The organism is Micromonospora sp. WMMD998, assembly GCF_029581235.1.
Classification (GTDB): domain Bacteria; phylum Actinomycetota; class Actinomycetes; order Mycobacteriales; family Micromonosporaceae; genus Micromonospora.
On sequence record NZ_CP120740.1, the window covers coordinates 6,174,556 to 6,231,716 of the forward strand.

Consider the following 57,161-nt stretch of genomic DNA (forward strand, 5'->3'; position numbering starts at 1 on the left):
TACTCCGGGTGGATGTTGGGCTTCATGTCGCCTCGGTCCTTTCGTGGGTGGTCGCCGGGTCGCCGTCGGTGTTCCCCGTCGCTCGCGACGGGCTCGGGCGTGAACCGGAACCGGTGGCCGATGGACAAGTGTGCCATGGGCGTCGGCCGTCCGGCACAGCAGGTCCGCCCGCCACAACGCCCGCCCGTACTCCCGCATTCCCACCCCGCCCCCGGCCACTCCCCCACCCGCCTGCCGGGTTGAGGCCCGGCGGCCGGTACGTGACGAGGGGCACAGCCGGCGGCCGTGCCCCTCGTTGTCGGACCTGTCAGCTCACTCGCCCGGGGTGGACTTCGCGATCTGCATCAGGAACTCGATGTTGGTACGCGACTGCTTGAGCCGGTCCAGCAGGAGGTCGAGCGCCGCCTGCGAGTCCAGCGAGTGCAGCACCTTGCGGAGCTTGTGGATGATCACCAGCTCCTCCGGCGCCAGGAGGACCTCCTCCTTGCGGGTACCGGTGGGGTTGATGTCGATCGCCGGGAAGACGCGCTTGTCCGCGATCTTCCGGTCCAACTTCAGCTCCGCGTTGCCGGTGCCCTTGAACTCCTCGAAGATGACCGTGTCCGCCATCGAACCGGTCTCCACGAGCGCCGTGGCGATGATGGTCAGCGAGCCGCCGTTCTCGATGTTGCGGGCCGCGCCGAGGAAGCGCTTCGGCGGGTAGAGCGCGGTGGAGTCGATACCACCCGACATGATCCGGCCGCTGGCCGGTGCCGCCAGGTTGTACGACCGCCCGAGCCGGGTCACCGAGTCGAGCAGGACGACCACGTCGTGCCCCAGCTCGACCAGCCGCTTCGCCCGCTCGATGGCCAGCTCGGCCACCGTGGTGTGGTCCTGCGGCGGACGGTCGAACGTGGCCGCGATGACCTCGCCCTTGATCGACCGCTGCATGTCGGTGACCTCTTCGGGCCGCTCGTCCACCAGCACCACCATCAGGTGGCACTCCGGGTTGTTGCGGGTGATCGCGTTCGCGATCGCCTGCAACACCATCGTCTTACCCGCCTTGGGTGGCGACTGGATGAGCGCCCGCTGCCCCTTGCCGATCGGCATCACCAGGTCGATGACCCGGGTGGTCAGGATGTGCGGCTCGGTCTCCAGGCGCAGCCGCTCCTGCGGATAGAGCGGGGTGAGCTTGTAGAACTCCGGCCGGCGCTTCGCCTCGTCCGGCTCCATGCCGTTGATGGTGTCCAGCCGGACCAGCGGGTTGTACTTGTCGCGCCGCTGCTCGCCGTCCCGGGCCGCCCGCACCGCGCCGGTGATGGCGTCACCGCGGCGCAGGCCGTACTTCTTGATCTGGGACATCGAGACGTACACGTCGTTCGGGCCGGCCAGATAGCCGGTGGTCCGGACGAAGGCGTAGTTGTCGAGCACGTCGATGATGCCGGCGACCGGGACGAGCACGTCGTCCTCACTCACCTGCGGCTCGCGCCCGCCGCCGCCGTCGCCGTCGCCCCGCTCGCCCCGGCCACGCCGACGGTCCCGGAACCGGCTGCGCCGGCCCCGCCGGCCGCCGCCCTCGTCGTCGTCATCGTCACGGTTGTCACGCTCGGCGCGCTGACCCCGGTCGTTGCGGTCCCCGCGGTCGTTGCGGTCATTCCGATCGTTGCGGTCATTCCGGTCGTTGCGGTCGGCGCGCTCGCCCCGGTCGTTGCGCTCGCCCCGCTCGGCACGGTCACCGCGGTCGTTGCGGTCACCCCGCTCGCTCCGGTCGTTGCGCTCGCCCCGCTCGGCACGGTCGCCCCGGTCGTTGCGGTCGCCCCGATCGGCACGGTCGCCCCGGTCGTTGCGGTCGCCACCGCGCTCGGCACGCTCGCGACCCCGGCCGTCGTTGCGCTCGCCGCGCTCGGCCCGGTCGCCGCCGCGCTCGGCCCGGTCGCCACCGCCTTCGGCACGGTCGCCGCCGCGCTCAGCCCGGTCGCGCTCGACCCGGTCACCGGTCTCGACGGGAGCCGCCTCGGCCCGCGTCTCGGCCGGCCGCGTCTCGGCCGGCCGCGCCTCGGCGGTCACGGCGGCGGACCGGCTCCGGCGGCCCCGGGTACGGCCCTCGGTCGCCTCGGCGGCCGGCGCCTGCTCGGCGGCACGACGCTCGCCCTCGGCCCGCTCCTGGTGGACCTCGGCGTGCACCTCCTCGCGGGCGGGAGCGGTCGCGGCCGCGACCTCGGCCCGTGGTCGAGGGGTTCCGGCGGCGGCGCCGCCCTGCCGCTCGGTGATCGCACTGATCAGCTCGCCCTTGCGCATGCGAGCCGTACCGGAGATGCCGAGCGACGCGGCCAGGCTCTGGAGCTCCGGCAGCAGCATCGCCGACAGGCCGGTGCCGCTACGCCGACGGCGCGTGGGAGCGGCGGTGGTGGCATCGCCAGCGACGTTGGAAACATCCGACGTCACGTCGGTGGTGTCGCTCAATGGATTCCTTCCCTCGATAGGCCGGGGCTGCCCGGAGTCGTGGAACCAGGTGGCCGGGCGGCCTCGGTGCACCCGCCTCGCATGGACGCGCGCGGGAGTCTGTAACACAGCAGCCGGTCGGTTTCCCGACTCACCACCATCGGTGAGCAGGTCTCGCCATCTGCGGCGACCTGTGGAAACTGCGGTGCGGCGTGGGCCTTGGGCAGGGGTGACGGGCTGACCGCCGAGAGCTTCGGGGGTGCGCCGAACCGCAGGAAGATCGCATGCTTCGCGGCTGTGCTCGGTCTAGAGCGTAATCAACTCTTCCGACCTGCGGCAACAGGGTCCCGCTCGGCGTGTCAAAGTCTACCCCGGAAAACCCGGGCTCCGCTGACATCTGTGGGCAACTCCCAACGGCGCCAATCTGTTCCCGCCTCGAACCCGGCCGGCACGTCGGAGAGCGCCAACACGGTCGGACCGGCCCCACTGACCACCGCGGCCACACCGGCCCCACGCAGCTCAGCAACCAGTCGGGCGGTGTCGGGCATGCCCGGCGCCCGCTGGTCCTGGTGCAGGCGGTCGACGGTGGCCGGCAGCAACAGCGCCGGGTCGGTGGTCAGCGCGTGCACCAGCAGCGCGGCCCGGCCCGCGTTGGACGCCGCGTCGGCGTGCGGCACGGTGGCCGGCAGGGCGGCCCGGGCCACCGAGGTCAGCCCCCGCTCCGCCGGCACGAAGACGGTGGGGCGGACGGCCGGCGCCACCGGCAACGACACCGCGCGGGCCCCGGTCGGCTCCGTCCAGGCGATCGTGAACCCGCCGAGCAGGCACGGCGCCACATTGTCCGGATGCCCCTCCAACTCCGCCGCCAGCCGCAGCACGGCACCGTCGTCCAGCCGCCGCCCGCCGTCGGCCACGAGCGCGCGGGCCGCCAGCACCCCGGCCACGATCGCCGCCGAGGACGAACCGAGACCACGGGCCTGCGGGATCCGGTTGACGCACTCCAACGCCAGGCCGGCGGGCTGCGCGCCGAGCACGTCGAACGTGGCCCGCATGGCGGTCACGACCAGGTGCCGGTCGTCCGCCGGCAGCTCGCCGGCGCCCTCGCCGGTGACCACCACCCGTACGCCGTCGCCGGTGACCTCGGCCGTCACGTCGTCGTAACGGCCGAGGGCCAGCCCGAGCGCGTCGAAGCCGGGGCCGAGATTGGCGCTGGTCGCGGGCACGCGGACCCGGACCGGGCCGGGGGCGAAAGTCGTCGGCACCGGCTCATGCTAGGGCCTGACCCCGACATCACCCGCCGGAGCGCCCGCAGCGTGGGACCGGTCGGTCAGCCGGCCCGGTCCAGCGCCGGGTCGGTGAGCGAGAGGCGTCGGGTGGCGAACCGCCACCCGATCGCGTAGACCACCGTGACGAGGCCGCAGCCGGCCAGCACGGTCCGCTCGTCCACCCGGTCCACCACGAGCGCCACCACCAGTTGACTGACCGCGATGGCGAGCGTCGCCAGCATCATGTCGGTGGCGAAGACCCGCCCGCGCAGCCGGTCCGGCACCTCGCCCTGGAGCGCGTAGTTGGACAGCACCCAGTTGCTGCCGCCGCCCAGGTGGGCCAGGAACACCAGGACCAGCACCAGCGGGAACCAGGACACCACCGAGGCGCCGAGGTAGGCCAGGCCGTACAGGGACATGGACAGCGCCAGGCCGGTGAGCAGCCAGGCCCGGTTGCTGAGCACCCGGCGCATCAGGATCGGGCCGACGAGCGCCCCGGCTCCCCGGGCGGCGAACAGCAGGCCGGCGCCGGCCGGGCCGACCCCGTACACGGCGGCGAGCAGCGGGAACACGGTCAGCACGCCGTTGCCCAGGCCCACCGCCGACTTCACCGTCACCAGCGCGAGCACCCGCGGCCGGTGGGCGATGTGGCCGAGCGCCTCCCGGATCGCCGCCGCGGCGCGCGGGGCCGTCGCCGCCGGGTCCCGGGGCGCCTGGAGGGGACGGCGGATCAGCGCGGCCAGCACCGCCGCCCCGACCAGGCCCACGGCCGCCACCCAGAAGCTGGCGTACGGGCCGGCCGCGGCGCTCAGGATGCCGCCGAGCGAGGCGCCGACCACGGTCATCGTGCCCCAGGCCGAACCGGCGACCGCGTTGGCCGCCGCCAGGTCCACCGGATCGACCACATTGGGCAGGGCGGCCTGGGCGGCGGGCGAGTAGAACGCCTTCGCCACCGCCACGATCGCGATCGACACCAGCGCCAGCCACGCCGTGCCGGCGCTCCGGACGCCGAGCAGCAGCAGGATGCCGGCGAGCGCGGCCACGTTGGCCGCCATCATGACCCGACGGCGGTCGAACCGGTCGGCCACGGTGCCGGCGTACGGGAGCAGCAGCGCGGTGGTGCCGGTGTCCACGGCCAGCACCAGCGCTCCCCAGATCCCGCTGCCGGTCAGGGCCGGCAGGAGCACCAGAAGCGGCACCATGACGAACCAGTCGGCGCCGAAGACCACCAGCTCGGCGAGGAACAGGTGCCGGAAGTCGCGGTTGCGGACGAGGACCGAGAGGGTGGGTGACACGCCGGCACCCTACCGGGCCACCCCTGGGGCCGGCGCGCGGCGCAGCAGGTCGGAGACCGTGACGAAGGTGTAGCCCTGGGCGCGCAGCCCGGCGATCATGTCGGGCAGGCCGCGGAGCGCGATCAACCGCCGCTCGTCGCCGACGTCGTGGCCGAGCAGGATGGTGCCGGGCCGGACGTCGCCGACGATCCGCCGGGCGTGGCCGGCCGGGTCGTGCGGGAACTCGCCCTCGACCATCTGCAGCGTCCAGAGCACCACCCGGTAGTCCAGTTGGGCCGCCGTGTACAGCACCGCCCCGCCCAGGTGCCCCCAGGGCGGGCGGAGCAGCCGGGGCGCCGCCCCGGTGGCCGCGGTGATCGCGTCGTGGCTGCGACTCAGGTCGTCGTGCACGGCCGCGGCGTCCATCCGGGCGAGGTCGTGGTGCGCCCAACTGTGGTTGCCCACCTCGTGCCCGCCCATCCGGCCCCGCACCAGCGCGGCGTGCCGGCGGGCCCGCTCACCGACCAGGAAGAAGGTGGCCGGCACCCGGTGCTCGGCCAAGGTGTCCAACACCATCGGCGTCCACTGTGGCCGGGGGCCGTCGTCGAACGTCAGCGCCACCAGTGGCGTGCTGGTCCGGGTGCCCCAGACCACCTGCACCCCGCCACCACCGACGTTCTGGCGACGACTGCCGAGGGTGGCGCTGGCCGGGCCGCCGGCCAACGGAAGACGACGGTCGGCCACCCGGGTGCCTTCCAGGGTGGCGGCCGAGCCCACCGCGGCGCCGCCGAGCAGCAACGCGGACCGGCGCAGCAGCGTCCGCCGTCCCCATCGGCCCGCGCCGTCCACCATCGCGCCCCCGCACCCCGAGTAGGCACCAGCTCACCGAGCGTACCGTCCGGGTGCGGCTCGGCGTGGCCCCGTGCGGGGGGAGGTGGTTAAGAGGGGCCCCCGCCTATGCGGAAAGCGTTAAGCGGGGGCCCCTCCTTTCACTCGGTCGGGGGGAGGGGGGACTGGCGACTCCTGGGCAGGCGGAGCACCTCGAACTGGTCCGTACCGTCGATCAGGGCCCCGGACGGGCGGGCCGGCGGCGCGGGCGGCTCGACCCGGCCGTCCCCGCCACCGACGGTCACCGGCTCCGGAGCCGGAGCCTCGGCCGGGGTCTCGGCCGGCTCGACCGGGTCGGGAGTGCCGCCGCGACGGCGGTCCCGGCGGTCCCGCAGCGACCCCTTCGTGCGCTCCACCATGGTGTAGAGCGTCGGCACCAGCACCAGCGTCAGCAGCGTGGAGCTGAGCAGGCCGCCGATCACCACGACGGCAAGCGGCTTCGAGATGAAGCCGCCCTCGCCGGTCAGCCCGAACGCCATCGGCAGCAACGCGAAGATGGTCGCGACCGCGGTCATCAGGATCGGCCGCAGCCGGCGTCGACCACCCTCGACCACGGCCTCGGTGACGCCCATGCCCCGCGCCCGGTACTGGTTGATCAGGTCGAGCAGCACGATCGCGTTCGTCACCACGATGCCGACGAGCATGAGCACGCCGATCAGCGCCGGCACGCCCAGCGGCGTCCCGGTGGCCAGCAGCAGCGCGATCGCCCCGGTCGCCGCGAACGGCACCGAGATCAACAGGATCAACGCCTGGGTCAGACTGCGGAACGTCGCCACCATGATCAGGAAGACGATCGCGATGGCGGCCAGCACCGCCAGGCCGAGGTCCGCGAACGCGTCCGCCTGGTCGGCGCTCACCCCGCCGATGACGTACGTGGCGCCCGGCACGTCGAGCGCGTCCAGCTTCTTCTGCAACTCCTGCGTGGTGGCCCCGAGGTTCGAGCCGGTGGCCGTGCCGGTCACCGAGACGCTGCGCTCACCGTCGATCCGGGTCACCTGCTGCGGTCCGTCGACCTGGTTGACGTCGGCGATCGCGTCCAGCGGCACCGCGCCCACCCGCAGCGCCCGCAGCTCGTCCACGCTCACCGGCGGCCGGGCCCCGGTGCTGAGCACCACGTTCTGCGCCGTGCCGTCGAGCGTCACCTGGCCGAGCGGCGACCCGCGGTAGGTCTGCGCGACGAGCTGCCCCACGGCCGCCTCGGTGAGACCCGCGCGGGCCGCGGCGACCCGGTCCACGGTCACCTCGACCCGGGGCACCCGGGTGGCCAGGCTGCTGGTGACGTCCTCGACGCCGGCGGTGCCGGCCATCGCGGCCCGCACCTGCTCCGCCGCCCGGGCCAGCGTCTCCTGGTCGGCGGCCTGCACCACCACCTCGACCTGGTTGGCGGAGGCGTCCTGCCCGCCGCCGAAGGTCAGCTCGCCGACGTCCGGGCCGAGCCCGTCGAACTCCTTGCGCAGCACCTGACGCACGGCCGCGGCGTCGGTGTCGTCGGAGAGCGCCAGCGACCAGGACGCCTGGTCGCTGCCGCCACCGGCCCACGGGTTGTCCCCACCACCGGCGCTGACCTGGTAGGTCTCCACCCCCGGCGTACGCCGCAGCACCTCCTCGACCCGGGCGGCGGCCCGGTCGGTGCCGGCGAGCCCGGTGCCGGCCGGCATCTCCTGCTGGATCGCGAGGGTGTCCTGGCCGGAGTCGTCCAGGAAGTTGGTCTCCAGCTTCTGGGCCAGGCCGAACGTGCCCAGCAGCACCAGCAGGCCGAGCGCCACGGTGGCCCACCGGCTCCTGCGGGAGCGGGTGGCGAAGCCGATCACCGGCAGGTACGCCCGCTGGAGCGGGCTGCGCAGCTCCTTCTCCTCGGCGGCCCGGTGGGCGGCCTCGTCGCCCGCGCCGCGACCCGGCCGCAGGAACCAGTAGGCAAGCACCGGGATCACCGTCAGCGACACCAGCAGCGAGGCGAGCAGGGCCACCGTGACGGTGATCGCGAACGGCGCGAAGAGCTGCCCGACGAACCCGCCGACCAGGGCGATCGGCGCGAACACGGCGACCGTGGTGAGCGTGGACGCGGTCACCGCGCCGGCCACCTCACGGACCGCGGTGAGGATCGCCTCCCGCTTCGGCTCGCCGTATTCCAGGTGCCGCTTGATGTTCTCCAGCACCACGATGGAGTCGTCGACCACCCGACCGACCGCGATGGTCAACGCGCCCAACGTGAGCAGGTTCAGCGAGTAGTCGCCGGCCCAGAGCACGATCAGCGCGACGAGCACCGACAGCGGGATGGAGACGGCGGTGACCACGGTGGACCGGACCGAGAGCAGGAAGACCAGGATCACCACCACGGCCATCAGCAGGCCGAGCAGACCCTCGGTGGTGAGGCTCTCGATGGACCGCTCGACGAACGGGGCCTGGTCGAAGACCACGGTCAGCTCCGCGCCGGAGGCCGCCTTCAGCTCGTCCAGCCGGTCGCGGATGTCGTGCGAGATGCCCACCGCGTTGCCGTCCGGGCTCGCGGTGACCGCGATACCGAGGCTCGGCCTGCCGTTGGTGCGGGTGAACGACGTCGCCGGGGCGAGCTGCTGCTCCACCCGGGCCACGTCGCCGAGGCGTACCGGGGTCGCCGGCGCGGTGGTGAGCACGATGCCGCGCAGGTCGTCCAGGGTGCGGATCGGCGTGCCGACCTGCACCGGCAGCGAACGGTCGCCGTCGGCGAGCGCGCCGGCCGGCACCGCCACCCCGTTGGTCTTCAGCGCCGCCGCGATCGCGGGCGGCGCCACCTGGGCGGCGGCCAGCTTCGCCGGGTCGGGCGTGATCGTGACCACCTGGTCCCGGGCGCCGGTGACGTCCACCGAGCGGACCCCGTCCAGACCTTCCAGCTCCGGTACGACGGTCGTGCGCAGCTTCTCCGCCAGCGCCCGCTCGTCGCCGTCGCCGGTCGCGGCGACCACCACGGCGGGCAGGTCGTCCGTGCTGCCGGCGATCACCTGCGGGTCGACGCCCTCGGGGAGCTGGGCCCGGTTGAGCGCGGTCTCCATCTTGTTGACCACGTCACCCAGGTCGGTGCCGAACTCGTACTGCACCTGGACCGTGGCCGCGCCCTCGCGGGAGGTGGAGGTGACCTTCTCCAGCCCCGGGATGCCCTGGAGGCTGTTCTCGATCGGCTCGGCGACCTGGGACTCGACGATCTCCGGTGCCGCACCCGGGTACGGCGCCACGATGAACGCGGCGGGAAACTCCAGCGACGGCAGGAGCTGCTGCTTCAGCGACGGCACGGCGAACGCCCCGAACGCCGCGGTCACCAACGCGATCAGGGCGATCAGGCCCCGGTTGGCAAGACTGAATCTGGCGAGCAGCGACATGGGCGTTACTCACTCCTGAAGAGGGGTCCAACGGGTGTGCCCAGAGTCTGCCGCACGCGATCGCGCCCCCGGCACGCCGGGTGGCCCCGCCGGGGGCTCAGGCCAGGTCGAGCGAGCGGGCGGCGGCGAGGGCGTCGTTGGCGATGGTCAGCGGCGCCGGAGCCGTCGAGATGGCCCACTCCGGGTCCTTCAGGCCGTGCCCGGTGACCGTGCACACCACCCGGGATCCGGCGGGCACCCGGCCGGCGGCGGCCTGCTGGAGCAGGCCGGCCACGCTTGCCGCGCTGCCCAGCTCGACGAAGACACCGACCTCGCGGGCCAGCAGCCGGTAGGCGGACAGGATCTCCCGGTCGGTGACCGCCGAGATCAGCCCGTCCGAGGCGTCCCGCGCGTCGAGAGCCTTGGTCCAGCTCGCCGGGTTGCCGATCCGGATGGCGGTGGCGATGGTCGACGGCTCGGGCACCATCTGGCCGGTGACGATCGGGGCCGCGCCGGCCGCCTGGAAGCCGTACATCCGGGGGGTCTTCGTGGCGTTGCCGTCGCGCAGGTCCTCCGAGTAGCCCATCCAGTAGGCGGAGATGTTGCCCGCGTTGCCGACCGGCAGGCAGTGGATGTCGGGCGCGTCGCCGAGCGCCTCGACGACCTCGAAGGCGGCCGTCTTCTGCCCGTGCAGCCGGTAGATGTTCACGGAGTTGACGAGCGCGACCGGGTAGTCCTGGGCGAGCTTGCCGGCCAGCGCCAGGCAGTCGTCGAAGTTGCCCTGCACCTGGAGCAGCTTCGCGCCGTGCACGAGCGCCTGGGCCAGCTTGCCCAGCGCGATCTTGCCCTGCGGCACCAGCACCGCGCAGGTGATCCCGGCGCGGGCGGCGTACGCGGCGGCCGAGGCGCTGGTGTTGCCGGTGGAGGCGCAGATGATCGCCTTGTCGCCGCCCTCGACCGCCTTGGAGACGGCGACGGTCATGCCCCGGTCCTTGAACGAGCCGGTCGGGTTCGCCCCCTCGACCTTGAGCCACACGTCCGCGCCGACCCGGGCGGAGAGCACCGGCGCCGGCAGCAGCGGCGTGTTCCCCTCGTGCAGGGTGACGACGGGAGTGGCGTCGGTGACCGGCAGCCGGTCCCGGTACGCCTCGATCAGCCCTCGCCACATGTCGCGCTCCTCGCCTCCGTCGCCCCGGTCGCGGGGTCTGCCAACAGCGTGGACCAGCCTTCCCGACCGGCCACCGGTACACCCTGCCCTAACCATCAGGCGGGACGCCGTGGTTACGCGCCGCCCTCGACCCGCAGCACGCTCGTGACCGAGCGGACGGTGTCCAGCCCGCGCAGCTCCCGCACGGTGGTGGCGAGCGCGGCGTCCGGCGCGACGTGGGTGACGATGACCAGCTCGGCGTCGCCGCCGGCCGGTCCCTGCCGCACGGTGGCGATGGAGACCTCGTGCCGGGCGAACACGCCCGCCACCGCCGCCAGCACGCCCGGCCGGTCGGCCACGTCGAGGCTGATGTGGTAGCGGGTGAGCGCCTCCCCCATCGGCCGCACCGACAGGTCCGCGTACGCCGACTCGCTTGCCTGGCGCACCCCGGCGAGGCGGTTGCGGGCGACCGCCACCACGTCGCCGAGGACCGCGCTGGCGGTGGGCGCGCCGCCCGCGCCCCGGCCGTAGAACATGAGCTGCCCGGCGGCGTCGGCCTCGACGAAGACCGCGTTGAACGCGTCGCCCACCCGGGCCAGCGGATGGGTCAGCGGGATCATCGCGGGGTGCACCCGCACGTTCACCGTCTCCCGGCCGGCGGCGTCGACGCCCCGGGCGGCGATGCACAGCAGCTTGATCGTGCAGCCCATCGCCTTGGCGCTCGCCACGTCCGCCGCGGTCACCTCGGTGATGCCCTCGCGGTGCACGTCGGCGGCGGTGACCCGGGTGTGGAACGCCAGCGAGGCGAGGATGGCGGCCTTGGCGGCGGCGTCGAAGCCCTCCACGTCGGCCGTCGGGTCGGCCTCCGCGTACCCCAGCTCGGTGGCCTCCTCGAGCGCCTCGGCGAAGCCGGCGCCGGTGGCGTCCATGGCGGAGAGGATGAAGTTGGTGGTGCCGTTCACGATGCCGGTGACCCGGGTGATCCGGTCGCCGTGCAGCGACTCGCGCAGCGGGCGCAGCAGCGGGATGGCCCCGGCGACGCTCGCCTCGTAGTAGAGGTCGGCGCCGCCCTCGGCGGCGGCGTCGTGCAGCGTGGCGCCGTCCTCGGCGAGCAGCGCCTTGTTGGCGGTGACCACGCTCTTGCCCGCGCGCAGCGCCTCGACCAGCCAGCCGCGGGCCGGCTCGATGCCGCCGACCACCTCCACCACCACGTCCACGTCGTCCCGCTTGATCAGCCCCAGCGGGTCGGTGGTGAACAGGCTCTCCTCGACCGGCAGGTCGCCACGGTCCCGGCCGAGCCGGCGTACGGCGATGCCGGCGATCTCCAGCGGGGCGCCGATCCGGGCGGCGAGGTCGGCCGACTGCTCGTGCAGCAGGCGAACCACGTCGCTGCCGACCGTGCCGCAGCCGAGAAGTGCCAGGCGAACAGGTGAGGTCATTCGACATCCAATGCGAGCAGGTCGTCTTCCGTCTCCCGGCGAACGATCACCCGGGCTTGTCCGTCCCGGACGGCGATGACCGGAGGGCGCGGCACATGGTTGTAGTTGCTGGCCATGCTCCGGCAGTAGGCCCCGGTGCCGGGCACCGCGACAAGATCTCCGGGCTGCACGTCGGCGGGCAGGAATTCATCCTTCACCACGATGTCCCCGGACTCACAATGCTTTCCCACCACCCGGGCGAGCATGGGCGTCGCCGCCGACGCGCGGTTGGCCACCGTCGCCGAGTAGGAGGCGTCGTAGAGCGCGGTGCGGATGTTGTCGCTCATCCCGCCGTCGACGCTGACGTAGGCGCGACCGCCGGCCGCGTCGCCGAGCGCCACGCACTTGACGGTCCCGACCTCGTAGAGCGTGAACACGGCCGGGCCGACAACGGCCCGCCCCGGCTCGACCGAGAGGTGCGGCACGGCCAGGTTCTCCGCCGCGCACTCCCCGTCGACGATCTTGCGGAGCCGCTTGGCCAGGTCGTGCGGGGAGGCCGGGTCGTCCTGCGTGGTGTACGCGATGCCGAAGCCACCGCCCAGGTCCAGCTCGGGCAGCTCCACGCCGCGGGCGTCGCGGATCTGCGCCTGGAGGGCGAGCACCCGGCGGGCGGAGACCTCGAAGCCGCTGGCGTCGAAGATCTGCGAGCCGATGTGCGAGTGCAGCCCGCGCAGCTCCAGCACGTCCTCGTCGAGGATCCGGAAGGCCGCCGCCGCGGCGTCGCCACCGGCCAGCGAGAAGCCGAACTTCTGGTCCTCGTGCGCGGTGGCGATGAACTCGTGGGTGTGCGCCTCCACGCCGACGGTGACCCGCAGCAGCACCCGGGGGCGCACGCCGCGCTCCCGGGCCAGCGCGGTCAGCCGGTCGATCTCGGTGGACGAGTCGACGATGATCCGCCCGACCCCGGCGTCCACCGCCCGGGTCAGCTCCGCCACCGACTTGTTGTTGCCGTGGAAGCCGATCCGCGCCGGATCCATCCCGGCGGAGAGCGCGGTGGCCAGCTCACCGCCGGTGCAGACGTCGAGGAACATCCCCTCCTCGGCGATCATCCGCACCACGGCGCGGCAGAGGAACGCCTTGCCGGCGTAGTAGACGTCCGCGTCCGGGAAGGCGGCCCGGAACTCCCGGCAGCGTTCGCGCAGGTCGTCCTCGTCCAGCACGTACGCCGCGGTGCCGAACTCGGCGGCCAGGTCGCGGACGTCCAGGCCGGCGACGGTGAGCGCGCCGGCCGGGCCGCGCGCCACGTGACGCGGCCACAGCGCCGGCACCAGGGCGTTGACGTCGGTCGGGGTACGCAGCCATCCCGGCCCTCGGTTGCCGATGTCCCCGTGCAGGGCACCGGCCTCGTGCGCCCGCACTACCGATCTCCGCTTCGCGACTGCGGGGCTCGCAAGCTCACTCCTCGCGCTCGCACGACTACATCCTCTCCGGCGCGGAGACGCCGAGCAGGTGCAGGCCGTTGGCGATGACCACCCGGGTGGCGTCGTTGAGCCAGAGCCGGGCCCGGTGGGTGTCAGTGATCTCCTCGTCGCCCTGCGGGGCGATCCGGCAGTTGTCGTAGAACCGGTGGTAGGACTGCGCCACGCTCTCCTCCAGATAGCGGGCGACCCGGTGCGGCTCGCGCAGCTCGGCGGCGGTGGCCACCACGGCGGGAAACTCGGCGAGCGCCTTGAGCAGCTCGTTCTCCTTCTCGTGACCGAGCAGCTCGGGGCGGAACGCCGCGGCGTCGCCCCGGCTCAGGCCGATCTCGGCGGCGTTGCGGGCCGCCCCGGCCGTCCGGGCGGCGACATACTGCACGTAGTAGACCGGGTTGTCGTTCTTGGCCCGGGTCCACAGCTCCACGTCGATGTCGATGGGCGAGTCGGCCGAATAGCGGGCCAGCGCGTACCGGGCGGCGTCCACACCGATGGCGTCGACCAGGTCCTCCAGCGTGACCACGGTGCCGGCCCGCTTGCTCATCCGCACCGGGGCGCCGTCGCGGACCAGGTTGACGAGCTGGCCGATGAGGATCTCCAGGGTGCGCTCCGGGTCGTCGCCGAAGCACGCGGCCATCGCCCGCATCCGGCCGAGGTAGCCGTGGTGGTCGGCGCCCAGCATGATCACGACCCGGTCGAAGCCGCGTTCCCGCTTGTCCAGGTAGTAGGCGCAGTCGGCGGCGAAGTAGGTCCACTCGCCGTTGGACTTGCGCAGCACCCGGTCCTTGTCGTCGCCGAAGTCGGTGGTGCGCAGCCAGGTCGCGCCCTCGGACTCGAAGACGTGCCCCTGCTCGCGCAGCCGGGTCAGCGCCGCCTCCAGCTCGCCCCGGTCGTGCAGGTCCTTCTCGTTGAAGTAGGTGTCGAACTCGACGCCGAAGTCGCGCAGCGACGACCTGATCTCGGCGAACATGAGCTGGACGCCCTCGACCCGGAACACCTCCTGGGCGGCGGCGTCCGGCAGCTCCCGCACCTCCGGGTGGCGCGTGACCACCTCGGTGGCGATCTCCGCGATGTAGGCCCCGCCGTAGCCGTCCTCCGGGGCGGGCTCGCCCTTGGCGGCGGCCAGCAGCGACCGGGCGAACCGGTCGATCTGGGAACCGGCGTCGTTGAAGTAGTATTCCGTGCCCACGTCGGCCCCGGTGGCACGCAGCAGGCGGCTGAGCGCGTCGCCGACGGCGGCCCAGCGGACCCCGCCGATGTGCACCGGGCCGGTCGGGTTCGCCGAGACGAACTCCAGGTTGATCCGCTGCCCGGCCAGGGTGTCGCTGCGCCCGTACGCCGGACCGGCCTCGACGATGACCTTGGCGAGCTGGCCGGCGGCGGCCGGGTCGAGCCGGATGTTCAGGAAACCCGGGCCGGCGATCTCCACCGACTTGACCCCCGGCGCCCGGCCGAGCTGCTCAGCGAGCGCGGCGGCCAGCTCCCGCGGGGGCACCCCGACCTTCTTGCTGAGCTGGAGCGCCAGCGTGGAGGCATAGTCACCGTGATCGGGGTTGCGGGGTCGCTCGACGGTGGTCTGCGCGGGCAGCGCGGCGCGGTCCAGACCCCGTTCGTCGAAGACGGCGTGGGCTGCGGCGAGGACGACCTCGGCGAGTTCTGCGGGAGTCACTGAACCATGTTATCGGGGGTAGACTCGGGCACCGCGGCGGCGACCCAGCATGTGAACCGGCACCCCCGCTCCCCTGACCGACCGACCTGACGAGGCACGATGAGCATCAGCACCCCGGGCGGCCCGGAACGCCGTCCCACCGTGGTCAGCACCGGCAAGAAGCCGGCCGCCGGCCGACCCGCGGCCGGCGACAAGCCCGCCGCCAAGGCCGGCGCGGGCAAGGCCGGGGGCGGCAAGGGCACGCCACGGCCGGGCGCCGGGGGCAAGGGCCGCAAGCCGGTGACCCCGGTGAAGGTGAGCCAGGGTCGCTCGTGGGGCCCCATCGCGCTCTTCGTCGCGGTCGGCGTGCTCGCCGTCGGCATCATCGGCATCGGCGCGTGGGCGGTCTACCAGGGCGCCCAGCCCTGGGAGAAGCGGGCCGACGCGATCGACGGCGTGGTCGACTTCCGCAAGACGGACAAGGACCTGCTCAAGGGCGGCAACCACCAGCCGGGCACGCTGAAGTACGAGCAGTCCCCGCCGGTCGGCGGCCCGCACAACCAGGCCTGGCAGAACTGCATGGGCGACGTCTACGACGCCCCGATCGCCAACGAGCACGCGGTGCACAGCCTGGAGCACGGCACCGTCTGGATCACCTACCGCCCCGACCTGCCGGCCGACCAGGTGGCGACGCTCAAGAGCAAGGTGCAGGGCCAGGAGAAGCTGATGCTCAGCCCGTACGAGGGGCTGGACAAGCCGATCTCGCTCCAGGCGTGGGGCTTCCAGCTCAAGGTCGACAACGCCGACGACGGCCGGATCGACGACTTCATCAAGACGCTGCGGGTGAACGCCTCGATCGAGGGCCCGAACGCGCTCTGCGACCAGGGCGTCACCGCCACCGGCACCACCCCTCGGGACAACCTCCAGCCGAACATGCCCGAGCAGCCGAACCAGTGAGGACGCCACGATGACCGCTCCGGTGACGACCGACAGCGAGTTCGACGAGGTCCCGGCCACCGACGACAAGGGCCGCCGGGCACCGGTCCGCCGCTACGGCCTGCTGGTCGTGGCCGCCGCCGTCGTGGTCGGGCTTCTCCTCGGGTACGCCGGTGGCCTGCTCACCCCGGCGCTCACCCGCCCGGGCGACAACTCGGCCGAGGCCGGTTTCGCCCGGGACATGACCACCCACCACAACCAGGCCGTGGCCATGGGGCTGTTGGCGTTCCGCCAGGGCCAGGACGCGGAGGTACGTCAGGTCGGTGTGGACATCGCCACCGGGCAGCAGGGCGAGATCGGCACCATGCAGACCTGGCTGCGCTCCTGGAAGCTGGACCCGACCGGCGGGCAGCCGCCGATGGCGTGGATGCCGGGCGGCGCCGAGCTGGTGAAGGACGGCCTGATGCCGGGCATGGCCACGCCGGAGGAGATGGCGAAGCTGAAGGCCGCGAGTGGTCGCGAGTTCGACGTGATGTTCCTGACCATGATGATCCGCCACCACATCGGCGGCGTGCACATGATCGACGGCATCCTCGACGAGGGGCACGACGACGACGTGCTGGCGGTCGCCCAGGTCATGAAGAACACCCAGCAGAACGACCTGGCCAACCTCAACGCGGCGCTGAAGCGCCTGGGCGGCACACCCTAGCGCCCCACTTGTCCGATTAGACCGATTAAGGCGTTTCAGGGTTAACGACCCATTGCCCGGCTTCGGGAGTTTTCTACCCACATATCGTGACCGGTTCCGGTTCGGGCTCGTTGCGCAGGACGTGGGGGTTGCACTCAGAGACGCAGGGCGGTCGGTGACCAGCTGGTGCCGACGCCACACCATCGGCGGTGACGGAGCGGTGGCAGCCGTCCGTCGCGGACTGCGGCAGGGCGAGCCGGGAACGCTCAGCCGCGAACAGGAACTCGAACTCATCGACGTGCTGCGGGGCGTCCACCCCGACGAGTTCGGCCTCGACGAGGAGCTGTGGACGCGGCAGAGCCTCACCACGCTCATCGAACGCCGGTTCGGGCTGGCCATGGACGCCGGCACCGTCGGGGCGTACCTGCGGGCCTGGGGGCTCGGGCCGCGCGAGCCGCGCGAGCGGGCCTGCGGGCTCTGCGTCGGCGCGGTCGAGCGGTGGGTGCGCAGCGAATACCCGGCGATCACGCGGGCGGCCCAGGAGCACGCCGCGGAGGTCTACTGGATCGGCCGGGTCCGGCTGCGCGGCACCATGCCGACCGCCGAGGTGGTCTCGGCGGTCTCGTCCCGGGGGCGGGTGCGGTTCATGGTCACCACGCCCTCGGTGGACCCGCCGCTGCCCCGGGACTTCGTCCTGCGGCTCAGCGGCGCCGAGGAACGCACCGTGCACCTGATCGTGGACGGCTCCTGGCCGCGCAACGAGTGGCCCCGACGGCTGCCGCGACGCATCGCGCTGCACCCGCTGCCGAGCTGCGGTCGCACGCTCGCCGCCGCCTGACCCGCCGCGCGGTCGATACCGATTCGGTGATCCGGGAACGGGTTTGCTACGCTTCCCGGGTCGCTGAGCCCCCGTAGCTCAGGGGATAGAGCACCGCCCTCCGGAGGCGGGGGCGCAGGTTCGAATCCTGCCGGGGGCACCAGAAGACGTCGAAGCCCGGGCCGCCGCGCCCGGGCTTTCCCGTGGGGTCAGCCAGCCTCGCGCCGGGCACGGGCGCGGCGCTTGCCCTCGTGCATGGCCTGGACCCGGGCCACCGGAATGGTCCGCCCCTCCGCCACCAGCTCCGCCGGCAGCGGCTGCGGCGCGGGCAACGCCTCCGCCCACGGATCCCGGTCCCCGAGCAGCGCGGGCACCGTCCTCAGGGTGAAGTCGGCGGGCGTCGCCGACCCCAGGTCGTCCCAGCCGATCGGGTACGACACCGGCGTGCCCGGCCGGATCCGGGGGCTGTACGCGGCCACCACCGTCGCGCCGTACGCCCGGGTCGAGTCGACGAAGACCCGGCCCCCGCGGTCGGCCACGACGAACGCGGTGGTGGCCAGCGCCGGGTCGAGCCGTTCGGCCCGGGCCGCGAGCGCCCGGGTCGCGGCGGCGGCCTCCTCGGCCGTGGTCGCCGGCGCCACCGGCACGATCACGTGCAGGTCCTTCGCCCCGCTGGTCTTGACCGCGCCGGCCAGCCCGGCGTCGGTGAGCGCCTGCCGCACCAGCAGCGCGACCCGCACCACCGTGCAGAACGCGTCCCCCTCCGGCGGGTCCAGGTCGAGCACCAGGTGGGTGGGATGCTCGGCCTGCCCGGCCCGGGCCAGCGTCGGGTGGTATTCCACCGCCCGCTGGTTGGCGAACCAGAGCAGCGTGCGCCGGTCGTCGCAGAGGCCGTAGGAGATGGTCCGGTGCGACGCCTCCGCCCACACCTCGGTGCGGCGCACCCAGTCCGGCGTGTACTTCGGCAGGTTCTTCTGCATGAACGGCTCCTGGCCGGGCCGGACCCGCAGCACCGACAGCGGCCGGTCGCGCAGCTCCGGCAGGATCCGCCCGTGCACCGCGTCGAGGTAGTCGACCAGGTCACGCTTGGTCGCCCCGGCGGCGTCGAACAGCGGTTGGTCCAGGTTGGTAAGCGAAACCCCGTCCCGGGTCTCGTCAGCGGCGCCCATCCGCCCACCTTCCCGGGCCGCGCCGGCCCCGGCAACCCCGACACGGCGGCGGCCCGCCGCGCCTCGTGGCGCATGATGGTCCCCGAGACCACCGTCGGGTCGAGCGGAGGGGGCGCGGTGACGTTCGAGGACGACAGGTGCGCGTCCGACCCGGCGGACCAGGCCCGGGCCTGCACGGTGCGGGAGGCGCTGGACCGGGTGGGCGGCAAGTGGAGCATCGGCATCCTGGTCGCCGCCTCGACCGGCCCGGTCCGCTTCACCGAGCTGGAACGGCGGGTGGAGGGGATCAGCCGGCGGATGCTCACCCTGACGCTGCGCCACCTGGAGCGCGACGGCCTGCTGGTCCGGCACGTGTACGCCACCGTGCCGCCGAGGGTGGAGTACACCGCGACCCCGATGGCCCGTGAGCTGTACGAGTCGCTGGTCGCGCTCACCCGCTGGGCCGAGCGGCACCGCGAGGCGATCAGCGCGGCCCGGGCGGCGTACGACCGAAACCACCCGGAACCTGTGGCGAAGCCCACGCAATCCGTCTGACCGATCGGTCAGGTGCTGACCGATCGGTCAGGCATGCTTGGGGGCATGGCACGCCCCACCCCGGCCACCCACGCCGAGCTGCTCACCGCGGCGGCCCGTCGGTTCGCCGTCAACGGCTACAAGGGCACCTCACTCCAGGACATCGCCCGCGAGGTGGGCTGTTCCAAGGCCACCGTGCTCTACCACTTCGCCAGCAAGGACGCCCTGCTCTGCGAACTGATGGCCCCGGCCATCGCGGTGCTGGAGGAACTCGACGCACGGCTCGCCGGCCTCACCGGCGCGCCCGCCCAACAGACCGCCGCCGAAGGGTTCGTCGACCTGGCGGTCCGGTTCCGCCGGGAGATCGCGCTGCTCCGGGGCGAGTTCCCGGACCTGCTCCAACAGCCGGCGTTCGCGCACATCCAACAGATCTCCGAACGGCTTGTCGCCGCCTTCGCCGGCTTCTCCGACCGGCCGGCGGCCCGCGTCGCCGCGCTCGTCGTGCTCGCCGGCATCGCGGAGACCTGCGGCGAGTTCCTGGACATCAGCGACGAGGAGCTGCGGCCCGCGCTGCTCGCCGTCGCGCACCGCGCGCTCGAACCCACCACCTGATCCCACTGTCGCAAATCCCGAGGACGAAGGAAGGTCCATGGCGACCCTGCTGTACCGGCTCGGCCGGACATCCCTGCGCCGGCGGCGACTCGTCGCCGTCGTCTGGCTCGTCGTACTCGTCGGTCTCGGTCTTGCCGCGGCCACGCTGCGAGGCCCGACGGCGAGCAACTTCACCATGCCGGGCACCGAGTCGCAGCAGGCGATCGACCTGCTCGCCGACCGGTTCCCGGCGGCCAGCGGCGCCACCGGCACCATCGCCGTGAAGGCCCCGCAGGACGGCGCCCTCACCACGCCGGACGGCCAGGCGGTGGTCAAGCAGGTGACCCAGGAGGCGGCCACGCTGCCCGGCGTGGTCGGCGCGGTCGACCCGTACCAGGCACAGGCGATCACGCCGGACGGCCGGTACGCGCTGATCCAGGTGCAGTTCGCCGGCCGCGCGGACGACGTCACGACCGAGCAGCGCGACGCGTACGAAAAGGTCGGTCAGCAGGCCGAAGCGCAGGGCTGGCAGATCGCCCCCGGCGGTGAGGTCCTCAACGGCGAGCCGGAGGTCGGCTCGACCGAGGCGCTCGGTGTGCTGGTCGCGGCGATCGTCCTGGTCATCACGTTCGGCTCGCTGGTGGCGGCCGGCATGACCATGCTGAACGCGCTGATCGGCGTCGGCGTCGGGATGGCGGGACTGTTCGCGCTCAGCGGCGCGGTCGAGCTGACCAGCACCGCCCCGATCCTGGCGCTGATGCTCGGCCTCGCCGTCGGCATCGACTACTCCCTGTTCATCACCTCCCGGCACCGGCAGAACCTGCTCGACGGGCTCTCCCCCGAGGAGGCGGTCGGCCGGGCCGTCGGCACCGCCGGCTCCGCCGTGGTCTTCGCCGGCGCCACCGTGGTGGTGGCGCTCGCCGGCCTGGCGGTGGTGGGCATCCCGTTCCTCACCGTGATGGGCCTGGCCGCCGCCGGCACCGTCACCGTGGCCGTGCTGGTGGCGATCACGCTGGCCCCGGCGCTGCTCGGCTTCGCCGGCCGGAAGGTGCTGCCGCGCAAGCTGCGCAACCACGAGGCGGTCGACAACCCTGCCATCGGCTCGGAGGACCGCTCCGGCTTCGGGTTCCGCTGGGCCCGCTGGGTGACCCGCTTCCGCATCCCGGTCATCCTGGTCGGTCTGCTCGGCCTCGGCCTGCTCGCCATCCCGTCCCAGGACATGCGCCTGGCGCTGCCGGACGCCTCCGCCGCCGCCGAGGGCAGCCCGGCCCGGGTCAGCAACGACCTGATCCAGGCGGGCTTCGGCCCCGGCTTCACCGGCCGGCTCGCGGTCGTGGTCACCGCCGACTCGCCGCAGGCCACCCAGGCCGCCGTGCCGCAGGTCGTCGCGCTGATCCAGAAGACCGACGGGGTGTTGGCGGTCGCCCCGCCGCAGCTCGACCCGTCCGGCCGGACCGCGCTGCTCGGGGTCATCCCGAAGACCGGGCCGACCGACGAGAAGACCGAGGAGCTGGTGCACGACATCCGCCGGCAGGTCGGCGACGTCCAGAACGCCGACGTGATGCTGACCGGCGTCACCGCGATCGGCATCGACGTGTCGGAGAAGCTCTCCGACGCCCTGCCGGTCTATCTGCTGCTGGTGGTGGGCCTGTCCGTGCTGCTGCTGATGCTGGTGTTCCGGTCGATCCTGGTGCCGGTCAAGGCGGCCCTCGGCTTCCTGCTCACCGTCGCGGCCACGTTCGGCATCACGGTGGCGGTGTTCCAGCAGGGGCACCTGGCCGGGCTGCTCGGCGTGGACACGCCGGCCCCGCTCGTCAGCTTCCTGCCGATCCTGCTCATCGGCATCCTGTTCGGCCTGGCCATGGACTACGAGGTCTTCCTGGTCTCCCGGATGCGGGAGGACTTCGTGCACGGCGAGACCGCCCGCGACGCCACGATCAGCGGCATGGGACACGGCGCCCGGGTGGTCACCGCCGCGGCGCTCATCATGATCTCGGTGTTCGGCGGCTTCGTCTTCCTGGACGACCCGATCATCAAGTCGATGGGCTTCGCGCTCGCCATCGGCGTCGCCATCGACGCCTTCGTGGTCCGGATGACGATCGTCCCGGCGGTGATGTCGCTGCTGAACAACGCCGCCTGGTGGCTGCCCCGCTGGCTGAACAGGGCGCTACCCAACGTGGACGTGGAGGGCGAGGGCCTCCGCACCCACCTGGCCAAGCGCGAGCCCGCCCAGGTTTAGGTGTAAGGAGGGGCCCCCGCTTAACGCTTTCTGCATAGGCGGGGGCCCCGCTTAACACCCGCGCTCACACCCCGGCCGGGTACGTCTCCATCTCGCCCGGCGTCACCAACGCCGGCAGCGGGTGCAGCGCGGTCGTCTCGTCGCACCAGACGAAGGCGTCGTACCGCTCCCCCAGCCGCGTCGGCACGTAGTTGCCCCAGGACTCGAAGCTCGGGTCGTACACCACGCCGATGGCCCGGTGATCCGCCTCGCCGGTCACCCACTCCGGCTCGTCCGGGCCGCCGAAGACCAGCACCGCCCGGTCCGGCATCAGCTCGTGCAGCCGGCGCTCGACCGACCCCTCACGCGCCGGCGGCACCACCATCGTCTCGGCCGGTGAGCCCCAGCGTGGGGCGGCGACCACGGTGCCCCGGTAACCGCCGAGGCCGATCAACGCCACCGCGTCGCGCCCGTACCGCTCCCGGCCGAGTTGACCGATGTTCACCATGCCGTCCGCCGCCATCTCGGTGGCCCGCGCGTCCCCGACGTGCGTGTTGTGCGCCCACACGACGCCCCGCGCGTCCGGCCCGTAGCGGTCCAGCAACCGGTCCAGCGTGTCGGCCATGTGGATGTCGCGGACGTTCCACGACTCCGGACCGCCGCCGACCATGGCCCGGTAGTAGCGCTCCGCGCCGGCCACCACCTCCGCGTTCTGCCAGGCCGAGAAGCGGTCCGGGCCGTCCGCGGCGGCCTGTTCCCGGGTACGCGCCAGCAGCCGGACCACCTCCTCCTCGCACCGGGCGGAGACGAACCGGCTGGCCATCCCGTACTCCTCGACCTGCTTGCCGTACGGCTCGAAGCAGCGGTACGCCTCCTGGGCCGCCTCCAGCGAGGCCGGATCCTCCTCGCCGAGGTAGTCGAAGATGGCCTGCATCGACTCCCAGAGGGAGTAGACGTCGAGGCCGTGGAAGCCGGCGCGTTCGCCCTCGGGGCGTTCCAGGTTCCAGGCCCGCAGCCAGCGGCAGAAGCGGGCCACCTCGGCGTTCGCCCACATCCACGTGGGCCATCGTTCGAAGCGTTCCAGCGCGACGACCGGATCGGCCAGGCCGCCGGGTGCGCCCACCACCGACCGGTGCACCCGGTCGCAGTCCGGCCAGTCCCCCTCCACCGCGACGAAGTCGAAACCCTGCTCGGCGATGAGTCGCCGGGTCAACTGCTCCCGCAGCCGGTAGTAGTCGTAGCTGCCGTGCGTCGCCTCGCCGATCATCACGATGTGGGCGTCCCGGACGCGCTCCAGCAGCGGGTCGAAGTCGCTCGGCGCGCCGAGCCGCTGAACCAGCATGTGCGCGGCTACCCGGGTGCCACCCGGGCAAACCGTCGCCGGACCGGACCGGGCGACCGGGTGGACCAGCGGGCATGCCGGCCGGGCATACGGGTAACCGGCCGGCATGACCGTCACCGGCGCACAGTTGCAGGAGTTCCTGGCCGGGCTCGACTATCCGGTCTCCCGGGAGGACCTGGTCCGCTGGGGGCAGGAGAACGGCGCCAGCACCGAGGCGCTCCAGGCGCTCCGCACACTGCCGGCCGAGGAGTTCGACACCCCGGCCGAGCTGGGCGAGGCCCTGCTGATCCTGAACGGCTAGCCCGGCCCCGCCCACCGCCACGTGTTAATAAGGGGCCCCGCCTCTACCGGAGGCGTTAAGAAGGGCCCCCTCCTTTCACGGTGATGGTGTGGTGGCCGGTGGCGCCGTCGGGGAACGGGGGGCGGCGCTGCTCGGGCTGCACCGCGCCGGTGCCGTCGGTGGCGCGTACCCGCAGGGTGTGCGGCCCGGCCGGGACGTTCCGCCAGGCGTACCGCCACTGGACCCAGGTGTCGGTGGAGGCGGTGGGCAGCAGCTCGGCGTCCCGCCAGGGGCCACCGTCCACCGAGACCTCCACCGCCGCGATGCCCCGGTGCTGCGCCCAGGCCACCCCGGCCACGGTGACCTCTCCGGCGGGAAGTCGGGCGAACGGCGCAGGCCGGTCGATCCGGGATGCCGTCCGGACCGGCCCCTCCCGCGCCCAGCCCCGCCGCACCCAGTACACGTCGAAAGCGTCGAATGTGGTCACCTCCAGCTCGGTGACCCACTTGCACGCGCCCGCGTACCCGTAGAGCCCGGGGGTGAGCATCCGGACCGGGTAGCCGTGCGCGAACGGCAGCGGCGCGCCGTTCATGCCGACCGCGAGCATGGCGTCCCGTCCGTCGAGGAGGGTGGCGATCGGCGTGCCGATGGTCATGCCCTCGTCGGAGCGGGCCACGAGCTGGTCGGCGCCGGCCCGGATGCCGGCCTCACGCAGCAGCGGGGCGAGCGGCGCGCCGAGCCATCGGGCGGTTCCCACATACGGGCCACCGACCTCGTTGGACACGCAGCTCAGCGTGATGTCCCGCTCGATCAGGTCGCGATCGACCAGGTCGCCGAAGCTCAGCTCGACCGGCCGCGCCACCATGCCGTGCAGTCGCAGCCGCCACGCTTTTACGTCGATCCGGGGCACGGTGAGCGCGGTGTCGACCCGGTAGAAGTCCGAGGTCGGGGTCCGGAACCCCGGTGCCACCCCGGCGGGTGTCGGCCGGGCCGGCGAGGCCGGCGCGGGCAGCCGGACCGCTTGCCGGGACCGGGCGGCGTCGGCGAGGTCCAGACGGCGCATCGCCGCCGCGCCGGCCCCGGCCAGCGCGGTGCCGACCGCCACCAACGCCGCGTTGCGTACCACCGCCCGTCGTGTCGGCCCGGCCGGCGGTCCCGAGCCGCCGGAGCCGGCCGTGTCAGGCCCGTCGCCGCCGGCCGCGCCGGTCCCGGACGCCGCCACCCCCACCGGGTCGGGGGTGGCGGCGTCCGGGGTGTTCAGGCCGGGCAGGGGCAACCAGCGCAGGAGAGCGGCGGACACGGCGGCGCCGACCAGGGCCGGCAGGGCGTCGACCGGGCCGGCGGCGGGGCGGGTCAGCGCGGCGGCGACGCCGGCCACCCCGAGCGCCGCCGGCCCGAGCAGGCCCAGCGCCGGGCGGTGGCGGGCGGCGATTCCGGTCAGCGCGGCCAGCAGCGCCAGCGCCAGCGCGATCCCGCCCAGCAACAACGGCTTGTCGTACGTGCCGAATGTGCGCACCGCCCATTCCTTGACCGGGGTGGGCGCCCCGTCCACGACGGCGCCACCGACCGCGACCACCGGTGCCGCCTGCGGGCGGACGACGGTGGCGAGCAGTTCGGCGACCGCCACCCCGGCGGCTGCCGCGAGCAGGCCCGTCCCGGCGGCTGCCAGGGTACGGCGGATCATCGGTTTCTCCCCTCACCGGTGGGTCGAGGCGTCAGGACGTCGGCATCAGGACCGAGTCGACGATGTAGACGGTCGCGTTGGCGGTCTGCACGTTGCCGCAGACGACCATCGAGTCGCCGTTGATCGTGAACTCGGTGCCGCTGCCGGCGACCGTCACCTCGCCGCCCTGGAGCGTCTTGTGCGCGCCGGCGAGCTGGTCCGGGCCGAGCCGGCCCTCCACCACGTGGTAGGTCAGCACGTCGGTGAGCATCTTCTTGTCGGCGAGGACCTTGTCCAGGTCGGCCTTGGGCAGCTTGCCGAACGCGTCGTCGGTGGGCGCGAAGACGGTCAGCTCCTTGGCGCTGTTCAGCGAGTCGACGAGCCCGGCCTGCTTGACGGCGGTGACAAGCGTGCTCAGCAGCGGGTTGCCGGAGGCGGCGGTCGCCACCGGCACTTGGGCCATGGCGGCGAAGCTGCCGGGGTTCGTCGCGTCGGTGGGCACCGCGGCGCAACCGGGACCGAACTGGCCGTCGGCCATGGCGGGCGCGCTGCTGGCCGGCGCGGAACTCATCGGGGCGCTGCTGGCCGGCGCGGCGACGTCGCTGTCGTCGCCGTCACCGCCGCAGGCGGCGAGGCCGAGGCTGAGGGTGGCGGCGAGGGCGATGGAGGTGAGCCTCATGGGGCGCATCGGGTGAATCCCTTCAAGTGACTAATTGTCGGTCTGAAAGGGATTCGATGCTCACCGCCGTCCGGATGGGCCGGGCCGCCGAAAAAGATCAGGTGAGCGCGAACGACACGAGCGGCGTCATCGTCGGCTGCGTCGACCCGCCCGCCGGCTCCTCGGTCACGCCGAACAGTCCCTTGCCACGGACGCCCGCGAGCAGCTTCGTGCCGCCGCCCTGACCGGCCGGCAGTACCCCGGCCGAGGTGGCCGTGGCGCCCTCGATCAGCCAGAGCTGGTAGGCCCGGCCCGGCGCGGGCGCGGCCAGCCCCGCCACCAGGGCCACCCCCTCGTCCCGACTCGCCGACGCCACCACGGTCACCCGGCCACCGGCCGGCGCGACGCCGGTGCGCACCACCGCGTCCGGGGCGGCCAGCACCGCCCGGATCCGGCCCGCCTCGTCCCGAGCCGCGTCGGCCCCGGTGCGCGCGTCGCGTACCCGTTGCTCCTGGGTCGCCCAGGTGGCCGCGCCCGCGCCGACGGCCAGCAGCACGGCGGCAGCCGCGACCGCCAGCCGACGCCGCCAGGCCCCGACCGCGACGGGCCCGGCGCGGCCCGCGGGACCGGGCCGCTCCTGCCGGGTGCGCCGGATCTCCGCCAGCACCGCCGTGCGCAGCGCGGGTGGGGGTACGGACCAGGTCGAGTCGGCCAGCCGCGCGGCCGTCTCGCGCAGCTCGGCCAACTCCAGCCCGCAGCTCTCGCAGCCCTCCAGGTGCCGGGCGAACGCGGCCCGCTCGACGTCGTCCACCGCGTCGAGCACGTACGCCCCGGCGAGCGCGTGGATGTCGGTCATCGGGTCAGCCCCACTCCCAGGCAGTCGCGCAGACGGATCAACCCGTCCCGCATGCGGCTCTTCACGGTCGGCAGCGCGGTGTCCAGCAGGCCGGCCACCTCGCGGTAGCTGTGCCCGCCGTAGTAGGCAAGCGTGATCGCCTCGCGTTGCACCTCGGTGAGCGCGTCCAGGCAGTGGCGTACCTGCTGCCGTTCCAGCCGGGCCGCCGCCGCCTCGGCCACCTCGTCGTACGGCGTCTCGGCGGATCCGGCGGCGACCCGCCGGGCACGTTCGGCGCCGGCCTGCTCGGACCGGACCCGGTCCACCGCGCGGCGGTGGGCGATGGTGAAGACCCAGGCGGTGGCGGAGCCCCGGGACGGGTCGAACCGGGCGGCGGTACGCCACACCTCGACCAGCACCTCCTGGGTGACCTCCTCGGCCTGGGCCGGGTCGCGCAGCACCCGCCGCACCAGACCGTAGGCGCGTGGCGAGACGAGACCGTAGAGCCGCTCGAACGCCGCCTCGTCACCGCGTGCCACCGCCCGCAGCAGGTCGTCGGTCTCCGCCCGCTGGTCCGGGGTGGCCGGCGGCACGGCGTGCAACCTCGACCGCCCCGGCACGTCACCGACGCTGTCGCCGTCGGTCATCCGGTCCCACCTTCCGTCGGCTCCCTCTGCCCGCACGGTAGGCATTCGGAGCCGCCGCCGGCCCGGATGGCCGCGATCTTCCGGCCGGTCCCGGTCGCCCGCGTCCCCGCCCGGTTGCTAAAGCTCGACCGTGCGGCCCTGCGCCCGGGCGGTCTCCGCGGCGTCGAGCACTGCCACCACCTCCCGGCCGAACCGGACGTCGCAGCGGTGGTCGCGGGTGCCCGCGTCGACCTCCTCCAGCAACTGGTCCAGCGCCGCGCCGAACGCCTGGAGCACACTGCCGTCGCCGGGCGGGACGCTCTCGGTGCCGTTCTCGCCGAAGAAGACGAAGTCGCGGGTCACGGCCTCGGCCGGCGCGTCGAGGGTGAGCGAGAGCGAGCTGGTCGCGCCGCCGTCATGGGTGAGCAGCAGGTGCACCAGGCCGCTCGGCCCGTCCATCGCGGCGACCCGGGTGACCCGGCCGAGCACCGGCAGGATCAGCGACAGCGCGTGCGGGCCGATGTCCCACAGCGCGCCCCGGTCCCGCCGCCACCGCGAGCCGCCGTACGGGTTTCCGGGCTGAAAGATCGAGGCGAACATGGTGCCCCGGGCGTGCTGCCAGCCGCCGGCCGCGGCGGTCGAGGCGAGAAAGCCGGTGACGTTCGGGTGGAAGCGCTGGGTGAAGAAGACCACCGAGGCCACCCCGGCGCCCTGGGCGGCGTCGACCACCCGGTCGGCGTCGGCGAGGCCGAGCGCGAGCGGCTTGTCCAGCAGCAGGTGCCGTCCGGCGGTGGCGGCCCGGACGGCGATGTCGGCCTGCACGTCCGGCGGGAGCGCCACGGCGACCGCGTCGCACGCCTCGATCAGCGCGTCCACGTCGGTGAAGGCCGGTACGCCGTGCCGGGTCGCGAGCGCCTCCGCCTTCGCCGGGTCCCGCCCCCACACGCCGGCCAGTTGGGCCCGCGGATGGGCGTCGATGGCCGCGGCGTGCGTCTGCGCCGCCCAGTGACCGGTGCCGAACAACCCGAACCGCACCCCGGACCTCCTGCCGTCGTCGGCGGCCACCGGCGTACGCCGGGACCGTGATCCACGCTAGTCGCCCGGCCCGGCCGGCGCGCCCCGACCCGCGTGGGAGGCCGCTACTACGCCGGTTAGTAGGCTGGGCCGGTGAACGACACTGCGTCGATGACCAGCGCGGCGGCGGCCGGTTCGCCGGTGGACGGGTTCCTCGCCACGCTCGCGATCGTGCTGTCGCTGGCGGTCGCGGTCTGGGCCCTGGTCGCGGCCGTGCGGCAGCGCCCGCCGGACCGGGTCCAGTTCGCCGGCCTGGCCGTGGTGGAGCTGGCGCTGCTGGCACTGACCGTGGTGGCGCTCGTCGCGCTCGGCGGCGGTGACCGGCCGGGCGAGCCGGGGGCGTTCTTCGGCTACCTGGTGACGCTCGTCTGCCTGCCGCCGCTGGCCTGGGTGCTGGCCCGGATGGAGCCGACCCGTTGGGGCTCGGCCATCGTCTGCGCGGTCTGCCTGGTCACCCCGGTCGTGGTGGTGCGGCTCCAGCAGACCTGGGAGGTCGTCGGTGGCTGAGACCGCCACGCCGGAGCGTGCCACGAACCGCGGGCCGGGCCGGCTGCTGATCGCGGTCTACATCCTCTTCGCCATCGCCGCGACGTCGCGGGCCGGGCTGCAGATCGCCACGAAGTTCGACGAGGCGCCGGTGGCGTACCTGCTCTCCGCGGTGGCCGCCTTGATCTACATCGTGGCGGCGGTCGGGCTGGCCCGGGCCGGGCACACCGGCCGCCGGGTCGCGCTCGCGTGTTGCTCGGTGGAGCTGGTCGGGGTGCTCGCGGTCGGGGTGCTGAGCATCGCCGACCGCGAGCTGTTCCCGGACGAGACGGTCTGGTCCGGCTTCGGCAGCGGTTACGGCTACATCCCCCTGGTGCTGCCCGTCCTGGGCCTGTTCTGGCTTTACCGCACCCGCCGCCCCCGCGCCTGACTGCGGGGGTGGGTCAGGACTTCGGACCGCCGGCCACGTAGATGACCTGGCCGGAGACGAAGGACGCGCCCTCGCTGGCCAGGAACGAGATGGTGTGCGCGACGTCCTCCGGTCGGCCGGTGCGGCGCACCGCGATCTCGGCGGCGGCGTGTTCCTGGAGCGCGGCGAAGTCGACCTTCATCCGGGCCGCGGTGGCGGCGGTCATGTCGGTGACGATGAAGCCGGGCGCGACCGCGTTGACGGTCACGCCGTACGGGCCCAGCTCGATGGCGAGCGTCTTGGTGAAGCCCTGGAGCCCGGCCTTGGCGGCGGAGTAGTTCGCCTGCCCCCGGTTGCCGAGCGCCGAGGTGCTGGAGAGGTTGACGATCCGCCCCCACTTCCGCTCGACCATGTGCTTCTGCGCGGCCTGGCTGAACAGGAACGCGCCGCGCAGGTGCACGGCCAGGACCGTGTCCCAGTCGGCGTCCGCCATCTTGAACAGCAGGTTGTCGCGGAGCACGCCGGCGTTGTTGACGAGCACGGTGGGCGCGCCCAGGTCGGCGGCGACCCGCTCGACGGCCGCCTCGACCTGGGCCCGGTCGGCGACGTCGGCGCCGACGCCGAGCGCCCGGCCACCGGCGGCGGTGATGGCGTCGACGGTCTCGCCGGTGGCGGACTCGTCGATGTCGACCACGGCGACGGCCATGCCGTCGGCGGCCAGCCGGCGGGCGGTGGCCGCCCCGATGCCGCGCGCGGCTCCGGTCACGATGGCGACGCGGGGCTCCTCCGACATGATTACCTCCCGGTAACGTGGCTCGATCGGAGGAGCCTATCCCGCTGCCGCGTCACCTCAGCAGGCCCCACCCCGACAGAGCCGGATCCACCGGTAACCGTGACCGGCCAGCTTGAGCTGGTCGAGCTTGCCCACGTCCTCGTAGTTGCGGTCGGTCAGCACGTCGATCGGCAGGTCGGCCTCCGGGGCGAGGGTGCTCAGGTCGACCTCCACGTCCTCGGTCCCGAGGTTGTGCAGGAAGACCATGGTCCCGGTCGGCCCGTCGGCGCGGTGCGCGAGCACGCCGGGGGGCATCGGCACGTCGATGTGGGTGGTGCTGCCCGAACCGATCTCCGGGGCCTCCCGCAGGGTACGGATCATCCGCTCGAACCAGCCGAGCAGCGAGCGCGGGTCCTTACGCTGCGCGGTGACGTTCACGTGCTGGTAGCCGTACTCGCCCTTGTCGATCACCGGGCGGATCAGCTTCTCCGGCTCGGCGGTGGAGAAGCCGGCATTGTCCTTGTAGGACCACTGCATCGGGGTACGGATCGCGTCCCGCCCGTCCAGCGACAGGTCCTCCCCCATCCCGATCTCCTCGCCGTAACGCAGCACCGGCGTGCCACGCAGCGAGAACTGCAGGGCGTACGCCAGCTCGATGTGCCGGCGGTCGTTGCCGAGCATCGGGGCGAGCCGGCGGCGGATGCCCCGGCCGTAGAGCTGCATGCTCTCCTCCGGGCCGAATTTCGTCAGCACGTCGTTGCGCTGGTCGGCGGTGAGCCGGGACAGGTCGATCTCGTCGTGGTTGCGCAGGAACGTGGCCCACTGGCCGCCGGTGGGCAGCTTCGGGGTGTCGCGCAGCGCGTCGATGATCGCCTCCGGGTCCTCCCGGGCGAGCGCGAGCATCAGGCGGCCGTTGAGCATGAAGTCGAAGAGCATGTGGATGCGGTTGCCCGAGCCGCTGTCGTCGCCGAAGTAGACGGGCAACTGGTCCGGCTCGACGTTCGCCTCGGCCAGCAGGGCCGCGTCGCCGCGCCGCCACTGCACGTGCTGGCGCAGGTCGGTGAGGAAGTCGAAGTCCTTGGTCGCGTTCGGGTTGCCCGGCTCGGTCTTCTCGATGATGAACGGCACGGCGTCCATCCGGAACCCGGAGACGCCGAGCTGGAGCCAGAACGAGGTGATCTTCTTGATCTCCGCCCGGACCTCCGGGTTCTCGATGTTGAGGTCCGGCTGGAACTTGTAGAAGCGGTGGTAGAACCAGGCTTTGGCGGTCCGGTCGTAGGTCCAGGTCTCCTCCTGCTCGCCCGGGAACACCATGCCCTGCTGCCGGTCGGCCGGCTCGTGGTCGGCCCAGACGTACCAGTCGCGGTACGGCGAGTCGGGCGAGGAGCGGGCGGACTGGAACCACGGGTGCTGGTCCGAGGTGTGGTTGACCACCAGGTCGATGATCACGCGGATGCCGCGGTTCTGCGCCTGGTGCAGCAGCTCCGCGAAGTCGCCGAGCGTCCCCAGTCGCGGGTCGACGTTGTAGAAGTCGGTCGCGTCGTAGCCGTCGTCCTTGTTCGGTGAGGGGTGGATCGGGTTGAGCCAGAGGCAGGTCACCCCGAGGCGGGCCAGATAGTCGAGCCGGCCGATCAGCCCCTGGAAGTCACCCACCCCGTCGCCGTCGGAGTCCGCGTACGAGTCCACGTCGAGGCAGTAGACGACCGCCTCCTGATACCACCTGTCACCCATGCGGGGATTACTTCTCCGAACACGCGCGCCGGCAAACCCGGTACGGTGCCGGGGTGCGAGAGACGGTTTCCGACTGGTCCGCCGGTGTCTGGCTGAACCCGCCCGAGCGGGCCGAGGACGGCGACGGCGCCCTGCTCGTCGAGCCGCGGGGCGGCAGCGACTTCTGGCGGCGCACCAGCTACGGCTTCGTGCACGACGACGGCTCCGCGCTGCTCGCGCCGTTCGCCGTGGACAGCGCCGTCGAGGTGTCCTTCCGGCTCGACTACACCGCCCAGTTCGACCAGGCCGGTGTGCTGGTGCGGGTGGACGAGCGGCGGTGGACCAAGGCCGGGGTCGAGGTGAGCGACGGTTCGCCGCAGGTCGGCGCCGTGGTGACCGACGAGTTCTCCGACTGGTCGGTGGCGCCAGTGCCGGAGTGGTCGGGGCGGGACGTGACGGTCCGGGTGAGCCGGGCCGGGGACGCGTTGACCATCCGGGCCCGGGCCGACGACGAGCCGTGGCGGCTGGTGCGGGTCGCGCCGCTCGACCCGGCGCTGGAGGCGACGGCCGGGCCGTACTGCTGCTCGCCCAGCCACGGCGGCCTGCTGGTCCGCTTCACCGGCTGGCGGCGCGGGCCGGCGGACGCGGCGCTGCACCCGGACGGTTAGCCAGGTCACCGGCGGGTGTGAGCGAGATCGGCCCGGGTACTACCCGTTGATCTCCGGCACCCGTGTGGAAGGACCGCCATGGCCCTGGCCCAAGACGTCGATCCGAACCAGTTCACCGGGCTGACCGGCTGGGTGGCGAGCGTGATCGACTCGATGGGCGCGGTCGGTGTCGCGCTGCTGGTGGCGCTGGAGAGCATCATCCCGCCGATCCCGAGCGAGATCGTGCTGGCGATGGCCGGCTACCTCTCCGCCGAGGGCCGGTTCAACGTGGTGGTGATCGTGCTGGCCGCGACCGCCGGTTCGCTGCTCGGCGCGCTGGTGCTCTACTGGCTCGGCGCGGCGATCGGCGAGGACCGGCTGAAACGCTGGCTGGATCACATCCCGCTGGTCGACCTGGAGGACCTGGAGAAGGCGGACCGCTGGTTCGAGCGGCACGGCCGCTGGGCGGTGCTGATCGGCCGGCTGGTGCCTGTGGTACGCAGCCTGATCTCCGTACCGGCCGGCGCGAACCGGATGCCGATGGGCGAGTTCGTCCTGCTCACCACGCTCGGTAGCGGGGTGTGGAACGCGTTGATCGTCGGCGCCGGCTTCGCCCTGGGCGCGCGCTGGAAGGACGTCGACCGCTACAGCCACTGGTTCAACTACGCGATCTTCGCGATCTTCGGCGTGATGATCGTGAGCTGGGCGGTGAAGAAGGTACGCCGACGGCGTGCCCGGCAGTCGGTGAGGTGTTAAGCGGGGGCCCCGCCACATCAAAATGCGTTAAGCGGGGCCCCCGCCTTACACCTCAGCGGCGGAAGGTGAACCAGTTGACGTTGACGAAGTCCGACGGCTGACCGCTGCTGAACGTGAGGTAGACGGTGTGCCGGCCGGTCACCGCGCCGACGTTGCCGGGCACCGAGCGCCAGGTCTGCCAACCGCCGGTGTTGCCGACCGCGAAGCTGCCGAGCGGCGTCGCGGTCGGGCTGTCCACCCGTACCTCCACCAGGCCGCTCACCCCGGACGCCGCGCCGGACGCGACCCGGGCCACGAAGTCGCGCGGCGGCGTCGAGCCGAAGTCCACGTTGTCGTAGCGGGCCCAGTCGCCGTTGGCCAGGTAGCCGATGTTCTGACCGCCCTCGGTGCACGTCTCCACCTGCACGCCGTTCTGCGCGTTGAACGACTCCGCCTCGATGGTGGCGTACGCGTTGCGCACCCCGCCCGGCGGCGGCGTGGTCGGGGTGGGCGACGGATTGCCGCCACCGCCCCGGGTGTAGGCCGCCACGTAGTCCACGAGCATCGGCCGGCCGGACACGGTCGCCGAGGTCGGCGTGGCCGAACCGGCCACCCCGTCCGGGAAGCCACCGCCCATGGCCACGTTGAGCAGCATGAAGTAGCCGCTGTGGTTGGTCATCTGGCTCCAGTACGGCTCGCCGACCTGGCTCTGGGTGACGGTGTGGAAGAGCTGGCCGTCGACGTACCAGCGCAGTTGCTGCGGGCTCACCGAGGCGTCCCACTCGAACCGGTAGGTGTGGAACGCCGACTGGCAGGAGCTGCCCGGACAGGCCCGGGACGCCCCGCGGCCGTTGAACTCGTCGCACGGACCGCCCGGCGCGACGCCGCAGTGCAGCACGCCCCAGACCGAGTTGATGCCGTTGACGTTCTCCATCACGTCGAACTCACCGATGCCCGGCCAGTTCTGGTAGTTGCCCCGGTAGGGCGAGCCGAGCGCCCAGAACGCCGGCCAGTAGCCGGCCGCCGACGCGCCGGTGACGTTCGGCATCTGGATCCGGCCCTCCAGGGCCAGCACGCCGCCCGACGGCGGTTTGAAGTTCGACCGGACGGTCTCGATCCGGGCCGACGTCCAGCGGCCGGCGGAGTCGCGCAGCGGGGTGATGCGCAGGTTGCCCGACCCGTCCTGGGACAGGTTCGCGGTGTTCGAGGTGTAGGTCTGCTTCTCGCCGGTGCCCCAGTTGGCGGGGCCGCCCGGATAGCTGGTGCCGGTGTCGATGATCCAGTTGGCCGACGACGGCAGCGTGCCGGCCGCGCCGGTGAAGTCGTCGCTCCACACCAGGTTCCAGCCCGACGGCGGGGACGGGACGGCGGCCTGCGCGGTCATCGAGACGGCGGCGAGCGCGGTGGTGCTGACGACCACGGCGGCGGCCAGGGCGAGCCGGCGGCGGATCCGGGGCACGGTGGAGGAGGCGGCGGGGGCCGCCGAGATCGGGTTCATCCGGGTTGCCTCTCTGCGGGGACGGGGGCGGAGAGCGCTCTCTGAGAGCGAGTTCTACGCGCCCGTCCCCGCATTTGTCAACGCTTGTCGATGGCCGCCACCTGCGGTCGCCGCAGCACCCCCTGCTCCAGCGCGGTCCACGCGGTGGTGGTGACCAGGTAGAGCACCGCCGCGAGCGGCACCACGAGCGCCACCAGCACGGTGCCGTAGGGCAGCAGCGGCATCAGCCGCCCGAGCACGGCCGCACCCGGCCCGCCGCCGTCCGGCACGCCACCACCGGCGCCGGCGGTCGCGGCGGCCAGCCGGCGCGTCCGCCGGGACGACCACCAGGCCAGCGCCAGCAGCGCGGCCAGCAGCACCCCGAACACGGCCGGCACCGGGCCGGCCAGGCCGTCGCCGAGATGCCACCCCAGCGGTACGCCGGCCAGCCGCTCCCCCACCAGCTCCGGCGCGCCGTCCCCGGTGGCGAAGAGGCGGTACATGACCATGAAGAACGGCGCCTGCAACAACGCCGGCAGGCAGCCCGCGACCGGGCTCGCCCCGGCCTGCCGGTAGAGCGCGAACAGCTCGCTCTGGAGGCGGGCCGGATCGTCGGCGTACCGGCGCTGGAGATCGCGGACCGCCGGGGCGAGCGCCGCGCGACGCCGCTCCCCGCGGACCTGGGCCAGGGTGAGCGGCGAGATCAGCAGCCGGACCCCGACGGTGAACAGGACGATGGCGGCGGCGGTCGCGGCGCCGCCGGAGAGCGGGGCGAGCGCGTCGGCGAGCCAGGTGACGACGGCGGCGGCGGCCGAGGCCGCAGTGTGCAACGGTGCGAAAGCGAGCATGGGTAGACCCCTCGGTCCGGTTCCGGACGCCCCGGGCGCGCGACGGCGCGCCGGAGGGCGGATGACGACGGAATCGGCCGCGCAGCCACGCCGGCGGACGCCGGTGCGGTCGGGGACGTGGCTAGGCGGCCGAGAGGCCCAGCCCGGGCGCGCGCGGGCGCGGACGGCCCGGCGCGTCCGGATCGACCTGCCGGGGCACCTGACGGCTCCGGGCGCGGGCGCGCAGGGCCGCGGCGTGCCGGGTGCCGGGCGGCGTGGGCAGCGCCCGCACCCGCAGCGCGATCACCGTGGCCAGCAGCAGCGCGGCGACCACTGCCGCGCCGGCCAGCAACCCCGCCGGCCGGTCCGCGACCAGGGCGAGGGCGTACGCCCACGGCCCGCTCACCAGCGCCAGCATCCCTGCCACCCGCTCACCCTAGAACGTCGTGTCACCCCGGGCCGGCCCGCGCGAGCGCCAGCCGGGCCGACACGCCGCCGGGTGCGTTTCCGGCCACCGACACGGTGGGTAACAGGGCGTCGACCACACGGCACGGCGCCGTGCCGGTCGGAAGGAGACGGTGGTGGCGATGAGCGGCTCAGTGGCGGAGCGGGAACGGGACGCCGCGCCGGAGGGCGGGACCGACCTGCTGACGGTCGGCGTCGAGGAGGAGTTCCTGCTCGCCGACCCGCATACCGGCGCCGCCGTGCCCGCCGTCGAGCTGGTCATGGAGCAGGTGCCGGCCGAGCTGCGGGGCCAGGTGGAACGCGAGTTCCAGACCAGCCAGATCGAGATCGGCAGCCCGCCGGGGCTGGACCTGTCCTCGATCCGGCACTCGCTGTCGATGCTGCGCGCCGAGCTGGCCGACGCCGCCGAGCGGGCCGGCGTACGGCTGTTGGCGATCGGCACCGGGCCGGTCGACGGGCCGGTCCCGGCGGTGGTGGACAAGCCCCGCTTCGACCGGATGATCGAGCGGTTCCGGCTGCTGGTGCCCGGCCCCGGCAACAACGGCATGCACGTGCACGTGGGCGTACCCGACCCGGACACCGGCGTCCAGGTGCTCAACCACGTCCGGCCCTGGCTGCCGATCCTCCAGGCGGCCACCGTCAACTCCCCGTTCGCGCGCAGCGCGGACACCGGCTACGCGAGCTGGCGTTCGATCGAGTGGGAACGCTGGCCGTCCGTCGCGCCCACGCCCTACCTGGAGTCGCACGAGCACTACCAGCGACTGATCCGGCAGCTCATCGCCAGCGGCGTGATGCTGGACGAGGGAATGCTCTACTGGTATGCCCGGCTCTCCGCCAGGTACCCGACCGTGGAGATCAGGATCGGTGACGTCTGCCCGTCCGTGGACGACGCGATCCTGGTGGCCGCGCTGGCGCGCGGGCTCGTCGCGACCGCGCTCACCGACATCGCCGCCGGCCGGTCGCCCGTCAACACCGACCACCACCTGCTGGTGGCGGCGCACTGGCGGGCCGCCCACGACGGGCTGGAGGGCGAGGGCGTGGACCTGCACGACGGCGAGCTGCGGCCGGCCTGGGAGCTGCTGGACCGGTTGGTCGACCGGATCCGCCCGGAGTTGGCCCGGCACGGCGACCTCGACCGGGTGACCGAGCTGCTCGGCGGGCTGCGCCGGCACGGCACCGGCGCGGCCCGGCAGCGGGAGGTGTTCGCGCGTACCGGCGACCTGGCCGACGTGGTCGCGGACGTGGCCCGGCAGACCCGTGGTTGAGCCCGCCCGCGGCGCCGGCCGGGCGTGACAGGATGAGCGGCGTGGCGGAGCGGATGATCGTCATCGGCGGCGACGCCGCCGGCATGTCGGCGGCGTCGCAGGCGCGGCGCCGCCGCGGCCGGGCCGATCTGGAGATCACCGCGTTCGAGCGGGGACACTTCACCTCCTACTCGGCCTGCGGCATCCCCTACTGGATCAGCGGCCTGGTCCCGGAACGCGACCAGCTCGTCGCCCGCACCCCGGCGGCCTTCCACGACGACTACGACATCGACGTCCGGATGCGCCACGAGGTGACCGCCATCGACCTGGGCCGCCGCGAGGTGGTCGCCCGGGACCTGGACGGCGGCGGCGAGATCCGCGCCGGCTTCGACACCCTGGTGTACGCCACCGGCGCCACCCCGGTGCAGCCGGAGTGGGCGCGCGACGACGTGGCCGGCGTGTTCGGCGTGCAGACCCTCGACGACGGCGAGGCGGTGCGCGACTGGCTGGAACGCGAGCCCCGGCCGCGGCACGCGGTGGTGGTCGGCGGCGGCTACGTCGGCGTCGAGATGGCCGAGGCGCTCGTCTACCGCGGGCTCTCCGTCCAACTGGTCGAGCAGGCCGCGCAGCCGATGTCCACCGTCGACCCGGACATGGGCGAGCTGGTGGCCGAGGCGATGCGCGGCACCGGCATCGGCATCCGCACCGGGCTGACCGTCACCGGCCTGACGGAACGGGACGGCCGGATCGCCGCGGTGGTCACCGACGAGGGGCCGATCCCGGCCGACATCGTGGTGCTGGGTCTCGGCGTACGCCCCAACACCGCGCTCGCCGAGGCCGCCGGGCTGCCGCTCGGCCCGTCCGGCGGGATCCGGGTGGACCGGCGGATGCGGGTGACCGGGGTGCCCGGCGTGTGGGCGGCCGGCGACTGCGTGGAGAGCCTGCACCGGGTCAGCGGCATGCCGGTGCACATCCCGCTCGGCACGCACGCGAACAAGCAGGGCCGCGTCGCGGGGATCAACATCGGCGGCGGGTACGCCACCTTCCCCGGCGTGATCGGCACCGCGGTCACCAAGGTCTGCGACCTGGAGGTGGGGCGCACCGGGCTGCGGGAGCGGGACGCCGCCGAGGCCGGCTTCGAGTTCGTCACCGTGCTGGCCGAGTCGACGAACCGGGCCGGCTACTACCCGGGCGCGCGGCAGATGACCGTGAAGCTGATCGCCGAGCGGCCCAGCGGGCGGCTGCTCGGGGCACAGATCGTCGGCTGGTCCGAGGCGGCCAAGCGGATCGACGCGCTGGCGGTGGCGCTGTGGAACGGCATGACGGTGGACGAGATGACCGCGCTCGACCTCGGTTACGCGCCCCCGTACGCCCCGGTCTGGGACCCGGTGCTGATCGCCGCCCGCAAGGCCGTCGACGCCCTCGGGTAAGGCGGGGCCCCCGCTTAACGCTTCCGGTATAGGAAGGGGCCCCGCTTAACACCCGCTCGGCCGGGTGCCATGTGCCGTTCCGGGGCGGACACGCGGACGCCAGGGCCTGTGGAATCGATTGGTGCGGATACCGGGAGACGACGCGTCGCGGCTGGAATGGTTGTTGTTCGGGCAGTCCGAGGTGCTCACCTGGGCCCAGGCGACGGACGTCCTGCCGCCGGGTCGGGTCCGGCACCTGGTGGCGAGCGGTCGCTGGCACCGGGTGTGTCGCGGGATCCTGCGAGCCGCGCCGGGCGGCCCGTACACCCGGGAGCAGCACTTGTGGGTCGCGGTGCTGGCGGCGGGCGACGGCGCGGTGCTCGCCGGGCTGGCCGCCGCGCGGGCCGGCGGCCTGCGGGGGATGTGGCGGCACGACGCGGTCGACGTCCTGGTGCCGCACCAGCGCCGGGCGGTCGGCCCGATCCGCCGGCTGCCGCCGGGCTTGCCGGCGGTACGGGTCCGTCGGGCGCGTCACCTGCCCGCCACCGACCGCCAGGTGGGCCGGCCGGCCCGTACCAGCATGGCGCGCTCATTGGTGGACGCGGCCGGATGGGCGCGTACGGATGACGAGGCGCAGGCGATAGTCGCGGCCGGCTGCCAGCAGCGGCGGGTGACCCCGGCGGAGCTCGGCGCGGTGCTGGACCGGCTGCCCCGGGCGCGGCGGCGGCACCTGATCCGGCAGACGCTGCACGACGTGGCCGGCGGCGCGGAGGCGTTGTCCGAAATCGACCTGGTGCGGCTCTGCCGCCGCCAGGGGCTGCCGGTTCCGGACGGGCAGGAGCGTCGTCGGGACGCCGACGGCCGGCAGCGTTACCTGGACGCCTACTGGCGGCGCTGGCGGCTGCACGTGGAGGTGGACGGCGCACATCACATGGACGTCCGGCACTGGGCGGCGGACCTGCGCCGGCAGAACCGGGTCTGGATCGAGGGCGACCGCATCCTGCGCTTCACCGCGTTCGACGTCCGGCACCGACCGTCCGAGGTGGTCGCCCAACTCCACGCCGCCCTGACCGCCGTCGGTTGGCGCCCCGCACCTTTGGGTGCGGTTGTTGCTGCCCTGGCGACAACAACCGCACCCAAAGCCCGTCGGGCAGGATGAGCGGGTGCGGTGGGAGATCCCGGCGGGACTGCGGTGGACCGAGCGGACACCTGTGGGGCGGGCGTGGCTGGCGGAGCTGCCCGACCGGCTGGCGGAGTGCCTGGCGCGGTGGGAGCTGACCGACGTCGGACCACCGTTCGCCTACGCCTACGCCTCGCTCGCCCTGCCGGCCGAGCTGCCGGACGGCACGCGGGCGGTGCTGAAGGTGCAGTACCCGGACGACGACAGCGTCCACGAGGCCACCGCGCTCGCGCACTGGGCCGGGCGGGGCGCGATCCGGCTGCTCGCCCACGACGTCGACCGGCGGGCGCTGCTGGTCGAGCGCTGCGACCCGGGCACCCCCCTGCACACGCTGCCGGCCGACGCCGCGCTCGACGTCGCGGTCGGCCTGCTGCCCCGGCTGGCGGTGCCGGCCGGCCCACCGTTCACACCGCTCGCCGAGGAGGCCGCCGGCTGGGCCGAGCGGATGCCGGTCAAGTGGCGCCGGGCCAACCGTCCGTACGAGCGGAGGCTGCTCGACGCGGCGCTCGGGATGCTCGCCGACCTCGCCCCGAGCCAGGGCGAGCAGGTGCTCGTCAACCAGGATCTGCACGCCGGCAACGTGCTCGCCGCCGGGCGCGAGCCGTGGCTGGTCATCGACCCGAAGCCGCTTGTCGGCGAGCGGGAGTTCGCGGTCGTGCCGCTGGTCCGCGGCGCCGAGCTGGGCCACTCCCCGGCGGCGGTACGGCACCGGCTCGACCGGCTCAGCGCCGAACTGGGCCTGGACCGGGAGCGGGTACGCGGCTGGGCGATCGGGCAGACCGTGGCCTGGAGCATCGACGGCGAGCAGGTTTTCCCCGGCAACGTCGAGGCGGCCCGCTGGCTGCTCGACGAGACGTGACTCAGCCGGCCTGGCAGGTGGGGCACCAGTAGAGGTTGCGCCCGGCCAGTGAGCCCCGGCTCACCTCGGTCCCGCAGACGTGGCAGGGCGCGCCGGGCCGCCGGTAGACGTACACCTCGCCGCCGTGCCGGTCGACCCGGGGCGCCCGGCCGGTCGCCTCCGGCAGGTCCGCGTCGCGCACGGTGTCGATCCGGCCGCGCTCGACCGCCCGGGTCATCAGCGTCACCAGGTCCGCCCAGAGTTCCGCCCAGCCGGCCGGGGTCAGCTCCCGTCCGGGCAGCAGCGGGGGCACCCCGGCGCGGAACAGCGCCTCGGTCACGAAGATCAGGCCGGTGCCGGCCACCACGGACTGGTCCAGCAGCAGGGCGGCCAGCGGGGTGGTGCTGCGCCGGATCCGCGCGTACGCCCGGTCCGGGTCGGCGTCGCCGCGCAGCGGGTCGGGGCCGAGCCGGCCGCGCAGCGCCGCCACCTCGGGCGGGGTGAGCAGCTCGCAGGCGGTGGGTCCGCGCAGCTCCAGCCAGTTGCGGTCGCTGTGCAGGCGCAGCCGCACCTGCCCGACCGGGGGCGGCGGCTCCCCCGGCCCGTCCGCGAACTTCCCGTACAACCCCAGGTGTACGTGCAATACCAGCTCGCCGGCGTAGTGGTGCAGCAGGTGCTTGCCGTACGCCTCGGTGTGGTCCAGGACGGTGCCGGTGAGCCGGGCGGCGCCCTCGGCGAAGCGGCCCTGCGGGCTGTCGGCGTGCACCTTGTCGCCGGCGAACAGCTCGGCGTGCCGGGCGGCGAGCCGGTGGATGGTGTGTCCCTCTGGCACGTACCAAGCGTAGTCAGCCGTTGTCACGCCCGCCGGGCGACCGCCGCCCGGTCGCATCAGCGCGGGTGGTCCAGGTCGCCGGCGAGGGCACCGGTCGGATAGACGTACACATGTCCGCAGGGCCGCGACACCCCGGGCTCCAGACCCGCCGGGTACGCGGCCAGCCCGGCTCCGCCGAACGCGGCGACGGCGGGCGCGGCATGCGCGTCGCAGGTGTACGCGCAGCCGTCCAGGGAGTCCGCCGTGTACAGCTCGATCCGGACGGCCGCCGGATCCCCGCGGTCGGACAGGGTGGGTAGGGTGCTCACGGGTCGCCTCCTCGTAGGCGATCAAGGCCCTCGGCCAGCGGCGCAATCGCTGTCCGAGGGCCGCTTGCGTGACGCCAAATTACCATCTCCCGTTTGGCCAATCAAGAGTAACGGAAGTCGTGTCTGACTTGGCCAGTGAGATCATCTACGGTATGGCCAACCGACTGGCGGATGCGGTACGCGCGTTTCACCTGGCGCAGGCCACCGCCGCTGCCTCTGCCCAGCGCGCAGCCGAAGATCGGGAGAAGGTCGGCGCGGCCCGCGAGCAACTCGCGACAGCCATCGCGGAGGCATCCAGGAGCGGCATGCGGCAGGTCGACATCGTGCGGGTGACCGGCTACACGCGCGAACGCGTGCGTCAGATCCTTCGCTCCCACGGCATCGCGCCCGACTAGCCGCCCAGCACCACCTCTCGCAGGCCACGCCGTGGGACTCCGTTGAATCGACGCCTGTCGAATGACAGACTGACTCCAGTCGCGCTCGGGAGCCGGTGCGAGCCGCTCGATCCAGCAGGAGAGTGACGCGCGGGGTGGTGCGCCACCCGGCGCCGGGCAGTCCCTCTCCGGCAGTCCGCCGTGCCGCCATTCCCGCCGATCACGCCGCGGGGCGGGGCTCTCAGTGCAGGAGAAACAGATGCTTCGTACGCTCGGCGCGGCTCTGGCCGCCGCGCTCACCCTGACCGGCCCGGCCACCTCGGCCGGGGCCGTCCAGCCGCCGACCGTCCAGCCGCCCGCCGTCGCGGCGGCGACGCCGACTCCCGGCGCGACGCCGACGCCCGGTCCGACGCTGACGTGCCCGCCGGCACTGCCGGTCAGCGGCCGGGTGAGCGGTGCCACCATGACCAGCCTCACCATCACCTACTCGCTGATTCTCTTCCCGCCCTGCGGCTACGACGCGCCGATGCTCGTCACCCTCTTCGCCAGCCGGGAGGACGCCACCGCGTGGCGCGACCCGGTGGCCGAGGCCGTCTCCGGGCCGGAGCGCTCCGGGGACGTGACCATCGACGGGCTGACGCCCGGCACCGACTACTGGTTCCGGTTCAGCGACACGCACGGCACGCGGGATCCGTACCTCATTGGCGGCCCGGGCCGGACGCTGTCGACGTGCGCCGCGTCGGCCACGATCGACAATCAGTGGTACGGCGGTTTCATCGCCACGGTCACCGTGCGCAACACCGGCACCGAGCCGATGCAGGGCTGGCTCGTGAAGTGGCGGTGGTCCGGTGACGAGCGCATCCAGACGATCTGGGGCGGGGTGGCGGAGGTCACCGGTCAGGACGTCGCGGTCCACAACGCCTCCTGGAACGGGACGCTGGCGCCGGGCGCCTCGACGTCGTTCGGCCTGTACGCGACGTCCAGCGCGACGCCCGCCGCCATCACGCCGGTCTGCGGCCGGTGACCGGCGTGTGGTCGACGGCTCGGACGGTCCCCGACGGCGGGAACGGTCGGTTGGGTGGGCGCGGACGCCTGCTGGCGGCCAGTCTGGCGCTGGTCGTGGCCCTGGCGACGGTGGTCGGGCCACCCACGGCCGCGCTGGCGGCGCCGGTGACCGTCACCAACGGCACACAGTTCACCGACACGAGCGGCGCGGTGGTGCACGCGCACGGCGGCGGCGTCCTCAAGGTCGACAACTACTACTACTGGTTCGGCGAGAACCGCAATCCGGACAACACCTTCCGGGCGGTGTCCGTCTACCGCTCCACCGACCTGCGCACCTGGGAGTTCCGCAACAACGTGCTCACCCAGTCGTCGGCCGCCGAGCTGCAACGGTCCAACATCGAGCGACCGAAGGTCATCTACAACGCCGCCACCGGCCGGTTCGTGATGTGGATGCACAAGGAGAACGGGTCGGACTACGGCGAGGCGCGGGCCGCCGTCGCCTCGTCGGCCACCGTGGACGGCACCTACACCTATCACGGCAGCTTCCGGCCGTTCGGGCAGCACATGTCGCGGGACATCACGCTCTACAACGACAACGGCACCGCGTACATGATCTCGGCCGCCAACGAGAACCGGGACCTGCACATCTACCGGCTCACCTCGGACTATCTCAACGTCGCCAGCCTGGTGGGCAACTTCTGGGCCGGCGCGACCCGCGAGGCGCCGGCGATGTTCAAGCGCGGCAGCACCTACTTCCTGCTGACGTCCGCGGCGACCGGCTGGAGCCCGAACCAGGCCAGGTACGCCACCGCGACGAGCATCTCGGGACCGTGGAGCGGCTGGACCGACGTGGGCAACAACACCACCTTCAGCTCCCAACCGGCCTTCGTGCTGCCGATCCAGGGCACCTCCACCACCAGCTACCTGTACATGGGTGACAGGTGGGCGGGCGCCTGGGGCGGGCCGGCCAACGACTCGCAGTACGTGTGGCTGCCGATCAGCTTCCCGACCGCCACCAGCATGAGCCTGACCTGGTATCCGTCGGTCACCATCGACACGGCCACCGGGACGGTCACCGGCAGCGCGCCCACCACCTACCGCGTCACCGCCCGGCACAGCGGCCGGGTGCTGGACGTGATGGACAACTCCACCGCGAACAACGCCGAGGTCAAGCAGTGGAGTTGGAACGGCGGCGGCAACCAGCGGTGGGAGTTCCAGGACGCCGGCGGCGGCTGGTTCCGCCTCGTCAACGCCAACAGCGGCAAGTGTCTCGATGTCGCCGGCGCGTCCACCGCCGACGGTGCCAACATCATCCAGTACACCTGTAGCAGCGGCGCCAACCAGCAGTGGCAGTGGGCCGCGCTCGGCGGCTGGTTCCAGCTCCGGGCCCGACACAGCGGCAAGTGCCTGGACGTGGTCAACTCCGGCACCGGCGACGGCGCGGACGTCCAGCAGTACACCTGCGGGAGCGGCGCCAACCAGCAGTGGTCACGCACCCAGTCCTGACAGCCATCGGGAGTCGGCACCCCCCCCCCGGGTGTCGACTCCCGCGCGTCGGGGTACCTCCTACTGTCATGCGCGGCCGCCGCGCCTGGACGAGGAGGTGCCATCATGAATATCCTGTCCCGCCGGAACGGCCCGGTGCGAGACGACGTGAACGGCGACGGCGTGGTCGACGACCGCGACCGGACCGCCGACGAGACGGCCGGAAAGCCGGTCGCCACCGATCGCGGCGCGGAGCGGACCACGTACCGCAGCGCGGCCACGGCCAGCGAGGACGAGCGCGCCCGGGACACCGCGACGATGACCGACGGCGCGCGTACCACCGCCGCCCCGGCGACCGCGAGCGACCCGGACGACGACGCGCGGCGGCGCGCGGCCGACCGGGGCGCGACAGCCCGCACGCTCACCGGCCACCGCCCGGACACCGACACCCGGACCGCGCGAGCCGACACCCGGACCGCCGGTACGGTGACCGAGCCGGCCGCGGACCGCACCCTGGACCTGGACCGGGACGGCAGGCCGGACCGTCCGGTCGACCGCGAGCCCGGGTCGGACCGGCCGGAGCCGTACACCACCAAGCGACCCCGGGCCAGCCTGCTCGCCACGCTCGGCCTGGTCGTGTCCGTGGTCGGCGCGCTCTTCGTGCTCTCCGGCACTTTGGCCGGCTACGGCATCGGGCTCGGCGCGGTCGGCGCGGTGCTCGCCGTGCTGGGCCTGATCGCCACCCGACGCCGGCACGTGGCCGGCAAGACCGACGCGCTCATCGGCATCGCGGTCGGCCTGGCCGCCGTGGTGCTCGGGGTGGTGGCGATGACCGGCCAGTTCGACTGGCCGACCACGGACGGCGAGTGGGTGGGTCGCTTCCGCGAGTGGCTTGATTCACAGTTTGCCGATCGGTTCTGACGGGCACTGTTGCGATCACCGGCAGCGCCGGAAGCCCGACCAGCTCCGGTGGTTCACCGGCCGGGCAACACCTCTTTCGGGGGCGGCGATTCGCCGCCCCCGAAGCGTGTCCGCCCCACCCGGCTCCCGGCTCCAAATCTTGGAAGCGCGCGGCCCCCGGAGGGCCCAGTTCTTCCCAGTCACCTGGTCTCTTCGGGACGCCCCGCAGGCGTGAAACGGGCAACTGGCCGCCCGGTGGTCCGTTCTCCGGCCGGGCCTCGTGCGCGGAAGGGCGGGGCGGCGATCGTCTTGACCACGATCAACACCAGTTCGGTGACGTGGTGGCATCGCCGGTGGTCGGATACCGCCACCTCACCGAACTGGCGTCCAGCCCACCGACGCCTCCCGAGCGCCGTGGGTATCAAGACGGGCCAAACGGGTGCAAGGTGGGCCTATTGCCGGTCAGATCTCCATCTATCTCAGCAGACGGAACGATCATCTCTGCTGATGGGAGTTGGAGGCGGGGGACGCCAGTTCGCCGAAGTAGCGGCCACCAGAGCGGTCTGATGCCGCCACCTCGCCGAAGTGGCGCGCCCCAACGAGCGCAACCAGCGCCACGAACCCAACGAACGCCACGAACCCGACGAGCGCCACGAACCCAACAAACGCGGCGAACCCGACGAGCGCCACGAACCCAACAAACGCGGCGAACGACGCGGACGTAGGCGCCTGGGAGAGCGTAGACGCAATGATCCGCCGGATCTGACGGCGCACACGCAATGATTCGCCGCTCGACGCAAAGCCTCACGGTGGATGTCGTCGCACCGGGACGCATACGGTTGAGCCACGGCGCCAGCCCGTGGGCCGACCGTGGCCGGGCGCGCCCGACCCTGGGAGCACCTCAATGACGATGGACGCCACCCGCCAGCGCTTTCTGATGTGCCGGCCGACGTACTTCGCCGTCGACTACGCGATCAACCCCTGGATGGATCCCACCGCACCGGTCGACGCCGCCCTGGCGATCCGCCAGTGGGAGCAACTCCACCAGACGTACCTCGACCTGGGCCACGAGGTCGACCTGATCGAACCGGTCGCCGGCCTGCCGGACATGGTCTTCGCGGCCAACGGCGGCACGGTGATCGACGGCAAGGCGATGGCGGTGCAGTTCCGCGACCCGCAGCGCGCCGACGAGGCCCCCGCCTACCGGGCGTGGTTCGAGGCCGCCGGCTTCGAGACGTACGACCCGAAGCACGTCAACGAGGGCGAGGGTGACGTCCTGCTGGTCGGCGATCACCTGCTCGCCGGCACCGGGTTCCGCACGGCGCACGCCTCGCACGCGCAGCTCCAGGAGGTCTTCGGCTATCCGGTGGTGACCATGCAGTTGGTGGACCCCCGCTTCTACCACCTGGACACCGCGCTCACCGTGCTCGACGAACGGACCGTGGCGTACCTGCCGGAGGCGTTCTCCCCGGGCAGCCGCGCGGCGCTGCGCCGGCTCTTCCCGGACGCGATCCACGCCACCCCGGCCGACGCCGAGGTGCTCGGCCTGAACGCGGTGAGCGACGGCCGGCACGTGGTGCTGCCCGCGCAGGCCACCGACCTGGCCGCGAAGCTGCGCGACCGGGGCTACGAGACCATCGGGATCGACCTGTCCGAGCTGCGTAAGGCCGGCGGCGGACCGAAGTGCTGCACGTTGCGACTCCGTCAGGGAAAGGCGATCAAGTGATCATCGACGACATGCTGCGCACGCCCTCGGCGGTCCGGGACGCGGAGCGCCACACGGCGCACAACTACCACCCGCTGCCCGTGGTGATCTCGTCGGCCGAGGGCGCCTGGTTGACCGACGTGGACGGACGCCGCTACCTGGACTGCCTGGCCGGCTATTCGGCGCTGAACTTCGGCCACCGGCACCCGAAGCTGATCGAGGCCGCGCACGCGCAGCTCGACCGGCTCACGCTCACCAGCCGGGCGTTCATCCACGACCAGTTCGCCGACTTCTGCCGGGAGTTGGCCGCGCTCTGCGGCAAGGAGCTGGTGCTGCCGATGAACACCGGCGCCGAGGCGGTGGAGACCGGCATCAAGGTCGCCCGCAAGTGGGGCTACCAGGTCAAGGGCGTCGCCCCGGGCCAGGCCAACATCGTGGTGGCGGAGGGCAACTTCCACGGCCGCACCACCACCATCGTCAGCTTCTCCACCGATGAGGACGCGCGCGCCGACTTCGGGCCGTACACGCCGGGCTTCACCGTGGTCCCCTACGGCGACCTGGACGCGATCGCCGCGGCGATCGACGAGAACACGGTGGCCGTGCTGCTGGAGCCGATCCAGGGCGAGCAGGGCGTCGTGGTGCCGCCGGCCGGCTACCTGCCGGGGGTCCGCGAGCTGTGCACCGAACGCAACGTGCTGTTCGTCGCCGACGAGATCCAGTCCGGACTGGGCCGCACCGGCTCGACGTTCGCCTGCGACCTGGAGGGCGTCGTCCCGGACGTGTACCTGCTGGGCAAGGCGCTCGGCGGCGGCATCGTGCCGGTGTCGGCGGTGGCCGCGAACGCCGACGTGCTGGGCGTGCTCCAGCCGGGCCAGCACGGCTCGACGTTCGGCGGCAACCCGCTCGCGTGCGCGGTCGCCACCGAGGTGGTCCGGCTGCTCGCCACCGGCGAGTTCCAGCGGCGCTCGGCCGAGCTGGGCGAGCGGCTGCGGACCGGCCTGGAAGGGCTGCTCGGCAAGGGCCTCGTCGCCGTCCGGGTGCGCGGCCTCTGGGCCGGCGTCGACATCGACCCGGCGCTGATGACCGGCCGGCAGGCGTGCGAGCGGCTGATGGAGCGCGGTGTGCTGGCGAAGGACACCCACGGCTCGACCATCCGGCTCGCCCCGCCGCTGGTGATCACCGCCGACGAGATCGACCACGCGGTGGCGCAGCTCGCCGCCGTGCTGGCCGGCTGATCCCCGTACCCCGGGAAGGGCGCCGGGCCCACGACGGTCCCGGCACCCTTCCCGTGGGTGGTCAGGGACGCGGCAGCCGCATCGCCATGGTCGGCGCCTCGGCCATCACCGAGTTCGGGGCGTACGTCGCGTCGCTCGTCGTCTCGGCGGCGCGGCCCACCTGCACGCCCGGGTACAGCTCGATCAGGTCACCCTCGCCGAGCGTCCGGGACTGCTGCGGGGGCAGGGGGATGCGGTCCGTCTCGGCCATGGACCCACCCGGCCGGATGCCGGAGCCGTTGGTGCTGGTGTCGGTGACCACCACCTCGCCCCCGCGCCCCAGGTCGAAGCGGACGTGGCTGCGGCTGATCCAGCGCCGGGCCTCGTCGTTGAGCCACTGGCCGAGTTGCACCCCACCGGGACCGTCCGGCGCCCGCCCGACCGCCACCGGGTCGGCCTCGGTGAGCACGAACCGCTTGCGCACCAGCCCGCCGATCCGCACCGCCAGCACCTCGCTGCGCGGGCGCGGTCCGGCGTCGGAGAGGCGGCTGCCGTGCCGGGGGCAGGTCGGCGCGCCGGTACGCAGCGTGGGCGGCGGCTGCTCGGACGGGACCCGGTCGATCGCGGCCAGGTCGGCGAACGCGCCACCGCCGCCGCCGAACAGCGCGCACCCCGGCTCGGGGCAGCGCCACTTGCGGGAGAGCAGCTTGACGCCGGCCGGCGAGCGACTGCCGGTGCTCGGGTCCTGGCCGCCGCCGACGTGCGCGATGAACACCGGCCCACCGGCGCCGGGCACCGGGGCGAGCGCCCGGCCGGCCTGGCCGAGCCACGGGTAGCGGCCGACGAGGCCGTCGAGCCGGGCCCGGGTCAGCACCGGCAGCCCGAGCAGGTCGGCCACCTCGAGCATCCGGTCGCCGGGCTGGTCGAGCACCTCGACCAGGCCGTCGTCGGCCCAGCGGCGGACCACCATCCGCTCGTTGGAGGTCAGGTCGGCGTCGGACAGCAGCGCCCGGTGCACGATCGCGTAGACCTGGACGCTGTCCTCGCCGATCTGCCGGGACAGCGCGTCGATCACCATCCCGAGCCGCAGCAGGCTGGCCGGCCGACCGCCGTCCAGGTTCTGCCACCGGATCACCTCGGCCAGGTCGACCACGGCCCGGGCCAGCGCGGGATCGGTGCAGACCCGCCCCTCGATGGCGTCCAGCACCTTGCTGATCTCGAATCTCATGCCGCGCTCCGCACCATGTCGCGCCCGTCCACCATGCGACGACCCTACCGGCAGGCGCCCACACCGGGCGGGGGTCGTCCCCGACGCCCCGCCCGGACCGCCGGGCTCAGCCCGCGCGCAGCGGTCGCCCCACCTCGTGCAGGTGCGCCAACCCCTGCCGGTACGACTCGACGAGCCCGGTCTCCGCGTAGGGGATGCCCTGCTCGGCGCAGTACGCCCGGACCAGCGGTCGGGCCCGGCGCAGGTTGGCCCGGGGCATGTTCGGGAACAGGTGATGCTCGATCTGGTAGTTCAGGCCGCCGAGCGCCAGGTCGACGAACCGGCCGCCGCGCACGTTGCGCGCCGTGAGCACCTGCTTGCGCAGGTAGTCGAGGTCGTCGTCGGCGGTCGGCATCGGCATGCCCTTGTGGTTGGGGGCGAAGGCGCACCCCATGTAGAGGCCCCAGAGCCCCTGGTGGACGGCGGCGAAGAGCAGCGCCTTGCCCGGGGACATCACCGCCAGCAGCAGGCCGACGTAGCCGACGCCGTGCGCCGCGAGCAGCAGCGCCTCCACGGCCCGGTGCCGCACCGGGACCCGCCACCGGCCGTCCGGCTCCCGGCCGGTGAGCGCCCGGACGCTCGCCACGTGCAGCGCCAGCCCTTCCAGCAGGAGCAGCGGGAAGAACAGCCACGCCTGTCGCCGGGCCATCCACCGGCTCAGGCCCCGGGTCGCCGTCACCTGCTCGTACGTCCAGACCAGCGCGCCGGCGCCGACGTCGGGGTCCTCGTCGGCGTGGTTCGGGTTGGCGTGGTGCCGGTTGTGCTTGTCCACCCACCAGCCGTAGCTGAGCCCCACGGCGAGGTTGCCGGCGACCAGGCCGGCCACCTCGCTGGGCCCGCGCCGGCGGAACATCTGCCGGTGCCCGGCGTCGTGCCCGAGGAACGCCACCTGGGTGGTGGCCACCGCCATCACGGCTGCCAGCGGTAGCTGCCACCAGGTGTCGCCGAGCACCGCCACCAGCGCCCAGCCGACCAGGAAGGCGCCCAGGGTGCCGACGATGCGGACCGCGTACCGGCCGGGACGTCTGTCGAACAGCCCCGCCTCGGCGACCCGGCGGGACAGGCGCGCGTAGTCGCTGCCCCGCCGGGTGGCCGGTGCCGCCAACGTCGAAGAACTCATCCGATGTCGCCCCCCGGTGCCGCGGATCGCACCGGTGCGCGACCCTCCGTCACCAATCCTGGCGTCTTTGGTAGCGCTGGGTAATCCCGTCAGCCCCCGGGTCCGGGGTGGTGCTATCCCTACCGGAACGACCGGTCAGGACGCCTGTCGGACACGCATGTCGGCCAGCCACACGTCGGCCAGTGCGCCGAGGGGGACGTCGAGGGCCTTGCTCAGGCAGACCACGGTGCCGAACGCCGGTGCGGGCAGGCGGCCCGCCTCGATCTTGCGGAGCGTCTCGGGGGAGATGCCGGCCGCCAGGGCCACCTCGACCAGGCTGCGGCCGGCCCGCGCGGACCGGAGGGCGACGCCGAGGCGCTGGCCCGCGGCGATCTGTTCGGCGGTGAGTGGCTGGCGAACCATGGCAGCAGGATAGCCCTCTCCGGACGGCGCGAACGGGCGTGGTATAAAAATACCGTGATCGAGCTCAAGTCCACCGATGAGATCGCCCGCATGGCGGTGACCGGCCAGTTCGTCGGCGAACTGCTCGCCGAGCTGAGCAGCGTCGCCGCGGTCGGCGTCAACCTGATGGACATCGAGCGCCACGCCCGCCGCCGGATCGCCGAGCGCGGCGCCGAGTCCTGCTACTGGGACTACTCCCCCTCGTTCGGTCGCGGCCCGTTCCGCAACGTGCTGTGCCTGTCCGTGAACGACGCGGTCCTGCACGGCCTGCCGCACGACTACGTGCTGCGCGACGGCGACCTGCTCAGCATCGACATGGCCGTCACCATCGACGGCTGGGCCGCCGACTCCGCGCTCTCCTTCGTCGTCGGCACCCCCGACCCGGCCGACCTGAGGCTGATCGAGGCCACCGAGGTCGCCCTGGAAGCCGGCATCGCCGCGGTCCGACCCGGCGGGCGACTCGGCGACGTCTCGGCCGCGATCGGCGAGGTCGCACACTCCTACGGCTACCGGGTCAACGGCGAGTTCGGCGGCCACGGCATCGGGCGCACCATGCACGAGGCTCCGCACGTGGCGAACAGCGGCCGACCCGGTCGGGGCCTGAAGCTCAGCCCGGGCCTCGCCATCGCCATCGAGCCCTGGCTCTGCCGCAGCACCGACGAGATCCGGGTCGACGAGGACGGCTGGACGATCCGCTCCGCCGACGGCTCCCGCACCGCCCACTCCGAGCACACGGTCGCGGTCACCGAGACCGGCCCGCGGGTGCTGACCCGCCGCCCGGCCCCCGCCGACCGCACCGACCGCCCGGTGGCGACCGCGTCCTGAACCGACCCCACCAGGCTCACAGTCAGCCCAGCCGCGCCACGGCCGCACGCAGCCGGGTCAGGTCGCGGCGACGCCGCTCGTACGTGGCGGCCAGGCCGATCAGCAGCAGCCCGCCGAGCCCGAGGAAGATCCACCGGGGCAGCAGGTCCCACCCGCGGGCCAGCTCGTGCAGGGCCAGCGGCACAAGCGTCGCCGCTCCCAGCACCACGGGTGCCTGCCAGCGCCGGACCGCCCCGCCGAGCACCGCGCCGAGCGCCGCCACGCCGAGCGCCAGCCGGCGCAGCGGTTGCGGGTCCGGCGCGGCCAGCACCGAGACGAGGCTCGGCAGCAGCGCCGCGCCGAGCCCCGGCCCGAGCGCGAGCCAACTGGTCAGCCCGGGCCGGTGCCGCAGCGCCACCAGACCGGCGCCGAGGGCCAGCGCCGCCGCCGGCACCGTGTACGCCTCCAACACCGCCACCCCACCGGCGGCCAGCAGCAGCCAGCCGCCGAGCAGCTCACTGCCGGCCGCGACCGCCGCGAGCCGGCGACGCCCGGCCGGCGTCTCCCCCCGCCGCAGCACCCGCACCGCCACCACCGCGCCCCACAGCACGCAGACCGCCGCCGCGTGTCGCAGCGCCCCACCGGCGAGCAGCAGCGCCAACAGCGCCGCCCCGTGCGCCGCCGCCTCCACCCCCGCCGCCCCGAGCGCCCACCCCGCCGCCCGCTCCCCCGACCGCTCCGCCGACCGCTCCGCCGACCGCTCCGTCGACCGCTCCGTCGACCGCTCCGTCGACCGCTCCGTCGACCGCTCCGTCGACCGCTCCGTCGATCTTGGAGTTGTGGTGCCCGCGATGTCGGGATAGCGAGTTTTGCGACCAACCACAAGTCCAAGATCTGTGAAGGTTTCTGTCAAGCGGTGGTTTCGAGAGTGCGCCAGATTTGGCGGGCTATGTAGCGTTTGAGGCTGCGGGTGATCTCGGCTGGGGTGCGGCCTTCGGTGGTGCGGCGGTTGATGTAGTCCTTGGTGGGTTGGTGGCATCGTTGCCGGGCTTTGGCGATGGTGTGTAGGGCGGCGTTGAGGGTCCGGTCGCCGCCTCGGTTGAGGCGGTGGCGGGTGATACGCCCGGAGCTGGCGGGGATGGGGCTGACGCCGGCGAGTGAGGCGAAGGCGGCTTCGTTGCGGAAACGGCCGGGGTGTGACCAGGCGGTCAGGGCGATCGCGGCGGTGACGGGGCCGATCCCGGGCTGGTCGAGCAGAGTCGGGCAGAGCTTGTCGACCATGGTGCGGATCTCGGTGAGATTGGCTTTCAGGAGCCGTTCGAGGATCAGGATCTGCTCGGCGAGGGCTGCCAGTTGAGTGCGACGCAGTCGGTCGAGGCCGCTGCCGCTGCCGCTGGTGGTGGTGGTGGTGAGGGTGGTGGCGTGGTGGACCTGTCGCAGGGTGCTCAGGCCACGCATCTGTGAGCGGAGGTCGTCGTCGGCGGTGAGGATCACCGATTTGAACAAGTTGATGGTGGCGGTGCGGGTGTCGCTGTAGTGGCGGCGGCAGACGAGCAGCAGGCGCAGGGCTTCCCGGTCGCCGTCGGCGCGGGGCGCGGCGACGTGGTCGGCGGCCAGCACGCCACGAGCGGCGTGCACAGCGTCCAACACGTCGGACTTGCCGCCTCGCCGGCGGCGACCGGCAGCGGGTTTGGGTGCTTCCAGGACGTCCTCGCCCGCGGCGCGCAGGACGCGCAGCAGGCCGACACCGTGACACCGGGCGCCGTCCAGGGCCCAGGCCCGCCGGCCCGTTCCCAACCCCGTCGTCTGCCGGCCGGCCCAGGCCAGCAGGACAGCGGCGCCGTCATCGGTGGCCGGCACGGTGATCTCGGTCAACACCGTCCCGACCGGGGTGAGCACCACAGCGGTGTGCGTATCGGTATGGGTATCCACACCGATGACCGCGTCGACACGCTCGGCCAGACGTTCTGCCAGGATAGGAAGCACGGACGGTTCTCCCTTGCACGGGACGACGTTCGGACGGCGTCGGCCCGGGAGACGATCACCCGGCGGCACATCTGTGATGAGTCACGCGACACGGGCTGCACACCCCTGTCACGGACAGGCTTCTGATCAGGCCAACAAGGTGGGCCGGGCCGACGCCGGCAACCCACGAGGACAAGTCGACTCCACGGCACACCATCTGACAGCGGCCAGATCTTGGATGAGTCACTCGTCGATCACCAACGTCGAACCCTACCGATACCAGCCTCCCGGAACCGGCCCACCTATAGAAGCGTCGACGAGCCGAGGGGTGCCCTGCAGTGCCGGCGCCGCGTGCAGGGTCACGGCCGCGACGGCCAGGACCGTGAACCCGGCGGTACGCAGCGGCAGCCCGGCGGCCAGCGGCGCGGTGACCGCGAAGCCGGTGGCCGCGACCACGGCGCCCAGCCAGCCGGTGAACCGGACGGCGGCCGGTCGGCCGGTCACCCCCACCACGGTGCCGGCCACCACGAGCGCCCCCAGCGCGGCGAGCGTGCCGGCACGGGTGGCGAGCAGCCCACCGAACCCGAACCCGCCGAGCACCATCCCCAGCGGCAGCAGCACCGCCACGGCGCGCGCACCCGCCGGCACACCGCACGCACCCGTTGGCGCACTGCGCGAGCCCGTCGGCGCACTGGGCGCACCCGCCGCCGCTACCGCGCGTGTCCCCACCGGCAGCGCCGGGCGCGACCCGGCCACCGCGACGGTCAGCAGCGCGCCCAGCCCGGTCCCGAACGCCACCGCCGGCACCACCGGCCAGGGCGCGCCGGCCGCCGCGAGCAGCACCGGCAGGGCCACCGCGCCGAACGGCAGCCCGGCCAGCGCCGGCAGCCACCGGCCGGACACCCCAGCGCCGGACGCCCGCGCGCGATCCACCCCGACCCGGGCATCGTCCGCACCGAACCCGACCCGGGCGTCGTCCGCACCGAACCCGGCTCGGGCGTCGTCCGTACCAGCCCCGGCCCCGACCCGAGCGTCGTCCGCACCGACTCCGGCTCCCGCGCCGACCTGGGCGCGGCCCGCCGGGACCCCGGTCGCCAATCGGGTGTACGCCGCCGCGGCGGCACCCAGGAGCAGCAGCACCAGACCGGCCCGGGCCGTCTCCGCGGCAGCCACCGTGCCGGCGGGCGGCCCGGACCAGGGCCGGACCGGCAGGCTCCCCAGCACCGCCAGCGCGGCGGGCGCGGCGGCCAGCACCGCCATCCCGGCCAGCACCCCACCGACCACGCGAACCGCCACCGCCCGAACCGCCACCGCCGGCCGGGCCCCGCCACCGGCGGCCAGCGCCAACCACACCCCCGTCACGGCGTAGAGCCCCACCGGCTCCCGGCCCGCCACGACCAGCGGTCCGAGTCCGATCGCGGCGAGCGCCACCGCCAGCCCCGTCGAGGCGTACCCGCTCAGGTCGGGCCACCGGCGGCGGACCGCGACGACGGCGGCCACCGGCAGCACGACGGCGGCGGTCCCGCCCCGGAGCTGCCACCAGGCCGGCACGCCCAGGCCGAACAGCGCGACGACAACCACCGCCGGTACCGCGAGCAGCGCCACGGCCAGCGCCACCCCGGCGACGACCGGCTGCGCCCCCGACCCGCGCCGGCCCAGAGCGGCCACCGTTGCGCCGAGTACGGCAGTCACCGCCAGCACCGCGCCGGCCCCGGCCGGCGCGGCGCTACCGACCAGCAGCGCGTGCCCGACCAGCAGCGCGGCGGTCGACGCGGCCACCGGCACGGTGACCCGCCCCCGGCGCGGCCGGACCGTGACGCCCAGCAGCAGCGCGGCGGCCACCACGAGGTCGGCGACAAGCACCACCGGCCAGGGCGTGGTCGCCACCGCCGGCGCGGCGAGGACGGCCAGCCCGGCGGCCACCACCCCGACCATCGGCCGGGCTGCCCGGGGCGCCAGCACCGCCACCGCGCCGGCGACGAGCAGCAGCGCCGGCGACAGTTGCCAGCCCCAGGACGGGACCGCCCAGTCCTGGCCGCCCTGCCAGGCCGGGAAGGAGGCGGTCACGGTGGCCGCGCCGATGACGCCGGTCAGCACCACGACGACCGGGCCGAGGCCGGCGGTCACCGCCAGGGCGCCCACCCGGGGGCCGGTCCGCACCGGCGTCGGCAGCACGCGCACCGCACCCGCGAGCGCCACCACCACCAACCCGGCCGCAAGCAGCAGCAGACCCGGGCGGACGGCGGCGACCGGTCGCAGCAGCGCGACGGCGAGCACCGGCACCAGCAGGCCCGTGGCCTCCGCGCGCAGCACCGGGCCGCCCGCCGTGAACGCGCCCGCGACCAGGGCGAGCGCCACCACCAGCAACGGACCACCGGCCAGCACCGCGACGCCGGCCGCCCGGCCGACGGCCAGCGGCACCAGCGCGCAGCCGGCCGCCAGGGCCAGCGCCACGCCGTGCCCGAGCCAGCCGAGCACCACCCCGGCCCGCACCGCCGGACCGGCCGCAGCCCCCGGGACGACCGCCGCCACGTCGCCGGAGCGCGGCGCGCCACCGGCGATCCGTCGGCGCAGGGCCACCACCACCGCGAGGTCGCCCACCGCCAGGGCGGTCAGGACCAGCGCCCAGCCGGCCGCCGACGGCTTCGACGCCACCGCGGCCAGCGGCAGCACCGGCTGCGCGACCAGCCACGCCGCGAACCACGGCGCGGTGAGTCGACCCAGCCGCCCGTACCCGGCCGCCACGGCCGCGCTCGCCGCACCGACCAGCGCGGCGTACCGGCTGCCCGGCCAGCCGGCCACCCCGAACAGGTTCACCGACCAGGCCGCGTACCCGTCGAGGAGCACCAGCAGCAGCCCGACCGCGGCGATCGTCTCGGCGGTGCCGCGCAGGCCGCGTGCCCGGGCCAGCAGCGGCGCGGCGAGCGCCAGCGCGGTGACGGCAAGCAGGATCAGCGCCCGGCCGGCCACCCCGAACGCGGCCCAGGCGACCGCGGTGAAGACCACCGCGGCGGTGCCGAGCAGCAGTCCACCGAGGACGAAGAGCAGGCCCTGCACCGCCCGGGTGGAGGTCTCCGCGCCGCCGGGGCGGACCGGCGCGGCGGCCGGCGGCACCGGCGGCAGCGGCACGGCAGGCACGGCGGTGGCCGCCGGGCGCGGCGCGGGGATCTCCAGGCGGATCCGGGCGGCAAGCGCCGCCCGCCGCTGCCGGACCGCGGACAGGTGACCCGCCATCTCCTGGTACGCGCGGCGGGCCGCGTCCAC

53 protein-coding genes and 1 tRNA gene (2 of these 54 only partly in view) are annotated in these 57,161 nt (G+C 73.6%); 23 read left to right on the top strand and 31 right to left on the bottom strand.

Annotation, left to right across the window (positions count from 1 at the left end):
* From rpmE to argS, 10 genes are all read right to left on the bottom strand, one after another.
* Positions 1-26: the start of a 50S ribosomal protein L31 gene (rpmE, locus tag O7619_RS28060; RefSeq protein WP_073828674.1), read on the bottom strand. The gene continues 199 nt to the left of window position 1, outside the view; only the first 26 of its 225 coding nucleotides appear in the window; its start codon is at positions 24-26; its stop codon lies off the left edge, out of view.
* Positions 27-312: 286 nt separating this feature from the next.
* A complete protein-coding gene (gene rho / locus O7619_RS28065; RefSeq protein ID WP_282284440.1) occupies positions 313-2,442 on the bottom strand; it encodes a transcription termination factor Rho in 2,130 nt (709 codons plus the stop codon).
* A 338-nt stretch (positions 2,443-2,780) separates the two neighbouring features.
* On the bottom strand, positions 2,781-3,683 hold the full coding sequence (gene thrB / locus O7619_RS28070; RefSeq protein WP_282284441.1) for a homoserine kinase: 903 nt from the start codon (positions 3,681-3,683) through the stop codon (positions 2,781-2,783).
* Between the two features lie 65 nt (positions 3,684-3,748).
* Complete coding sequence (locus O7619_RS28075; protein WP_282284442.1) at positions 3,749-4,981, bottom strand: MFS transporter; 1,233 nt, start codon at positions 4,979-4,981, stop codon at positions 3,749-3,751.
* A gap of 9 nt (positions 4,982-4,990) precedes the next feature.
* Positions 4,991-5,812: a polysaccharide deacetylase family protein gene (locus O7619_RS28080; RefSeq protein WP_282284443.1), complete on the bottom strand. Its 822-nt coding sequence runs from the start codon at positions 5,810-5,812 to the stop codon at positions 4,991-4,993.
* Between the two features lie 137 nt (positions 5,813-5,949).
* On the bottom strand, positions 5,950-9,201 hold the full coding sequence (locus tag O7619_RS28085) for an efflux RND transporter permease subunit (protein ID WP_282284445.1): 3,252 nt from the start codon (positions 9,199-9,201) through the stop codon (positions 5,950-5,952).
* Between the two features lie 97 nt (positions 9,202-9,298).
* Positions 9,299-10,348 carry a threonine synthase gene (gene thrC, locus O7619_RS28090; protein ID WP_282284446.1) on the bottom strand — a complete coding sequence of 350 codons (1,050 nt, stop codon included), beginning with the start codon at positions 10,346-10,348 and terminating at the stop codon, positions 9,299-9,301.
* 113 nt (positions 10,349-10,461) lie between these two features.
* Positions 10,462-11,766, bottom strand: a complete 1,305-nt coding sequence (locus O7619_RS28095; protein ID WP_282284447.1) for a homoserine dehydrogenase — start codon at positions 11,764-11,766, stop codon at positions 10,462-10,464.
* A complete protein-coding gene (gene lysA, locus O7619_RS28100; protein ID WP_282284448.1) occupies positions 11,763-13,163 on the bottom strand; it encodes a diaminopimelate decarboxylase in 1,401 nt (466 codons plus the stop codon). Before lysA ends, O7619_RS28095 begins: the two co-directional genes overlap by 4 nt.
* Positions 13,164-13,221: 58 nt before the next feature.
* On the bottom strand, positions 13,222-14,889 hold the full coding sequence (argS, locus tag O7619_RS28105) for an arginine--tRNA ligase (protein ID WP_282284449.1): 1,668 nt from the start codon (positions 14,887-14,889) through the stop codon (positions 13,222-13,224).
* Between the two features lie 99 nt (positions 14,890-14,988).
* Between argS and O7619_RS28110 the strand changes: the two genes are divergently transcribed.
* From O7619_RS28110 to O7619_RS28125, 4 genes are all read left to right on the top strand, one after another.
* Positions 14,989-15,825: a DUF3105 domain-containing protein gene (locus O7619_RS28110; RefSeq protein ID WP_282284451.1), complete on the top strand. Its 837-nt coding sequence runs from the start codon at positions 14,989-14,991 to the stop codon at positions 15,823-15,825.
* A 10-nt stretch (positions 15,826-15,835) separates the two neighbouring features.
* Entirely contained in the window at positions 15,836-16,513 is a 678-nt protein-coding gene (locus tag O7619_RS28115; RefSeq protein ID WP_282284453.1) for a DUF305 domain-containing protein, read from the top strand.
* A 121-nt stretch (positions 16,514-16,634) separates the two neighbouring features.
* Complete coding sequence (locus O7619_RS28120; RefSeq protein WP_282284454.1) at positions 16,635-17,330, top strand: winged helix-turn-helix domain-containing protein; 696 nt, start codon at positions 16,635-16,637, stop codon at positions 17,328-17,330.
* A gap of 67 nt (positions 17,331-17,397) precedes the next feature.
* Positions 17,398-17,472: transfer RNA gene (locus O7619_RS28125), tRNA-Arg, on the top strand.
* A 46-nt stretch (positions 17,473-17,518) separates the two neighbouring features.
* Here the strand turns inward: O7619_RS28125 and O7619_RS28130 are convergent.
* Positions 17,519-18,478, bottom strand: coding sequence for an ATP-dependent DNA ligase (locus O7619_RS28130; protein ID WP_282284455.1), 960 nt, complete (start codon positions 18,476-18,478; stop codon positions 17,519-17,521).
* A gap of 117 nt (positions 18,479-18,595) precedes the next feature.
* On the opposite strand from O7619_RS28130, the gene O7619_RS28135 reads away from it, so the two are divergent.
* The 3 genes from O7619_RS28135 to O7619_RS28145 are packed head-to-tail and all read left to right on the top strand — an operon-like array spanning position 18,596 to position 21,821.
* Complete coding sequence (locus O7619_RS28135; RefSeq protein WP_282284456.1) at positions 18,596-19,012, top strand: helix-turn-helix domain-containing protein; 417 nt, start codon at positions 18,596-18,598, stop codon at positions 19,010-19,012.
* 45 nt (positions 19,013-19,057) lie between these two features.
* Positions 19,058-19,603: a TetR/AcrR family transcriptional regulator gene (locus O7619_RS28140; RefSeq protein WP_282284457.1), complete on the top strand. Its 546-nt coding sequence runs from the start codon at positions 19,058-19,060 to the stop codon at positions 19,601-19,603.
* Positions 19,604-19,640: 37 nt separating this feature from the next.
* Positions 19,641-21,821, top strand: a complete 2,181-nt coding sequence (locus O7619_RS28145; protein WP_282284458.1) for an MMPL family transporter — start codon at positions 19,641-19,643, stop codon at positions 21,819-21,821.
* A 64-nt stretch (positions 21,822-21,885) separates the two neighbouring features.
* On the opposite strand, the gene O7619_RS28150 is transcribed toward O7619_RS28145, so the two are convergent.
* Positions 21,886-23,142: an erythromycin esterase family protein gene (locus O7619_RS28150; protein WP_282284460.1), complete on the bottom strand. Its 1,257-nt coding sequence runs from the start codon at positions 23,140-23,142 to the stop codon at positions 21,886-21,888.
* Between the two features lie 106 nt (positions 23,143-23,248).
* On the opposite strand from O7619_RS28150, the gene O7619_RS28155 reads away from it, so the two are divergent.
* Positions 23,249-23,443, top strand: a complete 195-nt coding sequence (locus tag O7619_RS28155; RefSeq protein WP_282284461.1) for a DUF2795 domain-containing protein — start codon at positions 23,249-23,251, stop codon at positions 23,441-23,443.
* 55 nt (positions 23,444-23,498) lie between these two features.
* On the opposite strand, the gene O7619_RS28160 is transcribed toward O7619_RS28155, so the two are convergent.
* The 5 genes from O7619_RS28160 to O7619_RS28180 all read right to left on the bottom strand — a co-directional run bounded on the left by O7619_RS28160 (position 23,499) and on the right by O7619_RS28180 (position 28,239).
* Positions 23,499-25,106 (bottom strand): molybdopterin-dependent oxidoreductase, encoded by a 1,608-nt coding sequence (locus O7619_RS28160; protein WP_282284463.1) that lies wholly within the window; start codon positions 25,104-25,106, stop codon positions 23,499-23,501.
* A 31-nt stretch (positions 25,107-25,137) separates the two neighbouring features.
* Positions 25,138-25,773, bottom strand: coding sequence for a fasciclin domain-containing protein (locus tag O7619_RS28165; protein WP_282284465.1), 636 nt, complete (start codon positions 25,771-25,773; stop codon positions 25,138-25,140).
* A gap of 88 nt (positions 25,774-25,861) precedes the next feature.
* Entirely contained in the window at positions 25,862-26,599 is a 738-nt protein-coding gene (locus O7619_RS28170) for an anti-sigma factor (protein ID WP_282284467.1), read from the bottom strand.
* The gene (gene sigK / locus O7619_RS28175; protein ID WP_282284470.1) at positions 26,596-27,225 is read right to left on the bottom strand and encodes an ECF RNA polymerase sigma factor SigK; all 630 of its coding nucleotides are present in this window, start codon (positions 27,223-27,225) and stop codon (positions 26,596-26,598) included. The genes O7619_RS28170 and sigK overlap by 4 nt, the downstream gene beginning before the upstream one ends.
* A 117-nt stretch (positions 27,226-27,342) precedes the next feature.
* Positions 27,343-28,239 carry a Gfo/Idh/MocA family oxidoreductase gene (locus O7619_RS28180; RefSeq protein WP_282284472.1) on the bottom strand — a complete coding sequence of 299 codons (897 nt, stop codon included), beginning with the start codon at positions 28,237-28,239 and terminating at the stop codon, positions 27,343-27,345.
* 150 nt (positions 28,240-28,389) lie between these two features.
* Here O7619_RS28180 and O7619_RS28185 point away from each other — a divergent pair, with 150 nt between their 5' ends.
* Positions 28,390-28,785 carry a hypothetical protein gene (locus O7619_RS28185; RefSeq protein ID WP_282288972.1) on the top strand — a complete coding sequence of 132 codons (396 nt, stop codon included), beginning with the start codon at positions 28,390-28,392 and terminating at the stop codon, positions 28,783-28,785.
* Positions 28,778-29,194 carry a hypothetical protein gene (locus O7619_RS28190; RefSeq protein ID WP_282284474.1) on the top strand — a complete coding sequence of 139 codons (417 nt, stop codon included), beginning with the start codon at positions 28,778-28,780 and terminating at the stop codon, positions 29,192-29,194. Before O7619_RS28185 ends, O7619_RS28190 begins: the two co-directional genes overlap by 8 nt.
* 13 nt (positions 29,195-29,207) lie before the next feature.
* On the opposite strand, the gene fabG is transcribed toward O7619_RS28190, so the two are convergent.
* Entirely contained in the window at positions 29,208-29,966 is a 759-nt protein-coding gene (fabG, locus tag O7619_RS28195; RefSeq protein WP_282284476.1) for a 3-oxoacyl-ACP reductase FabG, read from the bottom strand.
* Positions 29,967-30,023: 57 nt separating this feature from the next.
* Positions 30,024-31,676 carry an alpha-amylase family protein gene (locus O7619_RS28200; RefSeq protein WP_282284478.1) on the bottom strand — a complete coding sequence of 551 codons (1,653 nt, stop codon included), beginning with the start codon at positions 31,674-31,676 and terminating at the stop codon, positions 30,024-30,026.
* Between the two features lie 53 nt (positions 31,677-31,729).
* Here O7619_RS28200 and O7619_RS28205 point away from each other — a divergent pair, with 53 nt between their 5' ends.
* On the top strand, positions 31,730-32,323 hold the full coding sequence (locus O7619_RS28205) for a DUF1349 domain-containing protein (RefSeq protein ID WP_282284479.1): 594 nt from the start codon (positions 31,730-31,732) through the stop codon (positions 32,321-32,323).
* A 78-nt stretch (positions 32,324-32,401) separates the two neighbouring features.
* Entirely contained in the window at positions 32,402-33,058 is a 657-nt protein-coding gene (locus O7619_RS28210) for a DedA family protein (RefSeq protein WP_282284480.1), read from the top strand.
* A 52-nt stretch (positions 33,059-33,110) separates the two neighbouring features.
* Here the strand turns inward: O7619_RS28210 and O7619_RS28215 are convergent, their stop codons facing one another.
* From O7619_RS28215 to O7619_RS28225, 3 genes are all read right to left on the bottom strand, one after another.
* Complete coding sequence (locus O7619_RS28215) at positions 33,111-34,526, bottom strand: carbohydrate-binding protein (RefSeq protein WP_282288973.1); 1,416 nt, start codon at positions 34,524-34,526, stop codon at positions 33,111-33,113.
* 86 nt (positions 34,527-34,612) lie between these two features.
* Positions 34,613-35,362, bottom strand: coding sequence for a YidC/Oxa1 family membrane protein insertase (locus O7619_RS28220; RefSeq protein WP_282284481.1), 750 nt, complete (start codon positions 35,360-35,362; stop codon positions 34,613-34,615).
* A 121-nt stretch (positions 35,363-35,483) separates the two neighbouring features.
* Positions 35,484-35,759 carry a DUF6412 domain-containing protein gene (locus tag O7619_RS28225; RefSeq protein ID WP_282288974.1) on the bottom strand — a complete coding sequence of 92 codons (276 nt, stop codon included), beginning with the start codon at positions 35,757-35,759 and terminating at the stop codon, positions 35,484-35,486.
* A 160-nt stretch (positions 35,760-35,919) separates the two neighbouring features.
* Here O7619_RS28225 and O7619_RS28230 point away from each other — a divergent pair, with 160 nt between their 5' ends.
* The 4 genes from O7619_RS28230 to O7619_RS28245 all read left to right on the top strand — a co-directional run bounded on the left by O7619_RS28230 (position 35,920) and on the right by O7619_RS28245 (position 40,498).
* Positions 35,920-37,071 carry a glutamate--cysteine ligase gene (locus O7619_RS28230; RefSeq protein WP_282284482.1) on the top strand — a complete coding sequence of 384 codons (1,152 nt, stop codon included), beginning with the start codon at positions 35,920-35,922 and terminating at the stop codon, positions 37,069-37,071.
* Positions 37,072-37,112: 41 nt separating this feature from the next.
* Entirely contained in the window at positions 37,113-38,480 is a 1,368-nt protein-coding gene (locus O7619_RS28235) for an FAD-dependent oxidoreductase (protein ID WP_282288975.1), read from the top strand.
* A gap of 121 nt (positions 38,481-38,601) precedes the next feature.
* The gene (locus tag O7619_RS28240; protein ID WP_282284483.1) at positions 38,602-39,618 is read left to right on the top strand and encodes a DUF559 domain-containing protein; all 1,017 of its coding nucleotides are present in this window, start codon (positions 38,602-38,604) and stop codon (positions 39,616-39,618) included.
* Positions 39,619-39,622: 4 nt separating this feature from the next.
* Positions 39,623-40,498, top strand: coding sequence for an aminoglycoside phosphotransferase family protein (locus tag O7619_RS28245; protein WP_282284484.1), 876 nt, complete (start codon positions 39,623-39,625; stop codon positions 40,496-40,498).
* A gap of 1 nt (position 40,499) precedes the next feature.
* On the opposite strand, the gene O7619_RS28250 is transcribed toward O7619_RS28245, so the two are convergent.
* Both O7619_RS28250 and O7619_RS28255 read right to left on the bottom strand, forming a co-directional pair.
* Positions 40,500-41,309: a DNA-formamidopyrimidine glycosylase family protein gene (locus O7619_RS28250; RefSeq protein WP_282284486.1), complete on the bottom strand. Its 810-nt coding sequence runs from the start codon at positions 41,307-41,309 to the stop codon at positions 40,500-40,502.
* A gap of 56 nt (positions 41,310-41,365) precedes the next feature.
* Positions 41,366-41,617: a hypothetical protein gene (locus tag O7619_RS28255; RefSeq protein ID WP_282284487.1), complete on the bottom strand. Its 252-nt coding sequence runs from the start codon at positions 41,615-41,617 to the stop codon at positions 41,366-41,368.
* 152 nt (positions 41,618-41,769) lie between these two features.
* Here O7619_RS28255 and O7619_RS28260 point away from each other — a divergent pair, with 152 nt between their 5' ends.
* The 4 genes from O7619_RS28260 to O7619_RS28275 all read left to right on the top strand — a co-directional run bounded on the left by O7619_RS28260 (position 41,770) and on the right by O7619_RS28275 (position 45,402).
* Entirely contained in the window at positions 41,770-42,012 is a 243-nt protein-coding gene (locus O7619_RS28260; RefSeq protein ID WP_282284488.1) for a hypothetical protein, read from the top strand.
* A gap of 238 nt (positions 42,013-42,250) precedes the next feature.
* Entirely contained in the window at positions 42,251-43,015 is a 765-nt protein-coding gene (locus O7619_RS28265; protein WP_282284490.1) for a cellulose binding domain-containing protein, read from the top strand.
* Positions 43,016-43,065: 50 nt separating this feature from the next.
* Complete coding sequence (locus tag O7619_RS28270; RefSeq protein WP_282284492.1) at positions 43,066-44,502, top strand: RICIN domain-containing protein; 1,437 nt, start codon at positions 43,066-43,068, stop codon at positions 44,500-44,502.
* A gap of 105 nt (positions 44,503-44,607) precedes the next feature.
* A complete protein-coding gene (locus O7619_RS28275) occupies positions 44,608-45,402 on the top strand; it encodes a DUF4190 domain-containing protein (RefSeq protein WP_282284494.1) in 795 nt (264 codons plus the stop codon).
* Between the two features lie 474 nt (positions 45,403-45,876).
* Here O7619_RS28275 and O7619_RS28280 read toward each other — a convergent pair whose 3' ends face one another.
* Positions 45,877-46,155, bottom strand: a complete 279-nt coding sequence (locus tag O7619_RS28280; RefSeq protein WP_282284495.1) for a hypothetical protein — start codon at positions 46,153-46,155, stop codon at positions 45,877-45,879.
* A 136-nt stretch (positions 46,156-46,291) separates the two neighbouring features.
* Here O7619_RS28280 and ddaH point away from each other — a divergent pair, with 136 nt between their 5' ends.
* Positions 46,292-47,107: a dimethylargininase gene (gene ddaH / locus O7619_RS28285; protein WP_282288976.1), complete on the top strand. Its 816-nt coding sequence runs from the start codon at positions 46,292-46,294 to the stop codon at positions 47,105-47,107.
* A complete protein-coding gene (gene rocD / locus O7619_RS28290; RefSeq protein ID WP_282288977.1) occupies positions 47,107-48,321 on the top strand; it encodes an ornithine--oxo-acid transaminase in 1,215 nt (404 codons plus the stop codon). Before ddaH ends, rocD begins: the two co-directional genes overlap by 1 nt.
* 61 nt (positions 48,322-48,382) lie before the next feature.
* Here the strand turns inward: rocD and O7619_RS28295 are convergent, their stop codons facing one another.
* From O7619_RS28295 to O7619_RS28305, 3 genes are all read right to left on the bottom strand, one after another.
* Positions 48,383-49,528 carry an FHA domain-containing protein gene (locus tag O7619_RS28295; protein WP_282284497.1) on the bottom strand — a complete coding sequence of 382 codons (1,146 nt, stop codon included), beginning with the start codon at positions 49,526-49,528 and terminating at the stop codon, positions 48,383-48,385.
* A 106-nt stretch (positions 49,529-49,634) separates the two neighbouring features.
* The gene (locus O7619_RS28300; RefSeq protein ID WP_282284499.1) at positions 49,635-50,687 is read right to left on the bottom strand and encodes an acyl-CoA desaturase; all 1,053 of its coding nucleotides are present in this window, start codon (positions 50,685-50,687) and stop codon (positions 49,635-49,637) included.
* Between the two features lie 135 nt (positions 50,688-50,822).
* Positions 50,823-51,089, bottom strand: coding sequence for a helix-turn-helix transcriptional regulator (locus tag O7619_RS28305; protein ID WP_282284500.1), 267 nt, complete (start codon positions 51,087-51,089; stop codon positions 50,823-50,825).
* A 54-nt stretch (positions 51,090-51,143) separates the two neighbouring features.
* Between O7619_RS28305 and map the strand changes: the two genes are divergently transcribed.
* A complete protein-coding gene (gene map / locus O7619_RS28310; RefSeq protein ID WP_282284502.1) occupies positions 51,144-51,953 on the top strand; it encodes a type I methionyl aminopeptidase in 810 nt (269 codons plus the stop codon).
* A 22-nt stretch (positions 51,954-51,975) separates the two neighbouring features.
* Here the strand turns inward: map and O7619_RS28315 are convergent, their stop codons facing one another.
* From O7619_RS28315 to O7619_RS28325, 3 genes are all read right to left on the bottom strand, one after another.
* A complete protein-coding gene (locus tag O7619_RS28315) occupies positions 51,976-52,623 on the bottom strand; it encodes a hypothetical protein (RefSeq protein ID WP_282284504.1) in 648 nt (215 codons plus the stop codon).
* 218 nt (positions 52,624-52,841) lie between these two features.
* Positions 52,842-53,987, bottom strand: a complete 1,146-nt coding sequence (locus tag O7619_RS28320; protein ID WP_282282765.1) for an IS110 family transposase — start codon at positions 53,985-53,987, stop codon at positions 52,842-52,844.
* A 180-nt stretch (positions 53,988-54,167) separates the two neighbouring features.
* A protein-coding gene (locus O7619_RS28325; RefSeq protein ID WP_282284506.1) for a hypothetical protein crosses the window boundary here: on the bottom strand, positions 54,168-57,161 show its 3' portion. 144 nt of this gene lie beyond the right edge of the window; only the last 2,994 of its 3,138 coding nucleotides appear in the window; its start codon lies off the right edge, out of view; it ends in the stop codon at positions 54,168-54,170.

Coding starts and splice junctions, on each gene's coding strand:
- O7619_RS28080 (WP_282284443.1), bottom strand. CDS start 5,812: ATGGTGGACGGCGCGGGCCGATGGGGACGGCGGACGCTGCTGCGCCGG.
- O7619_RS28085 (WP_282284445.1), bottom strand. CDS start 9,201: ATGTCGCTGCTCGCCAGATTCAGTCTTGCCAACCGGGGCCTGATCGCC.
- thrC (WP_282284446.1), bottom strand. CDS start 10,348: ATGTGGCGAGGGCTGATCGAGGCGTACCGGGACCGGCTGCCGGTCACC.
- O7619_RS28095 (WP_282284447.1), bottom strand. CDS start 11,766: ATGACCTCACCTGTTCGCCTGGCACTTCTCGGCTGCGGCACGGTCGGC.
- O7619_RS28110 (WP_282284451.1), top strand. CDS start 14,989: ATGAGCATCAGCACCCCGGGCGGCCCGGAACGCCGTCCCACCGTGGTC.
- O7619_RS28115 (WP_282284453.1), top strand. CDS start 15,836: ATGACCGCTCCGGTGACGACCGACAGCGAGTTCGACGAGGTCCCGGCC.
- O7619_RS28130 (WP_282284455.1), bottom strand. CDS start 18,478: ATGGGCGCCGCTGACGAGACCCGGGACGGGGTTTCGCTTACCAACCTG.
- O7619_RS28140 (WP_282284457.1), top strand. CDS start 19,058: ATGGCACGCCCCACCCCGGCCACCCACGCCGAGCTGCTCACCGCGGCG.
- O7619_RS28145 (WP_282284458.1), top strand. CDS start 19,641: ATGGCGACCCTGCTGTACCGGCTCGGCCGGACATCCCTGCGCCGGCGG.
- O7619_RS28150 (WP_282284460.1), bottom strand. CDS start 23,142: ATGCTGGTTCAGCGGCTCGGCGCGCCGAGCGACTTCGACCCGCTGCTG.
- O7619_RS28155 (WP_282284461.1), top strand. CDS start 23,249: ATGACCGTCACCGGCGCACAGTTGCAGGAGTTCCTGGCCGGGCTCGAC.
- O7619_RS28160 (WP_282284463.1), bottom strand. CDS start 25,106: ATGATCCGCCGTACCCTGGCAGCCGCCGGGACGGGCCTGCTCGCGGCA.
- O7619_RS28165 (WP_282284465.1), bottom strand. CDS start 25,773: ATGCGCCCCATGAGGCTCACCTCCATCGCCCTCGCCGCCACCCTCAGC.
- O7619_RS28170 (WP_282284467.1), bottom strand. CDS start 26,599: ATGACCGACATCCACGCGCTCGCCGGGGCGTACGTGCTCGACGCGGTG.
- sigK (WP_282284470.1), bottom strand. CDS start 27,225: ATGACCGACGGCGACAGCGTCGGTGACGTGCCGGGGCGGTCGAGGTTG.
- O7619_RS28185 (WP_282288972.1), top strand. CDS start 28,390: ATGACCAGCGCGGCGGCGGCCGGTTCGCCGGTGGACGGGTTCCTCGCC.
- fabG (WP_282284476.1), bottom strand. CDS start 29,966: ATGTCGGAGGAGCCCCGCGTCGCCATCGTGACCGGAGCCGCGCGCGGC.
- O7619_RS28200 (WP_282284478.1), bottom strand. CDS start 31,676: ATGGGTGACAGGTGGTATCAGGAGGCGGTCGTCTACTGCCTCGACGTG.
- O7619_RS28210 (WP_282284480.1), top strand. CDS start 32,402: ATGGCCCTGGCCCAAGACGTCGATCCGAACCAGTTCACCGGGCTGACC.
- O7619_RS28220 (WP_282284481.1), bottom strand. CDS start 35,362: ATGCTCGCTTTCGCACCGTTGCACACTGCGGCCTCGGCCGCCGCCGCC.
- O7619_RS28225 (WP_282288974.1), bottom strand. CDS start 35,759: ATGCTGGCGCTGGTGAGCGGGCCGTGGGCGTACGCCCTCGCCCTGGTC.
- O7619_RS28260 (WP_282284488.1), top strand. CDS start 41,770: ATGGCCAACCGACTGGCGGATGCGGTACGCGCGTTTCACCTGGCGCAG.
- O7619_RS28265 (WP_282284490.1), top strand. CDS start 42,251: ATGCTTCGTACGCTCGGCGCGGCTCTGGCCGCCGCGCTCACCCTGACC.
- O7619_RS28275 (WP_282284494.1), top strand. CDS start 44,608: ATGAATATCCTGTCCCGCCGGAACGGCCCGGTGCGAGACGACGTGAAC.
- ddaH (WP_282288976.1), top strand. CDS start 46,292: ATGGACGCCACCCGCCAGCGCTTTCTGATGTGCCGGCCGACGTACTTC.
- O7619_RS28295 (WP_282284497.1), bottom strand. CDS start 49,528: ATGAGATTCGAGATCAGCAAGGTGCTGGACGCCATCGAGGGGCGGGTC.
- O7619_RS28300 (WP_282284499.1), bottom strand. CDS start 50,687: ATGAGTTCTTCGACGTTGGCGGCACCGGCCACCCGGCGGGGCAGCGAC.
- O7619_RS28305 (WP_282284500.1), bottom strand. CDS start 51,089: ATGGTTCGCCAGCCACTCACCGCCGAACAGATCGCCGCGGGCCAGCGC.